This is a genomic window from Lentzea sp. CA-135723, from assembly GCF_050936595.1.
Classification (GTDB): domain Bacteria; phylum Actinomycetota; class Actinomycetes; order Mycobacteriales; family Pseudonocardiaceae; genus Lentzea.
This window is the reverse complement of sequence record NZ_JBNJMK010000001.1, coordinates 2,967,274-3,022,030: the sequence shown is the minus strand read 5'-3', so window position 1 is coordinate 3,022,030 and position 54,757 is coordinate 2,967,274. Positions and strand designations below refer to the sequence as shown.

The window sequence follows — 54,757 nt, the reverse complement described above, 5'->3', positions numbered from 1 at the left end:
GGAGGCCGGGATCTCCAAGGGGACCCTGACCGGCGTCGCCAAGACGTTGCAGTCGCGCGGGCTGCTGGAACGTCTCGGGCACCCGACCGACGGGCGGCTGGCCGTTCTGCGGCTCACCCCCGAGGGTGAAGAACTGATGGCCGACCTCTTCCCCAAGTTCAACGAGGAAGAGGTGTTCGTCTCGGATCCGCTGGAGTCCTCCGAGGCTCAGTCGCTGGCGGAGATGTTGCGGCGGATGGTCACGCACCTCGAGGCCAACGGGGAGCAGCGGCGGCTGGACCTGCGCGGGGACACGCCGTTGCCGCCGCGGCGGTCCGGGCGGCGGGCCAAGCACGGCTAGAGGTTGTGCTGCTTGTGTGGGCGACTCACCGGGGGTGAGTCGCCCATTCGGCGTTGGGGCTGTGAGTTCGGGCGGGTTCCCGTCACGTCACCAGTGCGGTGGTCCGGTTGGGTGCAAAGACTTTGACGGGCGTGGTTGAGTCATCGCCGCTTCGCGTCGATAGAGATTGGGGCTTGACTTCGGGGCCCTTGCGAGGCGCTGGACGGACCGGAAAAGGCCGGGAAGAACGCCCGGCCGAGCCACAAGTGGTAGCACCTCGCACCCAAAGTCAAGCCCCAATCTCTTCGGGTGCGTGGCTGAGTTGGGTGGGCGCGTCACCACACCGGCTTGACGGCGGTGAGAGAGAAGGACGCCTCGCCTTCGGCATTGCGTTGGGTCTTGGCCGAGCTCGGCTACGCCATCGCGAAGCTTGCGCTCATACGAGCTCGCCTTCGGCTCGTCAGAGCAGGCTGAGCACACGTGCGTGGAGCGTGTCCAGGTAGTCCTCGGACTCCGGCTTCATCAGCACGCTCCGCAGCACCCGAGCCCCGTCCGCATCGGCGGTGATGCCGGGGTGCCGTGCCTCGAAGGCGGCCTTGGAGGCACGGGCCACGCTCAGGAAGATCGGGTCCTCCGGTGCGTTCATGCCCGTGTCCATGACCCGGTGCGAGGCGGCGTCGATGGCCGAGAGCGTGCGGGGGTCCGTGCGCGGGAAGTACGTCACGATGTCCAGTTCGGGCTCCTGGTAGAGCTCGAGCTCTTCGGACTCGCGGATCATCGACGCCCAGCGGACGGCTGCCCGGCGGCCGGCTGCCAGGACCTCGCCCAGTCCGTCACGTGTCAACGGGAGTAGACGAAGGGTTAGCCAGAGGCCGGCTGCGGCGGCGCCTGCTCGGGAGCATTCCAGGCTGATCTCGCCCAGGTGGAGCTCGTCCGAGGTGAAGTAGGTGTACGGGGAGTCGTGCAGGTAGAAGCGGCCCACCTCGGGGTCCTTGAAGAGGACCGCTCCGCAGCCGTACGGCTGCAGGCCGTGCTTGTGCGGGTCGACGACCACCGAGTCGCAGTCGGCGATCGCGTTCCAGGGTTCGGGGGCCAGGTCGGTGCCGGCGAGGAGGGTGAAGAAGCCTCCGTAGGCGCCGTCCACGTGGACCCTGGCGTCGTAGCGGCGGGTCAGTTCGCGAACCTCGTGGACCGGTTCGACGGCGCCCAGGGCGGTGGTGCCCGGGGTGACCACCACGGTGCCGACCTTGCCCGTTTTGAGCAGGGCTTCCAGGGCGTCGAGGTCCATGCGGCCCCTGGAGTCCGCGGGAACGGCGTGGCCCTCCATGTTGAGGACGCCGCACATCCTGGAGTGCGTGTAGTGGGCCTCTGAGGAGTAGGCGATGCCTTTCGAAGGGTGCAGGGAGCGGGCTACGAAGAGGGCCTCCAGGTTGGCGATGGTGCCGCTGGAGGTGAGGTGGCCCAGGTGCTGGGAGGTGTAGCCGAACATCCGCGCCAGGTCGGCGACGACCTCGCGTTCCATGGTGGCGGTGGCCGGGCCGCCGTCCAGGGCGTGGTTGTTCGGGTTGATCAGCATGGCGCTGAGGTAGCCGACCACCGCCGCCGGGTGCGGGGGCTTGAGCATCTGGCCCGCGTAGCGCGGGTGGAAGAACGGGTAGTTGTCGCGCAGGCGGTCCTGGAGTTCGGCCAGCGCCGAGCCGAAGAGGGTCGGGTCGACCTGCAGTGACGAGTGGGGCGTGAAGGTGCCGTAGTCGGCCGTCCACTTCTCGTGGTTGGCCAGGGCCTCGTTCAGCCAGTGTTGAAGGTCCACCGCACACCCCACTCGGTCACGAAATGTTCGAATTTGTACGTTACGGCAGACCCCAGCGGGAAGACGAGCCGTTCGCGTTCACATCACGGGCTGAGACGTCGGGGCGGGTGCCGCGGCGGCTCACCACCGCGGTCTGGCCCCGGCGGAGCGGAATCTCGATGGCGGAGCCGACCGGCTTGTACTCCAGACGGCGGCCCCAGGTGTCGCGGACGTCGACGTCGCCCTTGATGCCGTGGTCCAGGAGCAGCGGCGCGCCCGCCTCGGAGTGGATTTTGACCCAGTCTGTCCGGCCGGACGAGCGCGAAGCGTCCACAAGGAACGCTCCCTGCGTGCGCAACGACGAGATGGAGGCATCGGCCCAAGTGGACGACACCGACGGGAAGACGCGCACGGTGTCGTTGTGCGACTGGACCATCATCTCCAGCACGGCCTGGGCGGACATCAACGGCGACTCGATGGCCAGGTTGCCGCCCTCCCGGTAGAAGGTGTTCTCGGTCAGCACGGCGTTCGAGCCGACCTGCTTGCGGTCCAGGAAGTAGCGCAGGAACGAGAGCGCCTCCTCCGGGCGGTTCATCGCCGACGCCATCGCGGACGCCGCGCCGTAGCTGTAGCCGGCCCAGGCCTCGCGCCGGGAGACCCAGTGGTCGAACGTCCTGTCGATCAGCGCGCGGTGTTCGGGCATGTCGTAGGTGAGCTCGCGCAACGGGTAGAACCAGAGCATGTGCGAGAAGTGGCGGTGCGAGTCGTTGAGCGACACGTCCTTGCCGATCAGCGCGCCGTTCGGACCGGTGGCGTAGGGGACCAGACGGGTCGCGATGTCACGCCAGCGCGGGTTCTCCTCGATGGAGAGCAAGGTCTTCACGCCCCAGCGGATCAACGACAGGTCGTACGTGGTGTCCGTGGCGTTGGCGTATTCGGGCGAACGGGTCTCCGGCAGGTGCAGCTTGCCGTCGGTGCCTTCGACCAGGAAGCGGGCGTAGTAGTTGACGGCCTTGGTGAGGATGGGGAAGAGGACGTCCTTGAGGATCTTCCTGTCCATCGTGTGGCGGTAGCCCAGCCAGACGTTGTGGCAGGCCCACAGGAGGTTGCCGGTGTGGTCGTTGGGGGCGACGCCGGGGACGCCGCAGTAGCGCGGGCCGGAGCGCAACGTGCGGTCGCCGGGGTGGCAGATCGCGTAGGAGTTCCCGTCGCGGTACGACGGGTTCACGTTGAGCTCCAGGTTGTGCTCGAAGCGCTTCAGCGTCGTCGTGACGGCGTCGAGCTCGTGGTGGTTCGAGCCGTTGACCAGCGGGTAGGAGATCTGGACGTTGAGGTTCCACCAGACGGCCGTCCAGCTGTTGCCCTGTTCCGGGAACCACGGTCCCCACTCGGAGATCACCGGCGCGTCGGCACGGGTGGCGGCGGCCATCTTGTAGAGCTGGAGCCAGTAGAAGCGCTGCACGAGCTTGTCCGGCACGGAGATCAGCGACTTCGCGAAGTAGGCGTTCCACCAGCGGCGGTGCTGCAGCGCCAGCACCTCGAACGGGATCGCGAGCGCCTGGCGGACCTCGCGGATCGCGTCGGACGTGTGCGTGTTCGCCGGGTGGGTGTAGGCGACGTGTGCGGCGAACCGGGTGCCACGGGTCTGCCAGGCCGTCGTGTAGCCGCCACCCGCGTGCAGGGGCTGGGCTGCGTAGGAGACGCCGTTGGCGGTGCTCACCGTCGGCGCCGGGTTCGCCGTGTAGTCCGCCGGCCTGCGGATCTGCCGGGTCGTGGAGGACTCCAGCGGCTGGAAGTTCCACGTCGCGTCGCCGCGGACCGAGGCCAGGAACGTGCTGCGGGAGTTGTGGACGAGCATCGTGAACGTCGCCGCGCCCTGCGTGGTCGTGACCGAGCCGGTGAGCTCGGCGTTCCACAGGTCGAGGGTCCAGTCGACGGCGGTGATCGCGCCGGCGAACTTCAGCGTCAGGTAGCCGATCGGCAGGCGGGAGAGGCCGACCGCGGCCTCCCAGTGCTCGCGCTGGTCCTGCACCTCCGAGTGGCTGAGCATGAGCTTCAGCTCGTCCGGCGTGCGGCCCGCGTAGACCTGGACACCGAGGAAACCGTTGGCGAGAAAGGGACTATCGCCCCAATTCACCGGAAGCCGCCTCCATTCCACGCGAGCGTCCCGGACCACGTCCCGGTGCACGTTGTGACCCGATGTTTCGGGGGTTGACGGCGCTGCGACCGAGGTGCCCGCGCCCAGCGCGGAAGCCCCCACGGCCGCGCCTGTTCCGTACAAAAAGGTTCTACGCGACAGCTCTGTCACTGGTTGTCCCTCCGTGCCGGGGCGGCGGCGGAACGGATCTAACCGCAGAAGTCATCCGATGACTAGCGACGCTGTGACGATCACCGCCTTCTTGCCTGCAAATCGTTGTTGCACAGTCCTAGCCATAGCCGAGGTCGGGCAATTAGCGTCTCGGCACATGTCACCTGTTGCCATGCACATGAGCGACGGTCTCCTGAACGCGCCGGTCTCGGTCGTCTTCCTCGTCATCGCGGCGGTGGGCGTCGGGTTCGCGTTGGTCAAGGCCCGTGCGGACCTCGATGACCGCACGGCGCCGATGGCGGGCCTGGTGGCCACGTTCATCTTCGCCGTCCAGATGATCAACTTCCCGATCCTGCCCGGCGCCTCCGGGCACCTGCTGGGCGGTGCGCTCGCGGCGATCCTCGTCGGCCCGTACGTCGGCGCGCTGTGCGTGACGATCGTGCTTCTCGTGCAGGCGTTGCTGTTCGCGGACGGCGGCCTCACGGCGCTGGGCGCGAACGTCACGAACATGGCGCTGATCGGCACCGCGACCGGGTTCCTGGTCGCCGTCGCCCTGCGGAAGTTCGCCCGAAAGGGCAAGGGCGGGCTCGCGGCCGTCGCGTTCGTCTCCGCGTTCGTCAACACGGTGGTCGCCTCGACCGGCTTCGTCGTCGAGTACGCCATCGGCGGCGTCGGCGGGGTGGAGATCGGCAAGGTCGCGCTGCTGATGTGGGGGCTGCACGCGCTGATCGGCATCGGCGAGGGCCTCATCACCGCCGTCACCGTCACGTCGGTCGCGTCCATCCGGCCCGGCCTCGTCTACCTGCTGAAGGGCGGCGCCAAGCCGCTGGAGGTGCGGTCGTGAAGAAGTTCTTCATCGGGTTCGCGTTCGTGTCGCTGCTGATCGCCGGGGTGCTGTCGTACTTCGCGTCCGGCGACCCGGACGGCCTCGACAAGACCGTCGAGGACACCGGCATCGCCGAGCACGCGCAGGAGCACCCGTTCGCGGGCAGCACCTTCGCCGACTACGCGTTCGGCGGCGACGACAAGTTCACCGGGCTCGCCGGCGTGCTCGGGGTCGTGGTCGTTCTCGCGATCTCGTTCGGCCTGTTCTGGTTCCTGCGCAAGAAGACCGACGCTTAAGTGAGCGGCAGCCACGACGTCCTGCACCACGCCGGCGACTCGCCGGTGCACCGCCTCGCGCCCCACGTGAAGATCCTCGTGGCGTTCGCGGCGGTGCTGGGGGTCGTGGCCACGCCGCGCACGGCGTTCCCGCTGTTCGGGCTGTACCTGCTGCTGATCGTCGCGGTGTGGGCGGTCGCGCGGGTGCCCGTGCTGTGGTTCCTCAAGCGCGCGGTGATCGAGGCGCCGTTCGTGGTGCTCGCGTTCCTGCTGCCGATCTTCGGCACGGACCCGCGCACGGACTTCCTGGGCTTCTCGGTGTCCGTCGAAGGTTCGTTGGCGGGCTGGAACATCCTGGTCAAGGGCACGCTGGGCGTGCTGGTCAGCCTGACGCTCGCGGCGACGACCGCTCCCGGCGACCTGTTGCGCGGGTTGCAGACGTTGAGGGTGCCTGCGCCGCTGATCATGATCGCGACGCTGATGCTGCGCTACGGCGAAGTCGTGGTGGGCGAAGCGAAACGCATGCGGGTCGCGCGGATCTCCCGCGGCGACGACCCGCGGTTCCTCTGGCAGGCGGGGGCATTGGCCCGGTCGGTCGGCACGTTGTTCATCCGGTCCTACGAACGCGGAGAGAGGGTGCACCTCGCCATGGTGTCGCGCGGCTGGACCGGCAGGCCTTCCGGCACGATGACGATCGTGCCCGAGACGCCCGCCGCGCCCGCCCTGGAGGTCTCGAAGCTCGCCTTCGCCTACCCGGACGGGCACCAGGCGTTGTTCGGCGTGGACCTGCGGGTCGAGCGCGGCGAACGGGTCGCGGTGCTCGGCCCGAACGGCGCCGGCAAGACCACGTTCGCCTTGCACCTCAACGGAGTGCTGTCCGGCGGCTCGGGTTCGATCTCGGTCGCGGGCCTCGACGTCGACCGCAAGAACCTGCGCGAGATCCGCCGCCGGGTGGGCCTGGTCTTCCAGGACCCCGACGACCAGCTGTTCTGCCCGACCGTCGCCGAGGACGTGGCGTTCGGGCCGCGCAACTTCGGTCTGTCCGATGTGGACGAACGGGTCGCGAGGGCGTTGCGGTCGGTGGGCATGGAGTCGGTCGCGGACCGCTCGCCGCTGCACCTCTCCGGCGGCCAGCGGCGGCGCGTCGCGCTGGCGTCCGTGCTGGCCTGCTCGCCCGAGGTCCTGGTGCTCGACGAACCGTCCGCGAACCTCGAACCGGTGGCCCGCCGCGAGCTCGCCGAGCTGCTGCTCTCGTTGGCGCCCACCATGCTCATGGTCACGCACGACCTGCCGTTCGCGCTGCAGATCTGCCCGCGCAGCGTGCTGATCGACGACGGCGTGGTGGTCGCGGACGGCCCGACGCGCGAGATCCTCGCCGACGCCGAACTGCTGGCGCGGCACCGGCTCGAACTGCCCTACGGCTTCCGGCTCGACTGAAGCCCGGTCAGCACGATCTCCAGCAGCACGGCGGGGTTCGCGCCCTCGTGCGTGCTCTGGAGCATCCCCTTCATGAGCGCGACCAGGTCCTGGGTCGTGATGTCCGCGCGCACGGCGCCGGCGGCCTGGGCGCGTTCCAGCAGCCCGCCGAGCGTGGCGTGCAGGGAGTCGCGCAGTTCGGACGGCACCGCGATCGCGTCGGACATGTCGCGCTTGGCCGCCGCCTCGCCGGACATCTTCGTGAGGAACGCCGTGAGGTCGGCGCCGGGGTCGTCCGAGGGCGCGGCCGAGGTGATCATGGCCTGGACGCGGGACTCCGTGACGGCCTGGAACAGCGCCTGCTTCGTCGGGAAGTGCCGGTAGACGGTGCCGGGCCCGACGCCCGCCCGTGCGGCGATCTCGTCCAGCGGCACGTCGAAGCCCTGCTCCGCGAACAGCTCGCGGGCGGCGAGCAGCACCTTCTCGCGGTTGCGCGCGGCGTCGGCCCTCATCGTTGCCAACCGGGGCGTGCGTTCCGTATCGTCCTAAGCGGGGTCACCGTTCCGATTCTACCGAGGGGCCGATCATGACGCGCACACCAGCACAGATCGTCGAACACGTCCGCCGGCAGGTGGCGGGGGAGCAGTCGCACGGCTCGTTCGCCGACCTCTTCACCGAGGACGGCGTGATGGCGTACCGCTTCCCGGCGCCGTTCCAGGAGCCGGAGATCAAGGGGCGGGACGCGATCCGCGCCTACTTCGACCGGATGCGCGGCGCGCGGGTCCGGGAGAAGATCGAGATCCAGGAGGTCGAGGCGATCACCCGGCTCACCGACGACCCGGACGTCGTCGTCGCCGAGATCACGCATCGCGGCTGGTCCAAGGTGAAGCAGGACTACTACTCGTTCACCGCGGTCGCGATCATCCACTTGCGCGACGGCGAGATCGCCCGGTACGACGACTACATGAACCCGTTGCTACTGACCGAGCTTCTCGGCGTATGACGTTCGACCTGTCCGCCTGGTGCGCCGCCGAGCTGGGGAGCGGGCCGGTCGAGGTGTTCTGCGAACGCGTCTCGATCTCGTCGGTCTTCGGGGTGCGGCTCGCGGACGGGCGCTCGGCGTACGTGAAGGCCCGCGCGGACGACGGGCGGGCCGTCTCGTGCCTGGCCGCGCAGAAGTCGTTGGCGGAGCGGGGGTTTCCGTGCCCCCGCCCGCTGACCCCGGTCGTGTGGGCCGCCGGGCTCGCGGTGCACGCCGAGGAACCGTTGCCGGGCGGGGAAGTGCTGCCGGGCGACACCCCCGAGGTCGCCCAGCGGTACGCCGCCGTGTTCGCGCGGTCGATGGTGCTGCTGGCGGACGTCTCCGTGCCGCCGCCGGTGCCCGCGCCCCGCTGGGCCCGGTGGGACCACACCGGTCCGGGGCTGTGGCCCGCCATCGACTTCCTCGACGCGCGCGATCAGAGCGTCGTGCCCGCGTTCGTCGTGGAGGCTGGCACTCGGGTGCGCAAGCGGTTGCTGGCCACCGACCTGCCGTGCGTGCTCGGGCACGCCGACTTCGAGGCGCAGAACCTCCGCTGGCGCGCAGGCGAGGTGCTGGCCGTGCACGACTGGGACAGCCTGGCGTGGCAACCGGAGGCCGCCCTGGTGGGCGCGGCCGCCGGAGCGTTCGCCAACGTGCCGCCGCCGGGGTTGGTGCCGGTGGAGAGCTCGGCGGCGTTCATCGAGACGTACCAACGGGTGCGTGGGCGCGCGTTCTCCGTTGAGGAGATGGAGATCGCGTGGGCCGCGAGCATGTGGACCGCCGTGCACAACGCACGGTGGGAAGTGCTGCACGGCGATCCGACCCCGTCAGGTGACGCAGTCCGTGCGCAGGGCACTGAACGGCTGCGGCTCGCGAACGCCTAGAACCTGTTCGCGGAGTCGAGCGCCGCTCGGCGGCGTCGTTCGGCCAGCACGGCCGACAGGTACGGGTGCGGATCCGTGTAGACGCCCCGCGGCGAGCGGATCGCCGCGCCCACGTCCTCCGCCAGTTTGTTGCCCAGCGTCATGCGGGCCGCGTCGTTCAGGTCGCCGTAGCGGCTCAGGTACTGCCGCGCCGCCAGCACCAGCTCGTCCGGCAGCTGCGACAGGTCGAGGCCCGACGCCCACTCCGCGAGCTGCGGCGGCATGACGGCGAGCTCCACCTCCTGGCGCGGCGCGCGGGTGTAGATCACCAGGGTGCCCGCCAGGTAGTCGCCGACCCGCTTGCCCTGCGGCGAGAACAACGACACGAACAACGCCACCGTGCCCGCGAAGCCGAGCGCCCAGAAGTCCACGAAGAACCCGCCGAGCGCGCGCACCAGGGCGTGCCGGAAGCGGATCGAGCCGCCGTCGTCACGCACCACGCGCAGGCCCATCACGAGCTTGCCCACGGACCGGCCGCGCGACAGCGACTCCACGATCGTCGGGTAGCCGACCAGGACGAGCACCGCGAGCGTCAGCGACAGGGCCGTCTGCGCCGCGTCGTCGATGCCGACCGGCGCGATCAGCGCCACCACGACGAGCAGGCCGAACTGCAGGGCGACGTCGAACGCGAACGCGACCGCCCTGCTCGCGAGCTGTGCTACGCGAAGGTCAAGAACTACGGCTTCACCGGTTACCAGGTCCCCCACGCCGATAGTGTGACTCATCGTGGATCTGGACGTGTTCATCGAGCGCCACAGCGCGTCGTGGCAGCGGCTCGGCAAGCTGGCCCGCAGGCCCGGCAGGCTGACCGGCGCCGAGGCCGACGAGCTGATCGAGCTGTACCAGAAGGTGACGACGCACCTGTCGATCGTGCGCAGCCAGACCCCCGACCCGGCCACGGTCGAACGGCTGTCGACGCTCGTCGCGCAGGCCCGGTCGGCGCTGACGGGCACGCACACGCCGGCGTGGAAGGTGTTCACCCGCTTCTTCACGCACCGGTTCCCCGCCGCGATCTACCTCGGCTGGCGCTGGTGGGTGCCGGCGGGACTCGCGTTCTACCTGCTCACCGGCATCATCGCCGCGTGGATCGCGTCCAGCCCCGAGGTGCAGGCGTCCATCGCCGCGCCCGAGGAGCTGCGGGAGATGACCAGGGTCGGCGGCGGCTACGAGTCGTACTACTCCAGCGATCCCGCCGGGTCGTTCGCGGCGAAGGTGTGGACGAACAACGCCTGGGTCGCGGCCGCGTGCCTGCTGCTCGGCGTGCTGTTCGCGATCCCGCCGATCTACCTGCTCTTCAGCAACGCCGTGAACGTCGCCCTCGGCATCGGGCTGATGTTCGGCGCGGGCCGCGGTGAGCTGTTCCTCGGCCTGTTGGCACCGCACGGCCTGTTGGAGCTCACGGCCGTGTTCGTCGCGGCGGGCATCGGCATGCGGCTGGGCTGGCAGGTGATCGACCCGGGCAAACGCACCCGTGCCCAAGCGCTTGCCACCGAGGGGCGGTCGGTCGTCGCCGTCGCGCTCGGGCTGGTCGTGGTGCTGCTCGTGTCCGGTGTGATCGAGGGCTTCGTGACGCCGTCCGGGCTGCCGACGTGGGCGCGGGTGGGCATCGGCGTGGTGGCCGAGGTGCTGTTCCTGCTGTACGTGTTCGTGATCGGGCGCCGGGCCGCACGGGAGGGCGAGACCGGCGACGTCGACGCGAGCGAACGCGAGGACGTCGCCCCGGTCTCCATCTAGAGCTTGCCCGCTGCCTTCAACGACAGGTAGCGGTCCGCGAGCGTCCGTGGCAGGTCGTCGGGCAGTGCGTCCACGACGTCGACACCGTGCCGTGCGAGCAACGCGGTGAGACGGCGGCGTTCGGCCAATGTGCGTTCCGCAGCAGCGGCCGAGTACACGGCCTCCAGGTCGCCACGGCCCGAGGCCATCGCGTGCACGGCCGGGTCGGCCACCGACGCGATCAGCAGGTGGTGCCGGGACGCCAGGGTCGGCAGCAACGGCAGCAGGCCGTGCTCGATCGACGGGTCGAGCGTCGTCAGCAGCACCACGAGCGACCGGCGGCCGGCCCGCCGCAGCACCTCGGCGACGGCCGCGCGGGAGTCGAACTCGACCAGTTCGGCCTCCAACGGCGCCATCGCCTGCACCAGGGTCGGCACGGTCGCGCGCGGCACCGAGGCGCGCACCTTGTGGCTGAACGCCAGGAAGTCGACCTGGTCCCTGGCCTGCGCGGCCAGGGCGGACAACAGCAGCGCGGCGTCCATCGACGTGTCCAGCCTCGGCAGGCCGCCGAGCGCGCCCTCCACCCGGCCCGCCGACGTGCGGGCGGTGTCGAGCACGATCGTCACCTGACGGTCGCGTTCCGGCCGCCACGTGCGCACGACGACGTCCGACGACCGGGCCGACGCACGCCAGTCGATCGACCGCACGTCGTCGCCGATCACGTACGCGCGCAACGAGTCGAACTCCGTGCCCGCGCCACGGATCAACGACGCCCGACGGCCGTCGAGCTCACGCAAGCGTTCCAGCAACGGCGGCAGGTGTCGTCGGCTGTGGAACGGCGGCAGCGCGCGCACCGTCCACGGAACCTCGTGCGAACCCTGCCGTGCCGCGATGCCCAACGGCCCGACGGAACGCACGGTCACACGGTCGGCCACGCGATCGCCGCGACGCACGGGCCGTAGCTCGAACGACGCCGTGCGAGACCCACGAGCGGGCACGTCCACGTCGACGCGGTCCTCCACCACACCGGCGGAAGGCGCCCAGGCGTCCCGGAGAACGCCCCGCAACCGCCGGCCGGGGTTGTGCACGGTCAACTGCACCGTGCACAGCTCACCCGTGCGCACCGAAGCCGATCCGGCGCGCGAGAACGTCAACGCACGCACGCTCGCCGCCAACAACAAGTCGACGGCCACACACACGACCAACAACGCGAGCACGGCGAGAATCCCTTGCCACGACGGCAAGAGAAGTCCGACGACGAGTACCCCGACGAGCGCGAGCAGGCCCGCGCGGCCCGTGAGCGCCACGTCAGCGCGGCACCTGAACGGCGCCGAGCACGCCGTCCAGCACGCCGTCCGCCGTCACGCCCTCCAGCTCGGCCTCCGGCCGCAGCTCCAGCCGGTGCCGCAACGCGGGCCGTGCCAACGACTTCACGTCATCCGGCGTCACGTAGTCACGGCCCGAAAGCCATGCCCACGCCCGTGCGGCGGCCAGCAGAGCCGTTGCGCCACGCGGAGAAACGCCCAGACGCACCGCCGGGTGCTGACGGGTCGCACGGCACACGTCGACGACGTACGCGATCACCTCAGGAGCGACGGTCAACGCGCGCACGGCCGCCGACCCCGCCTCCAGGTGCGCCGCACTCGCGACCGGCTGCAACGCCGACAGGTCGCGCGGGTCGAACCCGGACGCGTGCCGCGTCAGCACGTCGATCTCGTGCTCCCGCGCGGGCACCGGCATGGTGACCTTGAGCAGGAACCGGTCGAGCTGCGCCTCGGGCAACGGGTAGGTGCCCTCGTACTCGACGGGGTTCTGCGTCGCCACGACGATGAACGGCACCGGCAGCGGCCGCGTCGTGCCGTCGGCGGACACCTGCCGTTCCTCCATCGCCTCCAGCAGCGCCGCCTGCGTCTTCGGCGGCGTCCGGTTGATCTCGTCCGCCAGCAGCAGGTTCGTGAACACCGGGCCCTCGCGGAACGAGAACGCGGCGTTGTGCGAGTCGTAGACCAACGAGCCCGTCAGGTCGCCGGGCATCAAGTCCGGCGTGAACTGCACACGCGTCGTAGAGAGGTCCAACGCGCGCGCGAGTGCACGCACCAGCAGCGTCTTCGCGACGCCCGGAACGCCCTCCAGCAGCACGTGTCCCTTGCACAGCAAAGCGAGGATCAACGACGTCACTGCGGCGTCGTTGCCCACCACGGCCTTGCCGATCTCCGCGCGCAACGCCACGAGCGCCGCGCGCGCCTCCTCGGTGGTGACCGTCATCCCTTGCGCACCTCGTTCTCCAGAGCGTCCAGATCAGCGGCCAGCGCGACCAGCCCCCGGTCGTCCACCGGCCCGTCGTCGTACAGCAGCGCCCGCACCGAGGTGACGGGACGCGAGGTCCTGCGGGCGATCTCCTCGACGGGGTCGTCGCCCACCGCCACGCCCAGCACCGGTGCCAGCCGGTCGCGCGTGGCCTGCCGCAGCACCCGTGCCGCGTGCTCGGCGGCGTGCGCCCGGCGGTACAGCCTGGCCCTGCCCTCCACGGTCTCGGCGGCGCGCACCACGACCGGCAGCCGTTCCGGCACCACGCGACCGAGCCTGCGGGCCCGCCACAGCGCGAGCACCACCGCGGCGATCCCGAGCTGCAGGGCGGCGAACTTCCAGCCGTCCGGCACCAGGTCGGACACCGGCTTCTGCTGGGTGACGTCGGCCTGCGCCGGCACGTACCAGACCAGCCGTTCGTGCTGGCCCAGCAACGACAACGCGAGTGCCGCGTTGCCCTCCTCGTCGAGGTCGCGGTTCGTGAAGATGCCGCCGTAGCCGATCACCGTCACCGTGCCGAACCGCACCAGCGTCGAGTCGTAGCAGCTCTGCTCGCCCTTGTAGGTGAGCCCGCCCATGGTCGCCGGGCCCGCCTTGGCCGCGAACGGGCAGCCCGGCTGCCGCGTCTCGACCTCCAGCCGCTCGGCGCCACCGGCGGGTGCGAGCACCACGGCCGCGGCCGCCGTGCGTTGCAGCTCGGCGAGGCGTGCGGGGTCGATCAGGTTCGGCTGCGGCACGAACAGTGTCGCGTCGCCCAGCGAGGACACGTCGTCGGTCAGCTCGACCCGCACGCCGTTCTGCTCCAGCAGCTGGGCCAGCGCGCGGCTGCCCTCCGGCCGGTACGACCGGGGGTCGAGCGCGCCGCCGGGACCGCTGCCGCGCAGCAGCGTGATCACGATGGCGGCGAACAGGATGATGACGCCGATCAGCAGCGGGCCGCGCGCGGCCGTCCAGATCCGCCCGGCGCCGGGGGACACCGACGTCATCCGCGCACCTTGCCGTCCACGGTCACGAGCTGCCGGTACCCCTCCGCCGTCGCGGGCCTGCCGCCGTACCAGACGTCGTCGAACTGGACGGCGGCCCCGCGCAGGTCGGGAGCGAGCCCCGGGATCGCCTGGCCCGCCTCGTACGCCACCTCGTCCACCGTGCGTCCGGCCCGTGCGTCGAGCACGCCGCGTTGCTCCAACTCCCGCACCACGGCACGGAAACGTTCGCGCACTGCCTCGGCGAAGTCACCGGCCGCCGCGGCCTTCTCCGCCGCGGCACGGTGTTCCGCCGCACTCAGAATGGTGCTGCCGAACACGTCACCGCTCTTGCGCAGCGCACGGCCCGTGCGTCCGGTGCGGAGCCTGATGATGATGACGATCAGCACCACCACGGCCACGATGATCGTGATCGCGGTGATGCCGCTCATGCCGCCCGCCCCGGCGAACAACGCGCCGAGGCGTTCGAGGATCCAGTCGAGCGCGCGCTGCAACGGGTTCGGGTCACCGGAGATGTACGCCGGATCGCTGAGCTCCCGTACCGCCGCTTCCCTGGCTTCGTCGCGACCGAGATCTACCGGTACGTCAGATACCGCCATGTCCCGCGGCCCGCTGGAGTTCGATGTCCATGCCCTCGGAGCGCATCCGGCGGTCGACGTAGAGCAGCACGGTCACCGCGGAGCTGAACGGCAGCGTGATCGTCGACGAGATGATGGCGCCGATGGTCACGAAGACCAGGTAGCCCGCGTTCAGCACGGCCGTCGGGTCGTTGCTGAAACCACCGGAGACCGCGAGGCCGATCGCCTCGAACGGCAGGCTGACGATCCAGCCGATCACCGCGCCGATGATGACGGTGAGCAGCAGGATGCCGAACGTGCGCCACCAGGCGCCCTCGACCAGCTTGCGCGAGCGGCCGAACGCGGTGCCCACGCCGCAGCGCTCCAGCACCAGCGCGGGCGTGACCAGCGCGAACATCACCCAGAGCCACACGCCGGGGATGATGCAGAGGACCAGGCCGATGGTGATGACGAGACCGGAGAGCAGCGTCGCGCCGAGCAGCGGCAGCAGACGCGGCTTGAACTCCTCCCACGCCTGCGCGAACGTCACCGGCTTGCCCAGCACGGCGTGGCCCACGACGACGGTGATGAAGCCCGACAGGAAGACCGTGCCGAACAGCAGCAGCACGACGGTGATCAGGGAGCCGGACAGGAACCCGACGAGGGCGCCGGTGGCCTGGTCCACCGCCTCCTGCTGCGTCGTCGTGTTCGGGTCGAGCGTCACGACCGCGGTGAGGTCGTCGAGGAACGGCAGCTGCACCAGCAGGCCGAGGATCTGGGTGACCGCGGCGACCACGGCGGCGGCACCGATGATCAGCTTCGGGTGGCTGCGCATGGTCTTGATGGCGCCGTCGATGATCTCGCCGACGGCCAGCGGGCGCAGCGGGATCACACCGGGCTGGATGGACGGCCCGGTCGGAGGCTGCTGGTTGTAGCCGTACTGCGGCGGCTGCTGCCCGTACTGGGGCGGCTGGTTCTGCGGCGGCTGGTTCTGGGGCTGGTCGGGTGAGGACCAGCCGGGCGTTTCGGACATCTCGGCTACCCCCGGATCTAGTGTGAGCGGCATCCTGCCAGATCAGCCCTACCGGCACCGGTCAACCTGATCACGAAACGAGCTCGGTCCTCGCCCTGGCCGGTGTCGTGCGTCGCATGCCCGCGCTGACGCACCTGCGGACGACCTGGGGCTGCTCGCGCATCAGCCTCAGCCCGCGCCTGACCAGCGTCGGCACGGGCTTGCGCGCCTCGGCCACGTCCCTGGCGAACCTGCGCACGAACGTGACGGGCGGACTCGGCGCGAGCACGATCGCGTCCCTGAGCACCCCGGCGTCTCGCGCGCCCTGGACCAGCAGGTCCGCGAACAGGCCCTCCGCGATGAACGCGGGCGCGTCGCCGAGCTCGATCGTCTGCGTGCCGACCGCGCGGTCCTCGCTGATCGAGTAGACGGGCGCCTCGACCCGCCCGGTCTCGGAGAGCTCGACCACGGCCTGGAGCGCCTTGTCGGCGTTCCACGACCTGACGTCGTCCCAGTCGGCCCTGCCGTGCTCGTCGCGGGGGAGCAGCGGGTCGTCGCCGTCGCGGTAGAAGTCGTCCAGGCGCAGCACCGGCCAGCCGAGGTGGGCGGCGAGTGTCGACTTGCCTGAGCCGGAGGGTCCGGCGAGCAGCACGGCGCGGGGGATGGGCACGGAACGCGATCCTCGCACATGACCTAGGCTCGAACGCATGAGCGAAGGTCTGTTCGACGAGGGCCTCTTCGGCGCGACCGACGAGGAGAAGGCCGAGCGCATCGCGGCCAACGCCCCGCTGGCCGTGCGGATGCGTCCGGCCACGCTGGACGAGGTCGTCGGTCAGGGCCACCTGCTCGGGCCGGGCGCCCCGCTGCGCCGCCTGGTCGAGGGCGCCACCCCGGCGTCGGTGATGCTCTACGGTCCTCCCGGCACCGGCAAGACGACCTTGGCGACGCTCGTGTCCCGCGCCACCGGGCGTCGTTTCGTGGCGCTGTCGGCTTTGTCCGCGGGTGTGAAGGAGGTGCGGGCGGTCATCGACGAGGCCCGGCGCCGCCTGGTCCGCTCCGGCGAGTCCACCGTGCTGTTCATCGACGAGGTCCACCGCTTCTCCAAGACCCAGCAGGACGCGCTGCTGGGCGCGGTCGAGGACCGGATCGTGCTGCTCGTCGCGGCCACTACGGAGAACCCGTTCTTCTCGGTCGTCTCGCCGTTGCTGTCACGCTCTCTCGTGCTGCAGCTCAAGTCGCTGACCGACGACGGCGTGCGCGCCGTGATCCAGCGGGCCGTCGCGGACGACCGCGGCCTGGGCGGCACCGTCGTGCTCGAACCCGACGCCGAGGACCACCTGATCCGCCTGGCGGGCGGCGACGCGCGCCGGTCGCTCACCGCCCTGGAGGCCGCCGCCGACTCCGCGCTGGCGTCCAACGACGGCGTGATCACGCTGGCGCTGCTGGAGTCCACGGTGGACAAGGCGGCCGTGCGCTACGACCGCGACGGCGACCAGCACTACGACGTGACGTCGGCGTTCATCAAGTCCATCCGCGGCTCGGACGTCGACGCGGCCCTGCACTACCTCGCGCGCATGATCGAGGCGGGCGAGGACCCGCGCTTCATCGCGCGCCGCCTGGTGATCCACGCCAGCGAGGACGTCGGCATGGCCGACCCCACCGCCCTGCAGACCTGCGTGGCCGCGGCCCAGGCCGTGCAGCTCATCGGCCTGCCCGAATGCGCGCTGAACCTGGCCCAGGCCACCATCCACCTGGCCACCGCGCCGAAGTCGAACGCCGTCACCACCGCGATCTACGCGGCCATCGAGGACGTCCGCAAGGGCGCCATCGGCTCCGTGCCGGCACACCTGCGCGACGGCCACTACGCGGGCGCCGCGAAGCTCGGCAACGCCCAGGGCTACCGCTACCCGCACGACGTGCCAGAGGGCGTGCTCACGCAGCAGTACGCCCCGGACGACCTGGTGGGCCGCGACTACTACGCGCCGACGGGCCGCGGCGCCGAACGCGCCGTCGCCGAGCGCCTGCCGAAGCTGCGCCGCGTGATCAGGGGCGAGTGAGCGACCGCCACACGACGCCGTCCTCGACCCGGCGCACCTCGAACCCCTCCCGCTCGTAGAACGCGCCCGCCCGTTCGTTGGCGGCGAAGTGCTCGACGTAGAACTCGGCCGCCCCGACGTGCGCCACGAGCGCGCCGATCAGCCGCGGCCCGATCCCGCCGCCGCGCAGGGCGGGGTCGACGTAGAGCTTGTAGATGACGTGGTCCTCACCCCGGCGCCCGCGCTGCCCGACGCCGACGATCCGTTCGCCCACCACCGCGACCACCACCAGCCCTCCGCTGACGGCCGCGGCGATCTGCTCCTCGTTCCACCACCGCGTGACCTGCGCCGCGGCCGCCTCCGCGCCGATCAGCGGGGCGTAGTGCGGCTCGACGTGCGCCTCACCGAACCGGCAGATCCCCACGACGTCCTCGGGCCGTGCGTCCCGCACGACCGGATTTTCAGTTGCGGCCATCACTCATGATCGGCCCATGGAACTCGTGCCGCACAACCCTGCCGACGGCGTCTACGCGACCGGCGGTGACTGGGTGCACGCGATGGAAGTCCGCGACCCAGCACGCCTTCTCTTCGTCTCCGGCACCATGGGCCTCGACCCGGCGGGCAACCCCGGCGCCGACCTCGCCGAGCAGCTCGACCTGATCTGGGCCAACCTCCGCAGGATCCTCGCCTCGGCGGACATGACCGTGGACAACATCGTCCGGCTCACCAGCTACCTGCGCGACGCGTCGTACGCGGAGGCCAACGCGGCCGCGCGGGTGGCGGCGCTCGGAGGCCGCGCGGTGCCCACGACGGCGATCGTCGCGACGACGCTGGTCAGCGACTGGCTGGTGGAGATCGAGGTGATCGCGGCCGGGTAGCGCTGATCCGTTCGGAGCAGGGTCCGGTCGCGTCAGGTGCTCAAGCGAGCACCGGGGCGACGTCGACCGATCCTGATCACGTCCTCGCGAACTACGAGGGGACGCTGGCGCAGGCGCGGCGGCGCGATCCGCGAGACTCTGGCGACGCTGCAGGTCACCGAGCGCAGCGCGGACGGCCAGATCTCCGTGACGGTCGACGACGCGGGCAACCTGGTCGACCTCCGGCTCGGCAACGCCCTGCAGCGCAGGGACGGCGACGAGGTCGGCCGCGAGGTGCTGCGGGTCGTGCGGACGGCGCAGGGGCGGGTCGCGTCTCGGCCGGATCGAGGACGATCACCCACCGGCCCCGAGCCCGCCGCGCGCACCCCGGCCGGCCCGCGACGACGACGAGGATTTCGGCGACAACGGGTACCTGCGATGACTCACGCCAGCGGCGAGGCGGAGATGAAGGCGCACCTCGGCAAGCTCGACGACATCGGCGCCCGCATCAACACCGCGGTCACCTCCGCGAACGCCACCATGGACGCGACGGCGTTCGGCCTGCTGGGCATGCCGCTCGCGGGCATCTGCGCGGGCGCGTCCGCGTTGGCGGCCAACGTCATCGCGAAGGCCTCGGACTCGGCGGTCGAGCACTACCGCGAGTTCGCCGACATGGCGTTGCACATCAGGTCGAACGAAGAGGCCCAGGCCACGAACCTCGACGGGATGCACCGCCGATGACGAACCCGTTGAAGGTCGAAGGCGAGGCCACCAAGCGGAAGGTCTCATGAACGCCGCCGGTGGCGCGATGGGCGTCGCCGGCTTCCTCGCGGACCCTCTCGCCGGTCTGATCGGCGCGGGCTTCGGCTGGCTGATCGAGCACGTCCCGTTCCTGCGCGAGCCGCTCGACTGGCTCACCGGCGACCAGCAGCAGCTCGACTCGATGTCCAAGACGTGGGGCAACGTCGCGAACCACCTGGACCAGGTCTCCACCGACCTCGAGCAGTGGGTGAAGACCGACGCGGGCCGGTGGTCGGGCCAGGAGTTCCGCGCCTATGAGACGTTCGGCGTCGACAAGGCGGACACGTACGCCTCGGGCGCGCAGGGCATCTCCGTGCTCGTCAACGTCTGCAAGACGATCCTCAACGTGGTGCGCGGCATCGTCCGGGACCTGATCTCCGAGGCCGTCGGCAAGCTGATCAGCATCTGCGTCCGCTGGGCGCCGGCGATGGCGGCGTTCGGAGCGGGCGTCGCGGGTGTCATCGCCGAGTGCACGGCGACGGCGGTCAAGTACGCGAACAAGTCCCTGGGCTGGTGCAAGAAGCTGTCCAAGGCGTTCAGCAACGCCACCGGCCTGTTCGGCAAGCTGGAGAACGTCTTCCAGGGCGCGGTCAGCACCACGCACAACGGCCGGAAGCTGGTGTCGAACCAGGACACCGAGCGCTATCCGGCCCTCGCGTCGTTCGCGTTGATCGGGACGATCATCGGCTGGGTCCTGCTGATGGGCTTCATGCTGTGGTTGTTGAGCCGCAAGCACATGCCGAAGCTCTCCTCCTCGCCGGAGGAGATCGTCGAGCGCATGCGTCAGCGGGACGACATCAGGCGCGAGTAGGTTCGGCGAGGTGACGATCAGAGACGACTTCCTGGCCAGCGCCCGCATCGCACTGGACCTGTTGCGCCACGAGCAGGTCGCGAAGCACTGGGACGAGCCGAGCGCGTTGCCGGAGTTCGGGGTCAGCGGACTCGCCGGACATCTGGCGTACCAGGCGTTGCCGCTGCCCGGCATGATCGAGGCACCTCAAGGCGACGAGCCGGTCGTGACGCTGATGGAGCACTACGCGCGCGCCAAGTGGACCGACCTCGACGTCGACTCCGAGTTCCACACGCGGATCCGCGCGGGCGGCGAGAAGCTCGCCGCCGAGGGGCAGGCCGACCTGTGCGCGCGGTTCGAGGCGGCGCTCGACACCCTCCAGGAACTGTTGCCGGGCAAGGAGAACCGCGGCGTCCGGATGCCGCACTGGGGTCCGTGGGCGGTGCCGCTGGACGAGTACCTCGTGAGCCGCCTGATGGAGTTCGTCGTGCACAGCGACGACCTCGCGGTGAGCGTCGGCATCGACACACCCGAGTTCCCCCGCGGTGTCAACGAGACCGTCATCGACCTGCTGACCCGCATGGCGCTCAACAAGCACAGCGCGATCGACGTGGTGCGCGCGCTCAGCCGCAAGGAACGCGCACCGCGGGACATCACCGCTTTCTAGCGTTTGCACACCATCAGCAGTGCGACCTTGCCGGGCAGCATGATCTCGTCCAGCGCCGTGAAGCCGCCCGCTTCGAACGACCTGATGGCGCGCGTGTTCGTCACGTCCGGCTCCAGCACGACGCGCGTGCAGTGCGGATCGGCCTCGAACACCGCGTCGGTGAGGCGGGGGAGCAGCGCGCGCACCAGGCCCTGGTCGGTCATCGCGAGGTCGCCGACCGCGATGGTCAGGCCGATGTCGTGGGGCCGCGCGGAGTAGCCGGAGGCGACGGCGTGCCGGGCCGCGCGGTACACCTCGGCGAAGATGACCGGCCTGCCGTGCCAGCTGATCAGCAACGGCCGCACGTCGTCGCCCGCCAGCTGTGCCCGCAACGCCTCCTCCCACCGCGCCAGGGAGAACGCCTGCCGCCGGAACGCCGCCACGTGCGGGGCCGAGTTCCAGCGGTGGACGAGGTGCAGGTCGTAGCCGTCCGGCCGGGCCAGGCGGGCGCCCCAGGGCAGGCCCAGCGCGGGCACCGGGGGAGGGCCGGCGGTCACCTGCGGCCGATAGGAGTCCAGGTGCGTCACCGGGTTCACTTGGCCTCCTGCACGGTCGAACTTAGGGTTGCCTAACTCCACGCGGTGCAGGGCCGGGTGTCAAGCCCTGTGTGACGGGTATTTCACAGGCTGTGACAACCACGCGTCAATGAGCTGTCCCGTACGTTCTCGTGAATGCAAGAGACCCAGCGCGAACCCGTGCCCCGCGTCGCCCGGCGGCGCGCGCCCCGGCGTTCCGAAGGCTCTGTGTGATCAAGAAGGCGAAGCGCCTTGCCGACGAGTGGCCGCGGGCAGGTGGTGATCCGCGGCGGCGCGTCGATCCCGGGCCGGCACCTGCCCGGGCTGAGCGCTCCGGAATGTCAGACCCGCTTGAGATGATTGGGATGGGGGGCGGATCCCCCCAGGGGGCCTGCCAGTCCGTATCGATCCCGAAGTGCCTGACGTCCTCGATGTGATCGACGGCGATCCAGGGTGGCGGTAGCGCGATCAACGCGGCTGCGGGCTCCCCGGAGGCGTTGATGGCGATCCCGGTCGACGGCACCCGCAAGTCGCTGCGCCGGCTCCTCGCGCACATGACCACCGAGACCGCCCGGCACGCCGGTCACGCCGACATCGTCAGGGAGCGGATCGACGGCGCCACAGGTCGTTGAAGATCAACGAATGATGCCGCTCATGTGGGTGTCGGACCCACCCGGTAATCTCATTCGCAACCAAGCCCGCACGCCTGTTCACCAGGAGGATCTGTGTCGCCAGGGTGGCTCGCCGCCGGTGCCGTCGTTCTGCTCGCGCTCGTGGTGCTGTTCGTCGGGATCAAGGCGGCCCGGTTCTTCGACGAGGCGACCAAAGCGATGCAGAAGGCCCAGCAGAACACGGACCCGTTGTTCGTCGAGGCCAACACGACGCTGACGCACGTGAACACGCAGCTCGAACGCGTCGACGGCATCACGGCCAACGCGCGCGCCGTCACGGGCAACGTCTCCGCGCTCACCAGCCTCTTCACCGCCACGCTCGGCGGTCCGCTGGTCAAGGCGGCCGCCCTGTCCTACGGCGTGAGCAAGGCCGTCAAGGCGCGCCGCAAGGCCGCCGAGCAGCCCAACAAGCACACCAAGCGCCGTCCGAGGCGGGGTGCGAGGTGAGCCGCCTCTTCTGGTTCGGGCTGGGTGCCGCGGCAGGCCTCTTCGTCGCGAAGAAGGCCGCCGAGGTGACAAAGCAGGCGACCCCTGCCGGTATCGGCGCTAACGTGGGTGAAGGCCTTCGTGAGCTCGCCGGCGCCCTCGGTTCCTTCGGGGCCGAGGTGCGCGCGGGAATGGCCGAACGGGAACAGGAGTTGCAGGACACCGTGGAACGTCAGACGGGATTCACGCCGGGGCGCCGAGCGCCCAGGGCGAACGGAAAGCACTAAGACCGTTCGCCCCTCAGTCGTGCCCTGACCTTCCCAGCAACGAGCAAGGAACTTCCCGTGCAGACCCACGAGATCATCAAGCGCTTCCGCGAGCACTTCGAGAACGCCGGCCACAAGTACATCCCCAGCGCCTCGCTCCTGCTCGACGACCCCAACCTGCTGTTCGTCAACGCCGGCATGGTGCCGTTCAAGCCGTACTTCCTCGGCGAGGCCCCGCCGCCCGCCCCGCGGATGACGAGCATCCAGAAGTGCGTGCGCACCCCCGACATCGACGAGGTCGGCAAGACCACGCGCCACCTCACGTTCTTCCAGATGGCCGGCAACTTCTCGCTCGGCGACTACTTCAAGGAAGACGCCATCCGGCTGGCCTGGGAGCTGATCACCAAGTCCCAGGACGAGGGCGGCTACGGCTTCGACCCCGAGCGCATCTGGGTCACCGTCTACGAGACCGACGACGAGGCCATCGAGCTCTGGCAGAAGGTCGCCGGCATGCCGCTGGAGCGCATCCAGCGCCGCGGCGTCGAGGACAACTTCTGGTCGATGGGCGTCCCCGGCCCGTGCGGCCCGTGCTCGGAGATCTACTACGACCGCGGCCCCGAGTACGGCAAGGAGGGCGGCCCGGTCGTCGACGAGGACAGGTACCTGGAGATCTGGAACCTCGTCTTCATGCAGAACATCCGCGGCGAGGGTGGTGCCAAGAAGGACTACCCGGTCATCGGTGAGCTGCCGTCGAAGAACATCGACACCGGCATGGGCGTCGAGCGCGTCGCCTACCTGCTGCAGGGCGTCGACAACGTCTACGAGACCGACCTGGTCCGCGCCGTCATCAGCAAGGCCGAGGAGCTCTCCGGCCGCAAGTACGGCGCCGACGAGACCGACGACGTCCGCTTCCGCGTCATCGCCGACCACGCCCGCAGCGGTGTGCTGCTGGTCGGCGACGGCGTCACGCCCGGCAACGAGGCCCGCGGCTACGTGCTGCGCCGCCTGCTGCGCCGCATCATCCGCAGCAGCCGCCTGCTCGGCGTGACCGAGCCGGTGCTGCAGACGTTCGCCGAGGTCGTCCGCGACTCGATGGGCGAGGCCTACCCCGAGCTGGTCACCGGGTTCGCCCGGATCCAGCAGGTGCTCAAGGCCGAGGAGGACACGTTCCTGCGCACGCTCGACGCCGGTTCGCGGATCTTCGAGGGAGCCGCCGCCGAGGTGAAGGCCGACGGCCGCGCCACGCTGCCCGGTGACAAGGCCTTCCAGCTGCACGACACGTACGGCTTCCCGATCGACCTCACGCTGGAGATGGCCTCCGAGGCCGGCCTGTCCGTGGACGAGGACGGGTTCCGCAAGCTGATGGCCGAGCAGCGCGCCCGCGCCAAGGCCGACGCCGCCGGCAAGAAGACCGGCCACGGCGACCAGACGGTCTACCGCGAGCTGCTGGAGCAGGGCCCGACCGAGTTCACCGGCTACACCGAGCTGAGCTCCGAGGCCACGCTGCGCGGCATCGTGCTGAACGGCGCCCGCGTGAAGTCGGCCAAGGAGGGCGACATCGTCGAGGTCGTCCTCGACCGCACGCCGCTCTACGCCGAGTCCGGTGGCCAGGAGTCCGACGCCGGCACCATCGTCACGGCCAACGCCGAGCTGGAAGTGCTCGACGTGCAGAAGGTCGCCCGCAAGCTGTGGGTGCACCAGGTCCGCGTCACGTCCGGCGAGGTCAGCGAGGGCGAGCACGTCGAGGCCCGCGTCGACCAGGAGTGGCGCACCGGCGCCCGCCAGGGCCACTCGGGCACGCACGTCGTGCACGCCGCCCTGCGCCACGTGCTCGGCCCGTCGGCCCTGCAGAGCGGTTCGTACAACAAGCCCGGCTACCTGCGGCTCGACTTCGCCTGGACCGGTGGCCTGTCCGCCGAGGCCAAGAGCGAGATCGAGGAGGTCTCGAACCTCGCCGTGCGCCGCGACCTGCCGGTCAGCATCGTCTACACCGACATGGCCGGCGCCCAGGAGATGGGTGCCGTCGCCCTGTTCGGCGAGACCTACGACGAGACCGTCCGCGTCATCGAGATCGGTGGCGAGTGGTCCCGTGAGCTCTGCGGTGGCACGCACGTCGAGCACTCGTCCCAGATCGGCGCCATCACGCTGCTCGGCGAGTCGTCCGTCGGTTCCGGCGTGCGCCGCCTGGAGGCCTACGTCGGCATCGAGGCCATGCGGTTCCTCGCCAAGGAACGCGCTATCGTGCAGAACCTCTCCGACATGCTCAAGGTCGGCTCCGAAGGCCTGCCCGAGCGGATCGAGTCGCTGGTCGAGCGCCTGAAGGCCGCCGAGAAGGAGCTGGAGAAGGTCCGCGCCGCCGAGCTGCTCGGCAACGCCGGCGCCCTCGCCGACAAGGCCCTGGACATCCGCGGCCTGTCGCTCGTGGCCCTCGGCCTCGAAGGCGTGTCGGGCAACGACCTGCGCACCCTCGGCGGCGAGGTCCGCAACCGCCTCGGCAGCAAGCCCGGTGTGGTGGCCCTGTTCTCGGTCGACGGCGACAAGGTCAGCTTCGTGGTGGCCACCACGGCCGCCGCCCGCGACCTGGGCCTTGCCGCCGGCAAGCTGGTCCCGGTGTTCGGCCCGGCCATCGCCGCCCGCGGTGGCGGCAAGCCGGACCTGGCCCAGGGCGGCGGCACCAACCCGTCCGGTGTCACGGAGGCCGTCACGGCCCTCACCAACGAACTGGACAAGGTGCTTGAACAGCGCTGATGTTCCCGGTGTCGACGATCCGGGCCTCGGCAGGAGGCTCGGCGTCGACGTCGGATCGGTTCGCGTGGGGGTTTCCCTGAGCGATCCGAGTCCGTTCCTGGCCACTCCGCTCGTCACCCTGAAGCGCGACGAGAAGGGCGGCTCGGACCTCACGGAACTCGTACGTCTCATCGCCGACCATGACGTCGTCGAGGTCGTGGTCGGCCTGCCGAAGACGCTGGCAGGAAGGCACGGCCCCGCAGCCGAGGCGGCGACGGCGTACGCTGCCGCCTTGGCCGGACGCATCGCCCCGGTGCCGGTGCGGCTCAGCGACGAACGCCTGACGACGGTCGTGGTGAGCCGGGTGCTGGCGCAGCGTGGTGTGAAGGGCAAGAAACAGCGAGCCGTGGTCGACCAGGCCGCTGCTGTCGAGATCCTGCAATCTTGGCTGGACGCACGGGCACGTTCGGTGTCCGCCCGAAAGGACGAGGCGTGAGCGGCGACGATCTCGGGTTGTTCACCGACCCCGACGTGGACGAGCGCAGGCCGGTCAGGAAGCGCGACCGCGAGCGCGACAACGCCAGGGCCAAGGCGAAGAAGCGCAAGAAGACGGTCCTGTGGCTGGTCGTCGCGTTAGTGCTCGCCGTCGGCATGGGCGGCGCCTACTACGGCTACCGCGAACTGCGCGGCATCGGGTCGTTCGACGACTTCTCGGGCAGCGGCGAGGCCGACGCCATCGTCGAGGTCCAGGACGGCGACGTGGTCAGCCAGATCGCGTCCACCCTCTACGAGAACGGCGTCGTCGCCTCCGCGCGCGCGTTCACCGAGGCCAGCAAGACCGACGCCCGCGTGACGTCGATCCAACCCGGCTTCTACCTGATGAAGACGAAGATGTCCGGCCAGACCGCGGTGGCCAAGATGATCGACCCGAAGACGCGCGTCCCCGCCGTGCAGATCGTCGGCGGCATCAAGCTCACCGACATCCAGGCCAACGGCAAGACCGTCGCGGGCATCTACTCCCAGCTCGCCGCCGCGAGCTGCACCGAGAAGGACGGCCAGAAGGTCTGCCTGACCGGCGACGAGATCAAGGCCGCCGCCGAGCAGACGGACCCGGTCGCCCTCGGCGTGCCGGACTGGGCGCTCGCCGACGTGAAGGCCGCCGAGCCGCAGTTCCGCCTCGAGGGCCTGATCATGCGCGGCGTGTACCAGGTCAAGCCGGGCGTGAGCGCGGTCGAGCTGCTCCGCAGCGTCATCGTCGCCTCCGCCCAGAAGCTGCAGGGCGCGGGCATCCCCGGCGGCACGCTGAACACCGGCTTCCGCCCGTACGAGGTCCTCGTGATCGCGTCGCTGATCGAGAAGGAAGCGATCGAGAAGGACTTCGGCAAGGTCTCGCAGGTCATCTACAACCGGATGGCCGAGCCGATGGAGCTGCAGTTCGACTCGACCATCAACTACCGCAACAACCAGCCGCACATCCGCACGTCCGACGCGGACCGCGGCGCGAACCAGCCGTACAACACGTACAACCGGAAGGGCCTGACGCCGACCCCCATCGGCTCGCCCTCCCAGCAGGCCGTGGCGGCCGCGATCAAGCCGGACGGCGGCGACGCGGGCAACAAGATCATGTACTTCGTGAAGTGCCAGAAGGACGGCACTTCGTGCTTCTCGAACACGTACCCGGAACACCAGGCCAAGGACCAGAAGGCACAGCAGGAGGGCGTCTACTAGTGGTGCTGCGGAAGGCGGCGGTGATCGGGTCGCCGATCGAGCACTCGCTCTCACCCGTCCTGCACAACGCCGCGTACGCCGCACTGGGCCTCGACTGGGAGTACACCCGCCTTTCGTGCTCCGAGGAAGGCGTGCCCGGCCTGGTGTCGTCGCTCGGCCCCGAGTGGGTCGGCCTGTCCTGCACGATGCCCACGAAACGGGCGGCGCTGGCGTTCGCGTCCGTCGTGACCCCGCGCGCCTCGGCCGTGGGCGCGGCGAACACCCTGGTGCGCAACGGTTCCGAGTGGCACGCCGACTGCACCGACGTCGACGGCGTCGTGGGAGCGTTGCGGGAGACGGGTTTCTCCGGCGGCACCCACGGCGTGGTGCTCGGCGCGGGCGGCACCGCGACGGCCGCACTGGCCGGGTTCGCCGAACTGGGCGTGACCTCGGTTTCGTTGGTGGTGCGGGATCCCGCGCGCGCGGGGGAGGCCGTGGAGACCGCGTCACGGGTCGGCGTCTCCGTCGAGGTCCTCGACCTGTCCTCTGTGGACCTCGCCGTCCTGTGTGGCGCGTCGGACGTCGTGGTGTCCACGGTGCCCGCCGAGGCCACCGCATCCCTGGCGTCCGCACTGGCCCGCGCACCGTACGTGCTGGACGTGATCTACCACCCGTGGCCGACCCCGGTCGCCGCGGCCGTGCAGGAGTCGGGCGCACGGCTCGCGACGGGCCTGGACATGTTGCTGCACCAGGCTTTCGGTCAGGTGGAGCAGTTCACCGGCAAGCCGGCGCCGCAGGACGTGATGCGCCGCGCGCTGGACGCCGCTCTGGCCGCCCGCGCGTAACTTTCGGCCTGATCCCGCCTTGTTCGATATCCGCCCGCGCCCGTCGTGTGATTGTCTGCGCACGACTCGTTTGACTGCGGACGATGTGCCACTCGCCCGCGGTCATCGCATGCCGGTGTTCTGCGGGAGAACCGGCAGGTGGGGCGCACGGGTGTGCCGGCCGGGGGCTCCGCTTGGGCGCGTGGGCCTACCGGCTTCGGCACCACGGCCGCCGGTGCGCCCCTCCACTTCCTAGGATGTCCCGGTGGAGATCCCCGGGCTCGGCACGCTCACCGCAAGCGACTACGACGGTCTGCTCAGCGCGCCCGTCGAGGTGCCGGTGCTGGGCGGTGCGTACCGCTTCCACGTCGAGGGCTACGAGGACGACCCGGCGCCGCACGAGTTCCACGCCGCCATCGAGGCGTTCCTCGCCCTCGACGGCAGGGCTCTCGCAGCGGCGGCAGCGGCGGTCTTCGACTACTACCGGCACATGGGTGAGATCTTCGGCGACGAGCTGGACGACTTCCCGCGCATCGCCGGACCGGGAGAAGTCTGGGACCACGTCACGTTCGCGAGCCGCGAGGTGACGGTCTGCCGCGGCTACGAGGGCGATCCGGTGTTCGTGTCGGTCGAGGCCGAGTGCGAGTGGGAGGTCGAGCACGGCCTGCAGGTGGTGTTCCGCGAAGGCGCCAGGATCACCAAGGTCGGCCCGTACGACGGCCACCTCAAGAACGACGAAGACGTGCTGTACGAACGCTTCTAGGACCTCACCCGGCATGCGGGACGGGCCTAGGGGCAGACCTCGACCGGGATCTTGGCCTCGGGGGCGATCTCCACGCCGTTCGCCTGGGCCGTGCAGTGGATCTGGATGAAGCCCCACTTGGACGCCAGCGGGTTGACGTCGTCGGGCAGGACGACGTAGTTGCGTGCCGCGACCGCCCGCGACCGGGTCTCCGGCAGGTCGGTCGTGAGGCCCTGCTTGCGCTCGTCGTCGGTGGGACCGGCCAGCAGCAGGTTGATGGCGGTCGTGATGTCGACGCCGCCGGTGTAGGCGCGGTTGCGGCGCGTCAGGCCGTTCCCGTCCGGCCGCACGAAGTAGACGGTCAGCGTGCGCGACGAGACCGTCGGGCCCTCGCCGCCGGTCAGCACCGGAGTCGGGCGGATGCCGCACGACGCCAGCGTCACGAGGGCAAGCGCAACGTGAAGACCGCACCGCCGGAGGGGGCGTTGGCCGCCTCGATCGTGCCGCCGTGCAGGCGTGCGTTCTCCCATGCGATCGCCAATCCCAGTCCGCTGCCCTCGGAACGGGAGCGGGCCGTGTCTGCCTTGTAGAAGCGGTCGAAGATGTGGGGGAGTGCGTCGGCGGGGATGCCGGGCCCGTTGTCCGCCACCTGGACGATGCCCGGCCGCACGGTCACCCGCACCGGGACGCCGCCGTGCTTCAGGGCGTTGCCGACGAGGTTCGCCACGATGACGTCGAGCCGGCGGCGGTCCACCCGCGCCACCACGCCCTCCACCAGCGACGCCTGCACCGAGCCGGTCCAGCCGCGCGCGGCCAGGGTGTCGCGGACGGCGGTGCCGAGGTCCCAGTCGTCCAGTTCCAGGACGTTGCGGCCCTCGTCGAAGCGCGAGATCTCCATCAGGTCGTTGACGAGACGGGTGAGCTTGCGGGTCTCGGTCGAGACCAGCCTGGCCGCCACGGCGGTGTCCGGCGGCAGCGTGCCCGCGTCCTCGTCCAGCACGGCGGTGACGGCGTTCATGGCCGTCAACGGGGTGCGCAGCTCGTGCGACACGTCCGCCACGAACCGTCTGGAGGCCGCCTGCGAGGCCTCCAGCTGCTCGGCGGCGCGGTTGAACGTGCGGGCGAGGTCCGCGAGCTCGTCGGAGCCCCGTTCGTCCACACGGGTGTCCAGGCGGCCGGAACCGAGTGCGCGGGCGGCAGCGCCGAGTCTGCGCACGGGACGCAGCACACCCCGTGCGGTGAACAACGCCAGACCCAGCGCCAACGGCACCACGAGGCTCACGCCCACCCACGCGGCGGTCGAGAAGCTGTCGATGGCGGTCTGCGTGGCGCCCAGCTCCGTGACCGCCCACACCTCCACGCCCGTCGGGGTGCCGTCGCCGCGCAGCAACGGGATGCCGACCACGACGTACGGGACGATCTGGTCGGTGCGCCGCTGCCACAGGATGGTGCTGCTGTTCTTGAGCATGGCGCGCATCTCGGCGGGGACGAACGACGGGTCCGGCCCGCCGCTCGACCGCATCCCCTCGTACAGCACGACCGACGAGCCGCGCAGGAACGACGCGAAGTCGTCCAGGTCCTGCTGGGCCGGCGGCACGACGACCCGCTGCGCGTACTCGCGGACGTTCTGCACGAGCGGGTTCATGAAGCTGTCCTGGGCGTTCTCCAGCAGCAACGTGCGGGCCGTCGCGTAGGAGGCGCCCGCCGCGCCGACCGCGCCCAGCACCGTCAGCAGCAGGAACGCCGCCATCAGCCGCGGGCGCAGGCCGCGCAGCAGCGACCTCATCGCGGGCCGAAGCGGTACCCGAAGCCGCGCACGGTGTGCACGTAGCCGGGTTCGCCGGGCACGTCCTCGATCTTCGCGCGCAACCGCTGCACGCACGCGTCGACCAGCCGCGAGTCACCGAGGTAGTCGTGCTCCCACACGGCTTCCAGGATCTGCTGGCGGGTCAGCACTCGCCCAGGCGTGCGGGACAGTTCGAGCAGCAGCTTCAGCTCGGTCGGGGTCAGCGCGACCTTCACGTCGTTCTTGAGCACCTGCAGTCCTGCCCGATCGATCACCAGCGACCCGTGCCGTTCGACCGACGACGGCTCGGAGACCGTCCGCCGCAGCACCGCCCGGATGCGGGCCTCCAGCACGCGCGGCTCGACGGGCTTGACCACGTAGTCGTCCGCGCCCGCCTCCAGACCCGCCACCACGTCGAAGTCGTCGCCGCGGGCGGTCAGCATGATGATCGGCACCTCGGCGTGCGACCGCATCCGGCGGCACGTCTCGAAGCCGTCGATCCCGGGCAGCATGATGTCGAGGACCACGATGTCGGGGCGGGAGTCGCGCAGTTGCTCGACGCCTTCCTCGCCTGTCGGAGCCGCGCGGACCTCGTGCCCCTGACGGCGCAGCGCCAGCCCGAGTCCTTCACGCACCGAGGGGTCGTCCTCCACCAGCAAGACCATCGCCACGAGATCCATTATCGGCGGGCGGCGACGGGGACGCCCGTTCTGTAGCGGAACCATGACATGGCGTGGACGTTCTCATAGAGCGGCGCGCGGAATCTCGAACCCATGGCCGGAAGCTTGCTGGGATTCCTCTTCACGTACTTCGCGCTGGTGTGGACGTCTTTCGGACAACGCGCCGAGAACGCCGCGCTGCCCGAGTTGTCGTTGCAACGGTCGTGGGCGTCCAACGTGGACATGGCGATCATCGTCGCCGCGGTGCTCGTGATCGTGTTCGCGCGCAAGAAGTCCCTCGCGCCGTTGCTGCTGCTCGGCGGTTCGGTGCTGGGCGCCCAGGTGCTGAAGCTCTACGTGCTGGTGCGGCCGCCGCTGGACGACGACGCGGTGCTGGTGCACAACAGCTTCCCGAGCGGGCACACGACGGCCGCGGTGGCGTCGGTGATCGCGGTGACGATGGCCGTGCCACGCCGGTTCGCGCTGGTCGTGGCGGTGCCGGGGGCGCTGGGGGCGGGGGCGGTCGCGGCGGAGACGGTGTCGCTCGGCTGGCACCGGTTCAGCGACACGCTCGGCGCGGCGCTGCTGGTCTCGACGCTCGCGTTCCTGCTGTTGCGCAGGTGGACCGCGGGGCTCGTGGTACCGCCGGCGCTGGCCGTCGGCGGGGTGTGGCTGATGGTGAGCTACCCGCAGGCCACGCCGTCGACTCTCGCCGGCGTCGTGACCGCGGGGGTGGTGCTGCACTTCGGGTGGACCGCGAGCGGTCCCGGTCTTCGGGGCGACCAGGACCGCTCACGGCAGGGATCACCCGTCGTGGTCGGTGGCGATCAGTTCGGCGATGGCGTCCAGAGCAGCGTCCGCTCCGTCCCCCTCGGCGCTGAGCACCACCTCGTCACCGTGCATCGCGCCCAGGGTCATGAGTCCCAGGACACTCGCCGCTTCGACGGCTTCGCCGTCGTTCTTGCGGATGGTGACCGTCACCGGCTGGTCGGCGGCGGCCTTCGCCAGCAATGCGGCAGGCCGGGCGTGCAGTCCGACCTTGCTGGCCACGGTGACCCGTCGCTCGGCCATGATGGTTCCTCCCGGTAGAGCTGGTTGTGACTACTGCTTGTCGTGCCTGGCGGGCTTCTCGGTGACGGCCGTGTCGGCCGAACCCGAGGCACCCACGACGCTCTCGTCCGCCTCCGGCGACTCGTCGTCCTCGCGGCCCGGCGTCTTCAGGTTCCACTTGGTGATGACCCAGCGGAACACGAAGTAGTAGATCGCCGCGTAGACGAGGCCGATCGGGATGATCAGCAACGGCCTGGTCGCGATGTTGAAGTTGAGCAGGTAGTCGATCACACCCGCGGAGAAGCCGAAACCGTCGTGCACGCCGAGCGCGTTGGTGATCGCGAGCGACGTACCCGTCAGGATGGCGTGGATGACGTAGAGCGGCCACGCGACGAACATGAACGCGAACTCGAGCGGCTCCGTGACACCCGTGATGAACGAGGTGAGGGCCGCGGAGCCCATGATGCCGGCGATGATCTTCTTCTGCGACGGCTTGGCGGTGTGGATGATCGCCAGGGCGGCCGCGGGGAGCGCGAACATGAAGATCGGGAAGAAGCCGGACATGAACGTGCCCGCGGTCGGGTCACCCGCGAAGAAGCGCGGGATGTCACCGGTCTTGGTGGCGCCGTCGACCTGGTACTCGCCGAAGACCTGCCACATGAACGTGTTCGGGATGTGGTGCAGACCCAGCGGGATCAGGAGGCGGTTGATCACGCCGTAGATGCCCGCACCGATGATCGAGCTGCCCGAGACGGCCTCGCCGACGGCGGTCAGACCCTTGTCGAACCACGGGTAGATGAGACCCATCACGACGCCGACGGGGATCATGACGCCCGCGACGATGATCGGCACGAAGCGGCGGCCACCGAAGAACGCGAGGTACGGGGGCAGCTTGATGCGGTGGTACTTCTGCCACAGCACGGCCGAGATCAGACCCACCACGATGCCGGTCAGCACCGAGTAGTTGATCTGCTCCTGCTTGGCGGGGTCCTCGGCGAGCGGCAGGACCATGGGCGACATGGCCTTGAAGACGGCCTGCGTCACCACGAAGCCGACGACGGCGGCGAGCGCGGTCGAGCCGTCACCGCGGCGCGCGAACCCGATCGCCACACCCACCGCGAACAGCAGCGGCAGGTTGCTGAACAGGGCGTCGCCCGCACCACCGATGACAGCGGCGACCTGGTTCCAGCCCAGACCGTCCTTGCCGAGCAGGTCGGGCTGGCCGAGACGCAGGAGAAGTGCGGCGGCGGGCAGCGAAGCGATCGGCAGCATGAGGCTGCGACCGAACCGCTGCAGACCGGCCAGGCCCTTGAACCCGCGACCGCCTGTCGCCTCTGGGGCGCTGGCGCTCATGTGGTACCTCCCTTGGCGGAGTGAGGAGCGGAACCCGGGACGGTCCGGTCCAGTTGCATGGTCACCTGGTAGAGATCGCCCCGGTACCAGGAAGTCACGTCTTCACAGGGCTGCCCGTTCGAGCTGGCGACCCTCCTGAACACGAGGAGCGGGCTGCCCTTGCGGACGTCGAGCGCCTTCGCGGTCTCCGCGTCGGCGGTCTCGGCCCACACGGTCTGCCGCGCGTGGTCCAGCTGGATTCCGTACCGGGTCGCGATGATCTCGTAGAGCGATCCGGTCAGGTCGCAGCGGTCGAGCTCGGGAAGCATGTGCGGGCTGTACCAGCCGGACTCGAGGGCCAGCGGTGCCCCGTCGGCCTTGCGCAACCGCACGACGCGGTACGCGTACTCGTCCGGCTCCAGCCCCAGCGACGCCTTGGAACCCGGCGCCGCCTGGCCGCAGCTGATCACCTCGGTGCTGGGTTCGACCCCGCGCGCCTTCATGTCCGAGGTGAACGACGCCAGGAAGAGCTGCAGGTCGTAGCGCCGCTTGGCGGTGAACGTCCCACGGCCCTTGGCCCGCGTGAGCAGGCCGTCGGCGACCAGTTGGCCGACTGCGGCCCGCACGGTGATGCGAGAGACTCCGTACCGCTCGGCCAGGTCGCGCTCCGACGGAATCGGTGAGCCGGGAGCGAGCTCCTGTTCGGCCAGCCGCCGCAGGATCTCGCGCAGCTGCGCGTGCTTGGGCTTGGGCCCCTCCACGATCTCGTTCACTCGCTCACCTCCTCGCTAGTGGTACTTTCCGGTCTAGACCAGTTGGTGCGGGAGAATGCTCCGCGCACCGAGCGGGTGTCAACCGCTGTTACGGGAACGAGAGGTACGAACGTGGCTGACGAGAAGGCGCAGAAGATCCTCGCCGCGCTGGGCGGGCGCGACAACGTCATCGAGATCGAGCCCTGCATCACCCGGCTGCGGTGCGAGCTCGAGGACGGTTCGGTCGTCGACGAGAAGGCGCTGAAGGCGTTGGGAGCACACGGGGTCATGCGCTCCGGCAACGTCGTCCAGGTCGTCGTCGGCCCCGAGGCGGACACCATCGCGTCGGACATCGAGGACCTGCTGTGAGCGTCCGCGTGGGCAGCCCGGTGGCAGGCCGCGTGGTCGCGCTCTCCGAGGTTCCGGACCAGGTCTTCGCCGAGGCGATGGTCGGCCCCGGCGTCGCCGTCGAGCCGGTCCGCGCGAAGGCCGACGTCGTGTCGCCGCTCGACGGCACCGTCGTCACGCTGCACCCGCACGCGTTCGTCGTGGCCGGCGCGGACGGTGCGGCCGTCCTGGTCCACCTCGGCATCGACACCGTGAAGCGCAAGGGCGAGGGCTTCGAGGTGCACGTCGTCAAGGGCGAGCAGGTCCAGGCCGGCCAGAAGATCGTGACGTGGGACCCGGCCGAGGTCGAGGCGGCCGGGTACGCGCCGATCTGCCCGGTCATCGCGCTGGACGCGTCCGCGGAGGCGCTCGGCGACCTCGCGGTGGGCGTGGACGTGACGGCGAACGACGCGCTGTTCGACTGGTCTCGCTGAGCTGAGCCCGTTCTGGTTCGTCGTCGCCGGCTCCCGGTCGGCGACGACGAACTGAATCGAAGCGCTTTCACCCGGATGGACCTAGAGGAATGTCGCGGTGCCCCGACATGATTTGGCGGTCTGGGGAGGCGTTGAACACTGGGTGGGAATCAACATCGGCGGTGCCGGGCAGTTCCTGGGGGAACTTTCCTGGTGACGCCGTCCTAGACCGTTCTTCGGTCATTCGCAGTCCCGCAGGGGGCGGGTTCGCGCAGCACGGGTGAGTTCGGACGGTGGTCCGCGGCTCTGCCGGCATGCGCGTTTCATTACTCGTGGGGCCTTTCCGTTCGCTGAATCATGTCTATGACACGCGATTAGTGGAGGAACCAACGGTGAATTCGCAACGGCTTGCGTTCTTGGACGACCTCGAAGCCGAGTTGTCCGCTCCGGGCGCCGGCGGGCAGGCTGCCGGGTCCGGCACGGGCGTGACGGGTCGCAAGATCCGTCACCTCGCCGCGACGCTGCTGGCGAGCGCGTCCTTCTTCACGGTCTCGGCCGGGGTGGCGAGCGCCGGTACCGGGTCGGACGTCGTCGCGAGCGACTGCATGAGGCCCGACTACGTCAACTACACCCACACCAAGAAGTGCGGTGCGCTGGACATCCAGAAGTTCGAGTACCGCTACTCCTACTCGCCGAACCAGGTCCTGTGGTGCCACGTCTTCTGGCACTACTCGTTCACCTGCAACACCTGGTACTACATCGGCGTCAAAGAAGCCTGCTGACCGGTGACGAGGACGCGGGTGCCGGCGCGCATGCGGCACCCGCGTTTCGCCGCTGACCGGAAGCGAGGCGAGATGCGCGAGAAGACCGAGGCGCCGGCCCCCGACCCGTGGATCCGGCGCGTGCTGCCCCCGCTCGCCGGCCTGAGGTTCACCGGGCAGGCGACGAGTGCCAGGGCAAGTGTCGTGGTGCTGGCCAGGGATGAGGAGAGGTGCATCGCTCGCTGCCTCGACAGCGTCGTGAGCAGCGGGTTCGACGACGTCCTGGTGGTGGACACCGGGTCGGTGGACGGGACGCCCGGGATCGTCGCGACCTACGCGGACCGGGGTGTGCGGCTGCTGCACGTGCCGTGGAGCGACTCGTTCGCCGAGGCGCGGAACGCGGCGATCGACGCCGTGGGGGACGGGTGGGTCGTCTTCCTCGACGCCGACGAGTGGGTGGAGTCGGGCGAAGAGCTCAGAACCTGCCTGGACTCGCTGACCGGGGCCGAGGGACTGCGGCGGCTGGTGTTCGCGCCCAGGATCTTCGACGTGGACCGGGAGGCGTACGACGACTCCATCCCGCGCATCTTCCTCGCGGACGGCGGCGTCCGGTTCAAGGGGGAGATCCACGAGTACCCGGTGGTGGCGGGGGAGGTCGACGAGCCGGTCGGGCTGGTCGAGCTCGACGTCGTCCTCCGGCACGACGGCTACCGCCCCGACGTGGTGCACGCCAAGGGGAAGCGGCAGCGCAACCTGGAGTTGCTGCGAGCCGCGCTGAAGAACGATCCCGCCAACCCGCGGTGGTTCTACTTCATGATCAGGGACGCGCTGCCGGTGCTCGGCGGCGACCAGATCGTCGGTCTGTGCGACGCGTTGCGGGATCTCGTGGGGCGTGACACCGGGTCCGGAGACCTGCTGGGCGCCGCCGAGTACTGGAAGCTCGCGCTCGCCTTTTCGTGTCAGGGTCTGGTCGCGCTGGGGGACTGGGATTCGGTTCACCGGTTCTGCCGTGATCTGGACCAGGCCGACGCGCATTACTTCAGCACGATGGCCGAGCTCGTCGGCGGCGTGGTGACCAAGAAAGACCTCCTGCGCGCGGTGGAAATCAGGAAGAACGACGATCTGGTGGCGCGCAGTGCCATCGATCCGTCCGGTCGTCATGTGGATGCGCTCATTTGCGCGTTGCTGGGGCGCTTGCGGGGAGAGGACGAAGCGGACCGTTATCGAGAGCTTTGCGATCCCTGGGACGACGTGTTCTTCGAGAAATCGATGCCGCGGGGCGCTGCCGGGATTTCGCCGGCCTGATCCGGGACGTGCGTGAACGGACCGTTCACGACAGGGCGGAACTTGGCGGAAGTCGTGCCGGGCAGGACTGTGGTGTCATGACCACGGTCCTGCCCGCGTTCCCGCCGGGCGCGCTCCTCGGAGGCGCGCTCGTGGCCTCGTTGTGGACGGTCGCCTCCGTCCTCGACGCACCGCCCGAGTCGTACGTGCTGGCCTGGTTCGGCGTCGTGCTCGCGATGATCGACCTGCGGCACCACCGGTTGCCGGACGCCCTCACCCTCCCGCTGGCCGCCGCCCTGCTGCTCCCGCAGTCCCACCGCCTGGGAGAAGCGCTGCTGACGGCGGCGGTTTTCGGTGGCGCGCATCTCGCCGTCCGGCGCCTGAAGCCTGCCCTCATGGGCGGCGGCGACGTGAAGCTGACCTTCGGCCTCGGCGCGGTGCTCTCGTTGAACCAGCTCTTACCTGCGGCGATCCTGTCCAGCGCGGTCACCCTCGCCATCGCCGCGCTCAGACGTGCCCGCGCCGTGCCCCACGGGCCGGGGTTGCTGGCCGCCACCTGGGCATTGACGACGTTGTGAAAGGATTGTGAACGTGCTGCGCTGGATCACCGCTGGAGAGTCACACGGCCCCGCCCTCGTCGCCGTCCTGGAGGGCATGCCCGCCGGGGTGGAGGTGACCACCGAGGACCTCGTCGCCCAGCTCGGGCGCCGCAGGCTCGGGTTCGGCCGCTCGCCCCGCATGGGCTTCGAGCAGGACGAGGTCGAGATCCTCGGCGGCGTCCGCCACGGCAGGACGCAGGGCGGTCCGGTCGCGGTGACGATCGGCAACTCCGAGTGGCCCAAGTGGCAGACGGTCATGTCGCCGGACCCGGTCGACCCGAGCCTGCTCAAGCCGACCGGTCGCAACGAGGCCCTCACGCGCCCGCGGCCCGGCCACGCCGACCTGCCGGGCATGCAGAAGTTCGGCTTCGACGAGGCCCGCCCGGTGCTGGAGCGGGCGAGCGCGCGGGAGACCGCCGCCCGCACCGCGCTCGGCACGGTCGCACGCCAGTTCCTGCAGCAGTTGCTCGGCGTCCAGGTCCTCAGCCACGTCGTGTCGATCGGCAAGGCCGAGACGCCGCAGGACGCCGCCCTGCCCACGCCGGACGACCTGGCCGCCATCGACGAGTCGCCGGTGCGCTGCTTCGACCAGCGCGGCACGGACGCGATGGTCGCCGAGGTCGAGGCCGTCAAGGAGGCCGGTGACACGGTCGGCGGCGTCATCGAGGTGCTCGTCTACGGGCTGCCGCCGGGCCTCGGCTCGCACGTGCACTGGGACCGCCGCCTCGACGCCCGCCTCGCCGCCGCGCTGATGGGCGTGCAGGCGATGAAGGGCGTGGAGATCGGCGACGGCTTCACCTCGGCCAAGCGCTGGGGCAGCCAGGCCCACGACGAGATCGACCGCGGCAGCGGCCCGGTCGGCGTCACGCGCCGCTCCAACCGCGCCGGTGGCCTCGAAGGCGGCATCACCAACGGTGAGATCCTCCGTGCGCGCGTGGCCATGAAGCCCATCTCGACCGTCCCGCGTGCACTGTCCACTGTGGACGTCCGCACGGGCGAGCCCGCCGTCGCGATCCACCAGCGCTCGGACGTCTGCGCCGTGCCGCGCGCCGGTGTCGTGCTGGAGTCCGTGGTGGCACTGGTGATCGCCGAGGCCGCGCTGGAGAAGTTCGGCGGCGACTCGCTCGACGAGACGCGCCGCAACGCCCACGCGTACCTCAAGGCCCTGGAAGCCCGCTGGGAGGGCATGTGAGCCCGCGCTTCGTCGTGGTCGGCCCGCCCGGCGCGGGCAAGACCACGGTCAGCGAGCTGCTCGCGGCACGCCTCGGTGTTCCGTTCCGCGACGTCGACGCCGACATCGTCGCGCTGGCCGGCAAGCCGATCTCCGACATCTTCCTCGACGACGGCGAGCCCGCTTTCCGCGCCCTGGAAGAGGAAGCCGTCGCCAAGGCACTGGTCGAGCACGAGGGCGTGCTGGCGCTCGGCGGGGGAGCGGTGCTGTCCGCGACGACCCGCGAACGCCTGCGCGAGCACACCGTGGTGTTCCTGAACGTGGGCATGGCCGAGGGCGTGCGCCGCACCGGGCTCGCGTCCAACCGCCCGCTGCTGACCGGCGTGAACCCGCGCGCCACGTTCAAGGCGCTGCTCGACGGGCGCCTGCCGCTGTACCGCGAGGTCGCGACGATCGAGGTGCTGACCGACGCCCTCGACCCCGGCCAGGTGACCGACGCGGTGATCAAGGGAGCTGAAGCATGACCGAGCCCGTGCGCATCCGGGTCGCCGCGGAGAAGCCCTACGACGTGGTGATCGGCCGCGGCCTGCTCGGCGACATCGTCGAGTTCCTCGGCGGCTCCGCCAAGATCGCGATCATCCACCAGCCCACGCTCGCGGAGACGGCGAAGGTCCTGGTCGACGAGCTGAAGGCGGTGGGAGCCGACGCGCACCGCGTCGAGGTCCCCGACGCCGAGGACGGCAAGGACCTCGCGGTGGCGGGCTTCTGCTGGGACGTCCTGGGCAAGATCGGCCTCGCCCGCACCGACGTCGTCGTCGGCCTCGGCGGTGGCGCGGTCACCGACCTCGCGGGCTTCGTCGCGTCCACGTGGATGCGCGGCGTGCGGCTGGTCAACATCCCGACGACGCTGCTCGGCATGGTCGACGCGGCCGTCGGCGGCAAGACCGGCATCAACACCGACGCGGGCAAGAACCTCGTCGGCACGTTCTACGAGCCGGACGCCATCTTCGTCGACCTCGCCACGCTGGAGACGTTGCCCCGCAACGAGCTCGTCGCCGGCATGGCCGAGATCGTCAAGGGCGGCTTCATCGCCGACCCGGTCATCCTCGACCTGATCGAGGCCGACCCGGCCAAGGCCCTCGACCCGACCGGTGACGTGCTCGCCGACCTGGTCCGCCGCAAGATCCAGATCAAGGCCGACGTCGTCACGAACGACCTGCGCGAGTCGTCCCTGCGCGAGATCCTGAACTACGGCCACACCCTCGGCCACGCCATCGAACGCCGTGAGCGCTACCGCTGGCGGCACGGCGCCGCCATCAGCGTGGGCCTGGTCTTCGCGGCCGAGCTCGCCCGCCTCGCCGGCCGCCTGGACGACGAGACGGCCGACCGCCACAAGCGCGTCTTGGAGCTCCTCGGCCTGCCGACGACCTACGACCCGGACGCCCTCCCGCAACTCATGGAGGGCATGAAGGTCGACAAGAAGAACAAGGCGGGCGTCCTGCGGTTCGTCGTCCTCGACGGCCTGGCCAAGCCCGGCCGCCTGGAAGGCCCCGACCCGTCGCTGATCGCCGCCGCGTACGGCGCGGTCGCCGCCGAGCCCAAGGCCGCGGGCGGGACGGTGCTGCTGTGAACGTCCTCGTCCTCAACGGTCCCAACCTGAACCGCCTGGGCACCCGCGAGCCGCTCATCTACGGCAGCACCACCCACGCCGACCTGGCCGAGATGTGCGTCGCGGAGGGCAAGGCCCTCGGCTTCGCCGTCGAGGTCCGCCAGACCAACCACGAGGGCGAGATGGTCGGCTGGCTGCACGAGGCAGCCGACGCGGGCACCCCGGTGATCCTCAACGGCGCGGCCTGGACGCACTACTCGATCGCCCTGCGCGACGCGTGCTCCCAGCTCACCGCACCCCTGGTCGAGGTGCACATCTCGAACATCCACCAGCGCGAGGAGTTCCGGCACCACAGCGTGATCTCGGCGGTCGCGACCGGCGTGATCGCGGGCCTGGGCGTCGAGGGCTACCTCCTCGCCCTGCGCTGGCTGGCGCTCAGGCAGAAGTAGCCGGGTGGCGCATCCAGAGGTTCGTCTCCTCGTAGACGCCCTGGTCGCGCTCCCGGTCGATCCACAGCAGGTCCAGCCCACCGTCGACGACGTACCGCCCACTGCGCGGGAACGCAGTCCCGGTCCACCGCTCCCACTCGGCGACGGCCCCGGTCACCACCATCGACCGGGGCGCGGGCCCGAGGATCGTGGCCCCGAGCCGCTGGTGGGTGCGGATCCACGGGTCGAGGTGCAGCCCGTCCTCCCGCTGCCACCCTTGGAAGTCCTCCATGGACGTCAGGGGGTAGGTCGCCTTCAGGGTCGGCCGCACCGGCACGATCACGCGCGAGAGCCCGTCCTCCGCCGCCCGCTCGCGCAACCCGGTCAGCACCCGCCCGGCCAGCCCGCCGCCGGTCCGGTCGGTCCGCACGGTCGCCGCCACCACGCACAACGTGTCCGGCGCGACGCCGCTCTCGTGCTCCCGGACCGCCGCGGCCAGCGCCCCGTCGTACCCGCCGCCGGGCAGCCCCGGCACCGAACCGTCCCAGCGCAACGCCACGGCCGTGGCCCGCGCCAGCACGGCGTCGTCCTCCACCAGCAGCACGTCGTAGCGCGGGAAGTACTCGGCCACGGCGGCGCGGCACCGCCGGGGCACCTCGCCGCGCAGCACGAACGGCGGCCAGCCGTCCCGCAACGCGGCCTGCGCGGCCCCCTGCAGATCAGGCCGCGCGCCGTTCGAGACGATCTCCACGACCCCGAATCCTATGGAGGGCCCGGAATGCTGCACCACGTCGAACTCTGGGTCCCGGACCTGGCCCGCGCCGAAGCCACCTTCGGGTGGGTCCTCACCGAGCTCGGCTGGACCGAGCACCAGCGCTGGCCGGCGGGCGTCAGCTGGAAGCACCGGGACACCTACGTCGTGGTCGAGCAGTCCCCGGCCATGACCGGTCCGCACGACCGCATGAAGGCGGGCCTCAACCACCTCGCCCTGCACGCGGGCAGCAAGGCGGACGTCGACCGCCTCGTCGCGAAATCCGAGGCCAACGGCTGGAAGCTCATGTTCGCGGACAGGCATCCTCACGCGGGAGGACCAGACCACTACGCGGCGTTCATGGAGAACGCGGACGGGTTCGAAATCGAGCTCGTGGGCGTCTGAACGTGTAAAGATTCGAAACGTGCCGAGACTGCTGATCGCCGCGTTCGCCCTGCTCCTGGCCGGGTGCGCGACCGCGCCGACGCCCACGCCGGTCAGCAGCGAGGCGACGGCGAAGGTGACGGAGCAGCTGTCGGACGAGGCGCTCCAGTCGCGGTGGTGGACGTGGGCCGCGTCGAGCACGGAGAAGCGCAACCCGGTCGTCGACGACACCGGCCAGTGGTGCGCCGAGAACCAGCCGAAGGACGTGTGGTTCTTCGCGGGCACGTTCGGCGGCGCAGTCAACCGCCGCTGCCAGGTACCGGCGGGCAGGCCGCTCGCCGGCCCGGCGGTCAACACCTACACGAACTGCGACACGTTCCTGACCAGCGGCAAGGGTTCGGTGACGCTCGACGGCCAGCTGGTCGAGCTGCGCCGGATCGACCCGGCCACGATCACCTTCCAGTCGGTCGAGGACAACGCGATGGGCGCCCCGACCGGCAGGGTCGAGGCCAGGGCGTGCGGGTTGTGGGCGTGGATCCCGCCGCTCAGCCCCGGCGAGCACGAGCTGCGCGTGCAGGGCGAGTTCGGCACGTTCAGGACGTCCGCGCGCTACGTCCTCACCGTCGGCGCGGCAGACTAGCCCGCCGCGAGACGCCAGTGGCGCGTCGCGGCACCACGAAGCACCCGTCTGACCACGCCTTCCCCGGCAACGTCACTAGCCGCGCGCTGATTCCTTCCGCGCCAGGAACCCGCCCAGCAGCATCCCGAGGCCGGCGGGCGCGAGCACGAGCAGCGCCGTGAACGCCGCCCCGCCCGTCAGCGCCACCCACAGCGCCTCCTGCCCGGTCTGGTCGACCAGCAACGCCGACCCGATCACGCCCAGCGCCCCCGCGAACGGGCCGGCGACCAGCGCCGCGACGAACCACTGCAGGCCGCGGTCGTCGAGGTCGCGCAGCGCGTCGACCGCGCCCCACAGCACGGCCGCGACGATGAGCAGACCGAGTGCGATCGGCCGGACCGAGGAGGCCTCCGGGCTGCGCACGCCCACGGCCGCGACGCCGGTCTGCACGGCCCCGTGCAGGAGCCCCATCCACAACGCACGGACGAACCAAGGACGCATGCGGACAGCTTAGGACTGGCCGTACGCTGCGAGACATGTCGTCGTACGCCGCGCGCCGAACCGCCCTGCGCCAGGAGCTCCAGGCCACGAACCTGGACGCGTTGCTCGTCACGAACCTCCTGAACGTCCGGTACCTCACGGGGTTCACCGGATCGAACGCCGCCGTGCTGATCGGCGCGGACGGCGACGACGTGTTCTGCACCGACGGCCGCTACCTCACCCAGTCGGCGAAGCAGGTGCCGGACCTGGAACGCCTGATCGACCGCCCGTGCGACACCACGCTCGCCGCCCGTGCGAAGGGCAGGCTCGGGTTCGAGAGCCACCACGTCACCGTCGACGGCTTGGACGAGCTCCAAGCCGCAGCGGCCAAGGCAGAGCTGCACAAGGCGGGCGGCCTGGTCGAGAAGCTGCGGCTGGTCAAGGACGAGGTCGAGATCGAGGCGCTGCGGATGGCGTGCGCGGCGGCGGACCGCGCGCTCGCGGCGTTGATCGGGCACGGCGGCCTGCGCGCGGGCCGCACCGAACGCGAGGTCGCGCGCGAGCTGGAGAGCCGCATGCTCGACCACGGCGCGGAGGGCCCGTCGTTCTCCTCGATCGTGGCGTTCGGCGTGAACTCGGCCGTGCCGCACCACTCGCCGACGGACGCGACGCTGCACGCGGGCGACTTCATCAAGCTCGACTTCGGCGCGCTGGTCGACGGCTACCACTCCGACATGACCCGCACGCTGGTTCTCGGCAAGCCCGCGGACTGGCAGCGCGACCTGTACGACCTGGTCGCGCGCTCGCAGGCGGCCGGCCGCGCCGCCCTGGCGCCGGGCACGCGGGTGAGCGACGTCGACCACGCCTCCCGCGAGGTGATCGAGAAGGCCGGGCACGGCGACGAGTTCCTGCACGGCCTCGGCCACGGGGTCGGCCTGGAGATCCACGAGGCACCGGCGTTGTCGAAGGTGGGTGCCGGTACACTTTCGGCCGGTATGGCGGTCACCGTCGAGCCCGGCGTCTACTTGTCGGGGCGGGGCGGGGTCCGCATCGAGGACACCCTCGTGGTCCGCGAAAGCGGTCCGGAGCTCCTCACCCTGACCACGAAAGAACTCGTGGTCGTCTGACACCCCCGCCCTACACAGGAGAAATCCCACCGTGGCCACCACGAACGACCTGAAGAACGGCCTGGTGCTGAACCTCGACGGCCAGCTCTGGACCGTCACCGCGTTCCAGCACGTCAAGCCCGGCAAGGGTGGCGCCTTCGTGCGCACGACCCTCAAGCACGTGCTGACCGGGAAGGTCGTCGACAAGACCTTCAACGCGGGCACCAAGGTCGAGACCGCCACCGTGGACAAGCGCGGCATGACCTACCTGTACAAGGAAGGCACCGACTTCATCTTCATGGACGGTGACACCTACGACCAGATCCCGGTTCCGTCCGAGACCGTCGGTGACGCCGCCAACTACATGCTGGAGAACCAGGAAGCGATGGTCGCCACGCACGAGGGCGTCCCGCTGTTCGTCGAGCTCCCGACCTCGGTCGAGCTCGTCATCCAGCACACCGACCCGGGCCTGCAGGGCGACCGCTCCACCGGCGGCACCAAGCCCGCGACGCTCGAGACCGGCGCCGAGATCCAGGTCCCGCTGTTCGTCACGACCGGCGAGAAGATCAAGGTCGACACCCGCGACGGCCGCTACCTCGGCCGCATCAGCGACAAGTCCTGATGGGTGCTCGGAGCAAGGCCCGCAAGCGCGCGGTCGACTTCCTCTACGAAGCCGACCTGCTGGGCACCGACCCGGTGACGCTGCTGGCCGAACGAGTCGGGTCCCCGGACGTGCCGCCGGTGAACGACTACACCGTGTCGCTGGTCGAGGGCGTCACGGCGCACCGGTCGCGCATCGACGACCTGATCTCGGAACACGCCGAGGGCTGGACGTTGCAGCGCATGCCTGCGGTCGACCGCGCGGTCCTGCGCATCGGCCTGTACGAGCTGCTGTGGGCGGCCGACGTGCCGGACGCCGTGGCGATCGACGAGGCCGTCGAGCTCGCGAAGGGCCTGTCCACGGACGACTCGCCGCGGTTCGTCAACGGTGTGCTCGGCCGGATCGCGGTCATCGCGGACCAGCTGCGCGCCGTCCTGTAGTTCTGCGAGAACCGCGGGCGTCCCATCGACGAGGTTGATGGGACGCCCGCGGTTTTGGCATTGGACGTCATGTGAGCGGGACGCCACGCTGAGCTGCATGAACCTGCAGACGTTCCTCGACGGAGTGGCCTCGACGGTCGCCGCGCACGACGACGAGCACGTGATCACGAAGCACGTGGCGGCCCACCTCGAAGCCCTGCTCGGCAGCGGCTACCGCCTTCCGTCCGAGCTCACCCGCCCGGACCCGGACCACCACGTCAACTACCCGTTGCACCGCACCGAGACCTGGTGTGTAGCGGTGGTCGTGTGGGCCCCAGGACAACGCACGCCCGTGCACGGCCATGAGACGTGGGGCGTCGTGGGCATCTACTCAGGCGCGGAACGCGAAATCCGCTACGCCAAGCCCACCACCACCGGACCGCTCACGGCGTTGGGCGAAGAGACCTTCGGCACGGGCAGTGTCACCGTGTGCTGCACGACCGACGACGACGTCCACGCCGTCGAGGCCGCGTCCGACGACCCGACGATCGGCATCCACGTCTACGGCGCCGACATCGGCACGATCGAACGCCGCCGCTACGACCAGGAGACCGGCGAGGTCACCTGGTTCACGGGTGGCTGGCACGAGCCCAGCCCCGCCGCTCACCCTCGTCGATGAGCTGCGACGCCGCCTCCCACAGCTTCGCCGACCCGTCCCCGATCACGGCCTTGCGCGCCCGCACGTCGTCCGCCGTCACACCGGGCGTCCGCCACGTCCCGCCGCGCGCCATCCAGTTGAGCAGCAACGGTTGCAGCCGGTCCATGGCCTTCGCGAACCGCGCCTCCGGCGTCTCCCTCGCCTCGAACTCGTCCCACAACGCCCGCATCGCGGCCCCCGCGTCGCCGGGCAGGATCCCGAACAACCGGTCCGCCGCGGCCTCCTCGCGTTCCTGCTGGCTCTCCGCGAGCGCGGTGTCGTAGATCGGCGTGTCCCCGGCGTAGATCTCGATCAGGTCGTGCACGACGACGAGCTTGATCGTGTGGCCGACGTCGATCGGTTCGTCGGCGTACTCGGCGAGCGTCATCACCATCAGCGCGAGGTGCCACGAGTGCTCGGCGTCGTTCTCGCGCCGGTCAGCGGCCGCGAGAGGAGAAGCGCGCAACACGGTCTTGAGCCGGTCCACCTCGATCAGGAACGTGAGGTGCTCACGCAGCCGTGCGTCCACAACGGACGGCAACGGATTTTGATCGCTGAGAAGTCCTGCGTCGGGAGTGGTCACCCGGAAAGGATGCCAAAGCTGACAGGATGCCGATGTGTTCACCGCGCAGTTCGAACAGGAGCGGCCGCGTCTGCGGGCCATCGCCCACCGCATGCTGGGTTCGTTCGCCGAGGCCGACGACGCCGTGCAGGACGCCTGGCTGCGCGTCGACCGGGCCGACACCAGCGGCGTCGACAACCCGGCCGCGTGGCTCACCACCGTGGTCAGCCGCGTCTGCCTGAACATGCTGCGCGACCGCAGGGAACACGCGCACGAGATGCCGGACCCGGTGATCGAGAAGAGCGAGGAGCCCGAGCAGCGGGCCGTCACCAGCGACCAGGTCGGCTTGGCGATGCTGATCGTGCTCGACTCGCTCAAACCGGACGAACGGCTGTCGTTCGTGCTGCACGACATGTTCGCCGTGCCGTTCGACGACATCGCGCCGTTGATCGAGAAGACCCCGGCCACCGCGCGGCAGCTGGCCAGCAGGGCACGAAAGCGTGTCCAGGACCGCCCTGCGCCCGATGCCGATCTGGCCACGCAACGCGAGGTCGTTCAGGCATTCCTCAACGCGGCACGGGAGGGCGACCTGGAGGGCCTGGTCGCCGTGCTGCACCCGGACGCCCTGTTGCGCGCCGGCGCCCTGGAAGTGGTCGGCGGGAGGGACGTCGCGGGTCGTGCCAGCCTGTTCCGGCAGTACGCGACACGTGCGGAGATCGAGTTCGCGGTCATCGGTGGCGAGATCGGCTTCATCACGCGGGTGGGCGGCAGGCCGTTCTCGGTCATGGCGTTCACGGTGCGCGACGGCCGGATCGCCGCGATCCACGTGATCCAGGACCAACGGCAGCTGGCGTCGATTATTCCGTGAGCAATACCACTGCTGTCGCTGGTCACGTCGAACGCCCCTGAGGTGTCTATTTGTCCTGGGCGCTCGATTGAAGGGGACCAACGTGATCGGGGAGTTGGACCAGGAGAACAAGCTCGCCTACCGCATGCTCGGCCGGTTCGCGGAGGCGGCCGACGCGGTGGAAGAGGCGCGGCGCAAGATCGAGAAGACCGGCGAGCCGGGGTGGCTCAGCACCGTCGTCGCGCGGGTGAGCCTCACGATGCTGCGCGTGCGGGCCAAGAACGGCTTCGAGATGCCGGACCCGGTGGTGAGCAGGGGGCCGAACCACGAACCGGGCCTCGGCGTGCTGACCGCGCTCGACGCGCTGACCCCCGACGAACGCGTCGCCTACGTGCTGCACGACATGTTCGAGGAGCCGTTCGAGCAGGTGGCGCCGCTGATCGGCCGCACGCCGCTCGGCGCGTTGCAGGTCGAGGCGCGTGCCCGCAAGCGGGTGGAGGACAGACCCGTGTCCGACGTGGGCCTGCTCGGCCAGCGCGAGGTCGTCGACGCGTTCATGGCGGGCGAGGACGTGCTGGACCCGGACGTGACGCTGCGTTCGGAGGAGCTCTGGCTGCGCGGCGCGGGCATGGTCGGCCCCAAGGCCGCGGTGCTGCAGAACGCGCCGTGCGTGGAACCCGCGGTGGTCGGCGGCGAGGCGGGACTCGTGTCCACCGTGGAGGGGCAGCCGGTCGCGCTGGTGTCGTTCACGGTGCGCGAGCGCCGGATCGCGGCGATCCACGCCATCACGGACCGGGCGCACGTCCGCCGACTGTTCTCGCCCGAATGACCCCGTGAACGCACGAGGCTCCCACGAACGTCCTCAGGGCGACTGGCAGGACGTCGGGGGAGCCTCGCGACGGGAGAACGAGGAAGCTCAGTCTTCCTTCGCGGGACGCGCCTCGGGAGGAAGCACACCCCAGTCGATGAGCTGCTCGGTGAGCTCGCCCGGCGTCATGTCGTAGATGATCGCGAGCGAACGCAGGTCCTCGGTGCGGATGGAGAGGACCTTGCCGTTGTAGTCGCCGCGCTGCGACTGGATGGTCGCGGCGTAGCGGGCCAGCGGGCCGACCTTCTCGACCGGCAGCTGCTGGAGCCGTTCGAGGTTGATCACGATCTTGGTGGCCGGCTCGGCGCCCGACGGCACGCGGCCCTCCGGCAGCAGCTCGGCGACGGGAACCCCGTAGAAGTCGGCCAGCTCGGCCAGCTTCTGCACGGTCACCGCGCGGTCACCGCGCTCGTAGGAGCCGACGACCACGGCCTTCCAGCGACCGCCGGACTTCTGCTCGACGCCGTGCAGGGACAGACCCTGCTGCTGGCGGATAGCGCGGAGCTTGGCCCCCAGCGCCTTGGCGTAGTCGCCCATGTGGCGGTTCTCCGTTCATTCGCCCCGTCAGCAGTACACGCGTGCTGCGGGGAGGCTTAGATCGATACGCAGAGTAATGATTACTCGCCGTGGTCGGCAGGTCAAGCTGATCTCAAGGAGAGACGCGCGCCACGCCTGGCCTACCACTCGGATGGTTGACCGTCCGTAGGTGATACGGTGCAGGTCAGCCTGGTTGTAACCAGGTGTCCGACGTCCTTTAAGGACCCGTCCAGTGAGGCGGGGAAGGAGGTCCAGCCGTGGCGTCACGTCAACGTGGCGCGACGGATCCGGCCGGGGATCGCGAGATTCTCTCGGCCGGTGACGTCGCGCGCACTGTCGCCCGAATGGCCCATCAGATCATCGAGAAGACCGCTCTCGATGCACCCAGCGCACCCGACGTCGTCTTGATGGGTATTCCCAGCCGGGGAGCCCCCCTCGCACGGCGCCTTGCCGCTAAGATCGCCGAATTTTCCGGCCGCACGGTGCACGAGGGCACGCTCGACATCACCCTCTACCGGGACGACCTGCGCCGAGGCCCCACCAGGCCGCTGGAGGCGACGAAGCTGCCAGAGGGCGGCATCGACGACAAGCTGGTCGTGCTCGTGGACGACGTGCTGTTCTCCGGACGCACGATCCGCGCCGCCCTCGACGCCCTGCGCGACCACGGCCGGCCCCGCGCCGTCCAGCTGGCCGTGCTCGTCGACCGCGGCCACCGGGAGCTGCCGATCCGCGCGGACTACGTCGGCAAGAACCTGCCGACGTCGAAGACCGAGGACGTCGTCGTGAACCTCGAGGAGTTCGACGGCCGCGACGGAGTGGTGCTGAAGTGAAGCACCTGCTCTCCACCGACGGCCTCGGCCGCGACCAGGCGGTCGCGATCCTCGACACCGCGGACCGGCTGAAGCAGGCGCTGCTCGGCCGCGAGGTCCGCAAGCTGCCGACGCTGCGCGGCCGCACGGTGATCACGATGTTCTACGAGAACAGCACCCGCACCCGCGTCAGCTTCGAGATCGCCGGCAAGTGGATGTCCGCCGACGTGATCAACGTCAGCAGCTCCGGTTCCAGCGTCAGCAAGGGCGAGTCGCTGCGCGACACCGCCCTGACGTTGCAGGCGGCGGGCGCGGACTGCGTGATCGTGCGCCACCCGGCGTCCGGTGCCGCGCACCGGCTCGCGGGCTGGCTCAAGCACACCAGCACGTCCGTGGTGAACGCGGGCGACGGAATGCACGAGCACCCCACCCAGGCGTTGCTCGACGCCGCCACGCTGCGCGACCGGCTCGGCAGCCTCGACGGCCGCCGCGTCGCGATCGTCGGTGACGTCCTGCACAGCCGGGTCGCCCGGTCGAACGTGCACCTGCTGACCACGCTCGGTGCCGAGGTCACGCTCGTCGCCCCGCCGACGCTGCTGCCGACGGGCGTGGAGAACTGGCCGGTCGCGGTCTCGCACGAGATCGACTCCGAGCTCGCCTCGCAGGACGCGGTGATGTTGCTGCGCGTGCAGGCCGAGCGGATGACCGGCGGGTTCTTCCCGAGCTCGCGCGAGTACTCGATCGCGTACGGCCTCAACGAGCGGCGGCTGAAGCTGCTGCCCGAGCACGCCGTCGTGCTGCACCCCGGCCCGATGCTGCGCGGCATGGAGATCGCCTCCGTCGTCGCCGACAGCCCGCAGGCCGCCATCACCGAGCAGGTCCGCAACGGTGTCCACGTGCGCATGGCCGTGCTGTACCACTTGCTCGCCCATGAGGAGGAAAACGCGTGAAACCCTTGTTGCTCAAGGGAGTACGTCCCTACGGCGAGGGGGAACCGATCGACCTGCTGATCCGCGACGGCGTGATCGCGGAAGGTTCGGACGAGAACGCCGAGATCATCGAAGGCAACGGCGCGGTGCTCCTGCCGGGGTTCGTGGACCTGCACACCCACCTGCGTGAGCCGGGCCGCGAGGACACCGAGACCATCGAGACGGGGTCGCGCGCGGCCGCTCTCGGCGGCTACACGGCGGTCTTCGCGATGGCCAACACCGACCCGGTCGCCGACAACGCCGTCATCGTCGAGCACGTGGCCCGCCGCGGCCAGGAGGTCGGCCTGGTCGACGTCCACCCGGTCGGCGCCGTCACGGTCGGCCTCAAGGGCGAGAAGCTCGCCGAGCTCGGCACGATGGCCAAGTCCAAGGCGAACGTCCGGGTGTTCTCCGACGACGGCCACTGCGTGCACGACCCGTTGATCATGCGCAGGGCGCTGGAGTACTCCAAGTCCCTGGGCGCCGTCATCGCGCAGCACGCCGAGGAGCCGAGGCTCACGGTCGGCGCGCAGGCGCACGAGGGCGAGAACGCCTCGCGGCTCGGCCTGCAGGGCTGGCCCGCCGCCGCCGAGGAGTCGATCGTCGCCCGCGACTGCATCCTCGCGAAGCAGGTCGACGCGAAGCTGCACGTCTGCCACGTCAGCACCACCGGCACGGCGGACGTCCTCAAGTGGGCCAAGGCCCGCGGCACCAAGGTGAGCGCCGAGGTCACCCCGCACCACCTGATCCTGACCGACGACCGGCTCGCCACCTACGACCCGGTGAACAAGGTCAACCCGCCGCTGCGCACGCAGGCGGACGTGGACGCGCTGCGCCAGGCGCTGGCCGACGGCACGATCGACTGCGTCGCGACCGACCACGCCCCGCACGCCGTGCAGGACAAGGACTGCGAGTGGTCGGCGGCCCGTCCGGGCATGCTCGGCCTGCAGACCGCGCTGGGCGTCGTCGTCGAGACCATGGTCAAGACGGGGCTGCTCGACTGGCGCGGCGTCGCGAGGGTCATGAGCGAGAAGCCCGCCGAGATCGCCGGGCTGACCGACCAGGGCCGTCCGATCGAGGTCGGCGAGCCCGCGAACCTCGTGCTGGTCGACCCGGACGCGTCGTGGACGGTGAACGGCGCGGAGCTCGCGAGCATCGCGGGCAACACCCCGTTCGAGGGGATGGAACTGCCCGCGGCGGTGACGGCCACCATCTTGCGTGGCCGCGTGACCGCCCTGGCGGGAAGGATTGCGCCATGACCCGGATCCTCCTGTCCCTGGCGGTCTTCGTCTTCTTCGCGCTGTGCGTCTACGGCATGTGGCACGGCTGGAAGCGCCGCCAGCGCGAGCAGGCCGGCCTGCCCGCGTTCCCCTCGACGCCCAGCACCCTCGGTGCCGCGAAGCTCGCGACGACGGGCGTCTACATCGGCACGACGAACGCCGGCAACTGGCAGGACCGCATCCAGGTCGGCGACATCGGCCACCGCGCCGAGGCCACGCTGAGCCTGGTGCCGGAAGGCATCGCGATCGAACGGACCGGCGCCTCGCCGCTGTTCATCCCCGCCGAGTCCATCCGGGACGCCAGGACGGACCGGGGCCTCGCGGGCAAGGTCATGTTCAGCGAAGAGGGCTTGTTGGTCGTGCAGTGGGAAAACGATGGCCACCTCTTCGACACTGGTTTCCGCGGTGACGACAAAGACGTGTACGACGAATGGGTCAAAGCTCTCAGCCAGAACCCGATGAACACCGGAGGCAAGGCGTGACGAACGCGGCATTGGTGCTGGAAGACGGGCGTGTCTTCCGCGGTGAGGCGTACGGAGCGACCGGCGTCTCGCTCGGCGAGGTCGTGTTCTCCACGGCCATGACCGGGTACCAGGAAACCCTGACCGACCCCTCCTACCACCGCCAGATCGTGGTGCAGACCGCGCCGCAGATCGGCAACACGGGCTGGAACGACGAGGACGACGAGTCGTCGAAGATCTGGGTGGCGGGCTACGTCGTCCGCGACCCCGCGCGCACGCCGTCGAACTGGCGCTCCAGGCGGGGCCTCGACGAGGAGCTCGCGAACCAGGGCGTCGTCGGCATCGCGGGCCTCGACACCCGCACGCTGACCCGCCACATCCGCGAGCAGGGCGCGATGCGCGCCGGCGTGTTCTCCGGCTCCGAGCTCACCGACGCCGCGTCGATGGTCGAGCAGGTCAAGGCGTCGGCGCAGATGGTCGGCGCGAACCTCGCGGTCGACGTCACCACGTCGAAGCCGTACGTGGTCGAGGCCGTCGGCGAGAAGAAGTTCACCGTCGCGGCGCTGGACCTGGGCATCAAGTCCAACACCCCGCGGATGATGGCGGCGCGCGGCATCGAGGTGCACGTCCTGCCGTTGACCAGCACGTTCGAGGACATCCTCAAGGTCAGCCCCGACGGTCTGTTCCTGTCGAACGGTCCCGGTGACCCGGCGACGCAGGACCACGCCATCGAGCTGACGCGCGAGGCGCTCGGTCGCAAGCTGCCGCTGTTCGGCATCTGCTTCGGCAACCAGATCCTGGGCCGCGCGGTCGGCCGCGGGACGTACAAGATGCGCTACGGCCACCGCGGCATCAACATCCCGGTCATCGACGTGACCACCGGCAAGGTCGCCATCACCTCGCAGAACCACGGGTTCGCGCTGGAAGGGACGCCGGGGGAGGAGTTCTCCTCGGAGTTCGGCCGCGCCGTGCTGTCGCACTACTGCCCCAACGACGGCACCGTCGAGGGCGTCCGGCTGCTCGACGCGCCCGCGTTCTCCGTGCAGTACCACCCCGAGGCCGCGGCCGGTCCGCACGACGCCGCGCCCCTGTTCGACGACTTCGTGACCATGATGAATGAGGCCCGCTGATGCCGAAGAGGACTGATCTCAAGCACATCCTGGTCATCGGCTCCGGCCCGATCGTCATCGGTCAGGCCTGCGAGTTCGACTACTCGGGTACCCAGGCGTGCCGGGTGCTGCGCGAGGAGGGCATCAGGGTCAGCCTGGTGAACTCCAACCCGGCGACGATCATGACCGACCCGGAGTTCGCCGACGCCACCTACATCGAGCCGATCACGGCCGAGTTCGTGGAGAAGGTCATCGCGCAGGAACGCCCGGACGCGATCCTCGCGACGCTGGGCGGCCAGACGGCGCTCAACACCGCCATCGCGCTGCACGAGCGCGGGGTGCTGGAGAAGTACGACGTCGAGCTGATCGGCGCGAACATCGACGCCATCCAGCGCGGCGAGGACCGGCAGATCTTCAAGGACCTGGTCCGCCGCATCGGCTCGGACGTCCCGCGCTCGGCCGTCTGCAAGACGATGGACGAGGTCCGCGCGACCGTCGCCGACCTCGGCCTGCCGGTCGTCATCCGGCCGTCGTTCACCATGGGCGGCCTGGGTTCCGGCATGGCGTACACGCCGGAGGAGCTCGAACGCCTCGCCGCGATCGGCCTGGAGGAGTCCCCGGTCACCGAGGTGCTCATCGAGGAGAGCGTGCTCGGGTGGAAGGAGTACGAGCTCGAGCTGATGCGCGACCGCAACGACAACGTGGTCGTGATCTGCTCGATCGAGAACATCGACCCGATGGGCGTGCACACCGGTGACTCGGTGACGGTGGCGCCGGCGATGACGCTGACCGACCGCGAGTACCAGCACATGCGCGACGTCGGCATCCAGGTCATCCGCGAGGTCGGCGTCGACACCGGTGGCTGCAACATCCAGTTCGCGATCCACCCCGACAACGGCCGCATGGTCGTCATCGAGATGAATCCGCGGGTGTCGCGTTCGTCGGCTCTCGCCTCCAAGGCGACGGGCTTCCCGATCGCCAAGATCGCCGCCAAGCTCGCCATCGGCTACACGCTGGACGAGATCACCAACGACATCACGGGGGAGACTCCGGCGTCGTTCGAGCCCACCCTCGACTACGTCGTCGTGAAGGCGCCGCGGTTCGCGTTCGAGAAGTTCCCCGGTGCGGACCCGACGCTGACCACGACCATGAAGTCGGTCGGCGAGGCCATGTCCATCGGCCGCAACTTCGTCGAGGCGCTCGGCAAGGCACTGCGTTCGCTGGAAACGAAATCGGTCGGCTTCTGGACTCAGCCCGACCCGGAGGGCACTACTCTGGAGTCCGTCCTGGCCCAGCTGGAACGGGGTCACGACGGCAGGCTGTACACGGTCGAGCGCGCTCTTCGGCTCGGAGCGTCCATTGAGGACGTCTACAACGCGTCGAAGATCGACCCGTGGTTCATCGAGCAGATCGCGTGGCTCGGCACGTTGCGCACGGAGCTGCTGGACGCCCCCGTGCTGGACGAACCGTTGCTGCGCAAGGCGAAGCGCGCCGGTCTGTCCGACCGGCAG

The 54,757-nt window shown here is 70.2% G+C and carries 65 protein-coding genes and 2 pseudogenes (2 of these 67 running past the window's edge); 45 read left to right on the top strand and 22 right to left on the bottom strand.

Translation table 11 applies throughout. The features are described from left to right. Positions 1–340: the 3' portion of a MarR family winged helix-turn-helix transcriptional regulator gene (locus ACQEU1_RS12900; RefSeq protein ID WP_030474059.1), read on the top strand. The gene continues 236 nt to the left of window position 1, outside the view; the window shows 340 of its 576 coding nt (coding positions 237–576); its start codon lies off the left edge, out of view; it ends in the stop codon at positions 338–340. A 439-nt stretch (positions 341–779) separates the two neighbouring features. Here the strand turns inward: ACQEU1_RS12900 and ACQEU1_RS12895 are convergent, their stop codons facing one another. Together ACQEU1_RS12895 and ACQEU1_RS12890 are read right to left on the bottom strand one after the other, a co-directional pair. Beyond that, a complete protein-coding gene (locus ACQEU1_RS12895; RefSeq protein ID WP_433199875.1) occupies positions 780–2,129 on the bottom strand; it encodes a pyridoxal phosphate-dependent decarboxylase family protein in 1,350 nt (449 codons plus the stop codon). 40 nt (positions 2,130–2,169) lie between these two features. Beyond that, on the bottom strand, positions 2,170–4,245 hold the full coding sequence (locus ACQEU1_RS12890; protein ID WP_433199872.1) for a glycosyl hydrolase family 95 catalytic domain-containing protein: 2,076 nt from the start codon (positions 4,243–4,245) through the stop codon (positions 2,170–2,172). Positions 4,246–4,573: 328 nt separating this feature from the next. Between ACQEU1_RS12890 and ACQEU1_RS12885 the strand changes: the two genes are divergently transcribed. The 4 genes and pseudogenes from ACQEU1_RS12885 to ACQEU1_RS12870 all read left to right on the top strand — a co-directional run bounded on the left by ACQEU1_RS12885 (position 4,574) and on the right by ACQEU1_RS12870 (position 6,954). Further along, the gene (locus ACQEU1_RS12885) at positions 4,574–5,260 is read left to right on the top strand and encodes an energy-coupling factor ABC transporter permease (protein WP_433199869.1); all 687 of its coding nucleotides are present in this window, start codon (positions 4,574–4,576) and stop codon (positions 5,258–5,260) included. After that, a complete protein-coding gene (locus ACQEU1_RS12880) occupies positions 5,257–5,538 on the top strand; it encodes a PDGLE domain-containing protein (protein ID WP_433199866.1) in 282 nt (93 codons plus the stop codon). Before ACQEU1_RS12885 ends, ACQEU1_RS12880 begins: the two co-directional genes overlap by 4 nt. Then, a pseudogene (locus tag ACQEU1_RS12875) lies at positions 5,539–6,132 on the top strand (energy-coupling factor transporter transmembrane component T family protein); the annotation flags it as partial. A gap of 72 nt (positions 6,133–6,204) precedes the next feature. After that, positions 6,205–6,954, top strand: a complete 750-nt coding sequence (locus ACQEU1_RS12870) for an energy-coupling factor ABC transporter ATP-binding protein (RefSeq protein ID WP_433211464.1) — start codon at positions 6,205–6,207, stop codon at positions 6,952–6,954. Here ACQEU1_RS12870 and ACQEU1_RS12865 read toward each other — a convergent pair. Continuing rightward, positions 6,933–7,445: a TetR/AcrR family transcriptional regulator gene (locus ACQEU1_RS12865; protein WP_433199863.1), complete on the bottom strand. Its 513-nt coding sequence runs from the start codon at positions 7,443–7,445 to the stop codon at positions 6,933–6,935. The genes ACQEU1_RS12870 and ACQEU1_RS12865 overlap by 22 nt on opposite strands. A 74-nt stretch (positions 7,446–7,519) precedes the next feature. Between ACQEU1_RS12865 and ACQEU1_RS12860 the strand changes: the two genes are divergently transcribed. Both ACQEU1_RS12860 and ACQEU1_RS12855 read left to right on the top strand, forming a co-directional pair. Then, complete coding sequence (locus tag ACQEU1_RS12860) at positions 7,520–7,936, top strand: nuclear transport factor 2 family protein (protein WP_433199860.1); 417 nt, start codon at positions 7,520–7,522, stop codon at positions 7,934–7,936. Next, positions 7,933–8,838, top strand: a complete 906-nt coding sequence (locus ACQEU1_RS12855; RefSeq protein ID WP_433199858.1) for a hypothetical protein — start codon at positions 7,933–7,935, stop codon at positions 8,836–8,838. Before ACQEU1_RS12860 ends, ACQEU1_RS12855 begins: the two co-directional genes overlap by 4 nt. Here the strand turns inward: ACQEU1_RS12855 and ACQEU1_RS12850 are convergent. Next, the gene (locus ACQEU1_RS12850; RefSeq protein WP_433199855.1) at positions 8,835–9,584 is read right to left on the bottom strand and encodes an RDD family protein; all 750 of its coding nucleotides are present in this window, start codon (positions 9,582–9,584) and stop codon (positions 8,835–8,837) included. The genes ACQEU1_RS12855 and ACQEU1_RS12850 overlap by 4 nt on opposite strands. A gap of 19 nt (positions 9,585–9,603) precedes the next feature. Here ACQEU1_RS12850 and ACQEU1_RS12845 point away from each other — a divergent pair, with 19 nt between their 5' ends. Beyond that, positions 9,604–10,611, top strand: coding sequence for a stage II sporulation protein M (locus ACQEU1_RS12845; RefSeq protein ID WP_433199852.1), 1,008 nt, complete (start codon positions 9,604–9,606; stop codon positions 10,609–10,611). Here ACQEU1_RS12845 and ACQEU1_RS12840 read toward each other — a convergent pair. The 6 genes from ACQEU1_RS12840 to ACQEU1_RS12815 form a co-directional block, all read right to left on the bottom strand. Beyond that, a complete protein-coding gene (locus ACQEU1_RS12840) occupies positions 10,608–11,897 on the bottom strand; it encodes a DUF58 domain-containing protein (protein ID WP_433199849.1) in 1,290 nt (429 codons plus the stop codon). The genes ACQEU1_RS12845 and ACQEU1_RS12840 overlap by 4 nt on opposite strands. Before the next feature lies 1 nt (position 11,898). Next, positions 11,899–12,855, bottom strand: coding sequence for an AAA family ATPase (locus tag ACQEU1_RS12835; protein ID WP_433199846.1), 957 nt, complete (start codon positions 12,853–12,855; stop codon positions 11,899–11,901). Next, entirely contained in the window at positions 12,852–13,883 is a 1,032-nt protein-coding gene (locus ACQEU1_RS12830; protein ID WP_433199843.1) for a DUF4350 domain-containing protein, read from the bottom strand. The genes ACQEU1_RS12835 and ACQEU1_RS12830 overlap by 4 nt, the downstream gene beginning before the upstream one ends. Further along, entirely contained in the window at positions 13,880–14,479 is a 600-nt protein-coding gene (locus ACQEU1_RS12825) for a DUF4129 domain-containing protein (protein WP_433199840.1), read from the bottom strand. Before ACQEU1_RS12825 ends, ACQEU1_RS12830 begins: the two co-directional genes overlap by 4 nt. Next, positions 14,466–15,470: a hypothetical protein gene (locus ACQEU1_RS12820; RefSeq protein WP_433199837.1), complete on the bottom strand. Its 1,005-nt coding sequence runs from the start codon at positions 15,468–15,470 to the stop codon at positions 14,466–14,468. The genes ACQEU1_RS12825 and ACQEU1_RS12820 overlap by 14 nt, the downstream gene beginning before the upstream one ends. A 70-nt stretch (positions 15,471–15,540) precedes the next feature. Next, on the bottom strand, positions 15,541–16,119 hold the full coding sequence (locus ACQEU1_RS12815; protein ID WP_433199834.1) for a uridine kinase family protein: 579 nt from the start codon (positions 16,117–16,119) through the stop codon (positions 15,541–15,543). A 37-nt stretch (positions 16,120–16,156) separates the two neighbouring features. Between ACQEU1_RS12815 and ACQEU1_RS12810 the strand changes: the two genes are divergently transcribed. Continuing rightward, positions 16,157–17,506: a replication-associated recombination protein A gene (locus tag ACQEU1_RS12810; RefSeq protein ID WP_433199831.1), complete on the top strand. Its 1,350-nt coding sequence runs from the start codon at positions 16,157–16,159 to the stop codon at positions 17,504–17,506. On the opposite strand, the gene ACQEU1_RS12805 is transcribed toward ACQEU1_RS12810, so the two are convergent. After that, positions 17,493–17,960, bottom strand: coding sequence for a GNAT family N-acetyltransferase (locus ACQEU1_RS12805; RefSeq protein WP_433199828.1), 468 nt, complete (start codon positions 17,958–17,960; stop codon positions 17,493–17,495). The two genes, ACQEU1_RS12810 and ACQEU1_RS12805, sit on opposite strands and share 14 nt — an antisense overlap. 16 nt (positions 17,961–17,976) lie before the next feature. Between ACQEU1_RS12805 and ACQEU1_RS12800 the strand changes: the two genes are divergently transcribed. Genes ACQEU1_RS12800 through ACQEU1_RS12785 form a run of 4 tightly spaced genes read left to right on the top strand, consistent with a single transcriptional unit; the run spans position 17,977 to position 20,600 of the window. Next, entirely contained in the window at positions 17,977–18,363 is a 387-nt protein-coding gene (locus tag ACQEU1_RS12800; protein ID WP_433199825.1) for a RidA family protein, read from the top strand. Positions 18,364–18,399: 36 nt separating this feature from the next. Next, positions 18,400–19,083 (top strand): hypothetical protein, encoded by a 684-nt coding sequence (locus tag ACQEU1_RS12795; protein WP_433199822.1) that lies wholly within the window; start codon positions 18,400–18,402, stop codon positions 19,081–19,083. 46 nt (positions 19,084–19,129) lie between these two features. Beyond that, positions 19,130–19,954, top strand: coding sequence for a hypothetical protein (locus tag ACQEU1_RS12790; protein WP_433199819.1), 825 nt, complete (start codon positions 19,130–19,132; stop codon positions 19,952–19,954). Positions 19,955–19,964: 10 nt separating this feature from the next. After that, on the top strand, positions 19,965–20,600 hold the full coding sequence (locus tag ACQEU1_RS12785; protein ID WP_433199816.1) for a maleylpyruvate isomerase N-terminal domain-containing protein: 636 nt from the start codon (positions 19,965–19,967) through the stop codon (positions 20,598–20,600). Here the strand turns inward: ACQEU1_RS12785 and ACQEU1_RS12780 are convergent. Then, positions 20,597–21,175, bottom strand: coding sequence for a GNAT family N-acetyltransferase (locus ACQEU1_RS12780; RefSeq protein WP_433199813.1), 579 nt, complete (start codon positions 21,173–21,175; stop codon positions 20,597–20,599). The genes ACQEU1_RS12785 and ACQEU1_RS12780 overlap by 4 nt on opposite strands. Before the next feature lie 479 nt (positions 21,176–21,654). On the opposite strand from ACQEU1_RS12780, the gene ACQEU1_RS12775 reads away from it, so the two are divergent. The 8 genes from ACQEU1_RS12775 to ACQEU1_RS12740 all read left to right on the top strand — a co-directional run bounded on the left by ACQEU1_RS12775 (position 21,655) and on the right by ACQEU1_RS12740 (position 28,538). After that, positions 21,655–21,786: a DUF664 domain-containing protein gene (locus tag ACQEU1_RS12775; protein WP_433199810.1), complete on the top strand. Its 132-nt coding sequence runs from the start codon at positions 21,655–21,657 to the stop codon at positions 21,784–21,786. 93 nt (positions 21,787–21,879) lie between these two features. After that, complete coding sequence (locus ACQEU1_RS12770; RefSeq protein ID WP_433199807.1) at positions 21,880–22,272, top strand: DUF948 domain-containing protein; 393 nt, start codon at positions 21,880–21,882, stop codon at positions 22,270–22,272. Beyond that, the gene (locus ACQEU1_RS12765) at positions 22,269–22,538 is read left to right on the top strand and encodes a hypothetical protein (protein WP_285642355.1); all 270 of its coding nucleotides are present in this window, start codon (positions 22,269–22,271) and stop codon (positions 22,536–22,538) included. Before ACQEU1_RS12770 ends, ACQEU1_RS12765 begins: the two co-directional genes overlap by 4 nt. A 57-nt stretch (positions 22,539–22,595) precedes the next feature. Continuing rightward, entirely contained in the window at positions 22,596–25,265 is a 2,670-nt protein-coding gene (gene alaS / locus ACQEU1_RS12760; RefSeq protein WP_433199804.1) for an alanine--tRNA ligase, read from the top strand. After that, positions 25,252–25,740 carry a Holliday junction resolvase RuvX gene (gene ruvX, locus ACQEU1_RS12755; protein ID WP_433199801.1) on the top strand — a complete coding sequence of 163 codons (489 nt, stop codon included), beginning with the start codon at positions 25,252–25,254 and terminating at the stop codon, positions 25,738–25,740. Before alaS ends, ruvX begins: the two co-directional genes overlap by 14 nt. Then, positions 25,737–26,972 carry an endolytic transglycosylase MltG gene (gene mltG / locus ACQEU1_RS12750; protein ID WP_433199798.1) on the top strand — a complete coding sequence of 412 codons (1,236 nt, stop codon included), beginning with the start codon at positions 25,737–25,739 and terminating at the stop codon, positions 26,970–26,972. Before ruvX ends, mltG begins: the two co-directional genes overlap by 4 nt. Then, on the top strand, positions 26,972–27,796 hold the full coding sequence (locus ACQEU1_RS12745) for a shikimate dehydrogenase (protein WP_433199795.1): 825 nt from the start codon (positions 26,972–26,974) through the stop codon (positions 27,794–27,796). Before mltG ends, ACQEU1_RS12745 begins: the two co-directional genes overlap by 1 nt. A 244-nt stretch (positions 27,797–28,040) precedes the next feature. Beyond that, entirely contained in the window at positions 28,041–28,538 is a 498-nt protein-coding gene (locus tag ACQEU1_RS12740; protein ID WP_433199792.1) for a DUF6985 domain-containing protein, read from the top strand. Between the two features lie 26 nt (positions 28,539–28,564). Here ACQEU1_RS12740 and ACQEU1_RS12735 read toward each other — a convergent pair whose 3' ends face one another. The 3 genes from ACQEU1_RS12735 to ACQEU1_RS12725 are packed head-to-tail and all read right to left on the bottom strand — an operon-like array spanning position 28,565 to position 30,974. Next, positions 28,565–28,960 carry a hypothetical protein gene (locus ACQEU1_RS12735; protein ID WP_433199789.1) on the bottom strand — a complete coding sequence of 132 codons (396 nt, stop codon included), beginning with the start codon at positions 28,958–28,960 and terminating at the stop codon, positions 28,565–28,567. Next, complete coding sequence (locus ACQEU1_RS12730; RefSeq protein WP_433199786.1) at positions 28,957–30,303, bottom strand: sensor histidine kinase; 1,347 nt, start codon at positions 30,301–30,303, stop codon at positions 28,957–28,959. Before ACQEU1_RS12730 ends, ACQEU1_RS12735 begins: the two co-directional genes overlap by 4 nt. Continuing rightward, the gene (locus tag ACQEU1_RS12725) at positions 30,300–30,974 is read right to left on the bottom strand and encodes a response regulator (RefSeq protein ID WP_433199783.1); all 675 of its coding nucleotides are present in this window, start codon (positions 30,972–30,974) and stop codon (positions 30,300–30,302) included. Before ACQEU1_RS12725 ends, ACQEU1_RS12730 begins: the two co-directional genes overlap by 4 nt. Positions 30,975–31,076: 102 nt before the next feature. On the opposite strand from ACQEU1_RS12725, the pseudogene ACQEU1_RS12720 reads away from it, so the two are divergent. Next, a pseudogene (locus ACQEU1_RS12720) lies at positions 31,077–31,565 on the top strand (phosphatase PAP2 family protein); the annotation flags it as partial. A 201-nt stretch (positions 31,566–31,766) separates the two neighbouring features. On the opposite strand, the gene ACQEU1_RS12715 reads toward ACQEU1_RS12720, so the two are convergent. The 3 genes from ACQEU1_RS12715 to ACQEU1_RS12705 are packed head-to-tail and all read right to left on the bottom strand — an operon-like array spanning position 31,767 to position 34,117. Then, positions 31,767–32,033 carry an HPr family phosphocarrier protein gene (locus tag ACQEU1_RS12715; protein ID WP_433211461.1) on the bottom strand — a complete coding sequence of 89 codons (267 nt, stop codon included), beginning with the start codon at positions 32,031–32,033 and terminating at the stop codon, positions 31,767–31,769. A 30-nt stretch (positions 32,034–32,063) separates the two neighbouring features. Further along, entirely contained in the window at positions 32,064–33,365 is a 1,302-nt protein-coding gene (locus ACQEU1_RS12710) for a PTS transporter subunit EIIC (protein ID WP_433199780.1), read from the bottom strand. After that, positions 33,362–34,117, bottom strand: coding sequence for a GntR family transcriptional regulator (locus ACQEU1_RS12705; protein WP_433199777.1), 756 nt, complete (start codon positions 34,115–34,117; stop codon positions 33,362–33,364). The genes ACQEU1_RS12710 and ACQEU1_RS12705 overlap by 4 nt, the downstream gene beginning before the upstream one ends. Before the next feature lie 111 nt (positions 34,118–34,228). Here ACQEU1_RS12705 and ACQEU1_RS12700 point away from each other — a divergent pair, with 111 nt between their 5' ends. The 9 genes from ACQEU1_RS12700 to aroQ all read left to right on the top strand — a co-directional run bounded on the left by ACQEU1_RS12700 (position 34,229) and on the right by aroQ (position 40,769). Then, entirely contained in the window at positions 34,229–34,465 is a 237-nt protein-coding gene (locus tag ACQEU1_RS12700) for a glucose PTS transporter subunit EIIB (RefSeq protein ID WP_382442159.1), read from the top strand. Beyond that, positions 34,462–34,917 (top strand): PTS sugar transporter subunit IIA, encoded by a 456-nt coding sequence (locus tag ACQEU1_RS12695; protein ID WP_394620924.1) that lies wholly within the window; start codon positions 34,462–34,464, stop codon positions 34,915–34,917. The genes ACQEU1_RS12700 and ACQEU1_RS12695 overlap by 4 nt, the downstream gene beginning before the upstream one ends. A 371-nt stretch (positions 34,918–35,288) precedes the next feature. After that, positions 35,289–35,678: a hypothetical protein gene (locus ACQEU1_RS12690; protein WP_433199773.1), complete on the top strand. Its 390-nt coding sequence runs from the start codon at positions 35,289–35,291 to the stop codon at positions 35,676–35,678. 3 nt (positions 35,679–35,681) lie between these two features. Then, positions 35,682–36,962, top strand: a complete 1,281-nt coding sequence (locus ACQEU1_RS12685) for a glycosyltransferase family 2 protein (RefSeq protein WP_433199770.1) — start codon at positions 35,682–35,684, stop codon at positions 36,960–36,962. Positions 36,963–37,039: 77 nt separating this feature from the next. Beyond that, positions 37,040–37,519, top strand: a complete 480-nt coding sequence (locus ACQEU1_RS12680; protein WP_433199767.1) for a prepilin peptidase — start codon at positions 37,040–37,042, stop codon at positions 37,517–37,519. Positions 37,520–37,532: 13 nt separating this feature from the next. After that, on the top strand, positions 37,533–38,732 hold the full coding sequence (gene aroC, locus ACQEU1_RS12675; RefSeq protein ID WP_433199764.1) for a chorismate synthase: 1,200 nt from the start codon (positions 37,533–37,535) through the stop codon (positions 38,730–38,732). Continuing rightward, on the top strand, positions 38,729–39,235 hold the full coding sequence (locus tag ACQEU1_RS12670) for a shikimate kinase (RefSeq protein ID WP_433199761.1): 507 nt from the start codon (positions 38,729–38,731) through the stop codon (positions 39,233–39,235). Before aroC ends, ACQEU1_RS12670 begins: the two co-directional genes overlap by 4 nt. Beyond that, positions 39,232–40,341 (top strand): 3-dehydroquinate synthase, encoded by a 1,110-nt coding sequence (aroB, locus tag ACQEU1_RS12665; RefSeq protein ID WP_433199758.1) that lies wholly within the window; start codon positions 39,232–39,234, stop codon positions 40,339–40,341. The genes ACQEU1_RS12670 and aroB overlap by 4 nt, the downstream gene beginning before the upstream one ends. Further along, positions 40,338–40,769, top strand: coding sequence for a type II 3-dehydroquinate dehydratase (gene aroQ / locus ACQEU1_RS12660; RefSeq protein WP_433199755.1), 432 nt, complete (start codon positions 40,338–40,340; stop codon positions 40,767–40,769). Before aroB ends, aroQ begins: the two co-directional genes overlap by 4 nt. Here aroQ and ACQEU1_RS12655 read toward each other — a convergent pair. After that, positions 40,756–41,499, bottom strand: coding sequence for a Long-chain-fatty-acid--CoA ligase (locus ACQEU1_RS12655; RefSeq protein ID WP_433199752.1), 744 nt, complete (start codon positions 41,497–41,499; stop codon positions 40,756–40,758). The genes aroQ and ACQEU1_RS12655 overlap by 14 nt on opposite strands. Before the next feature lie 27 nt (positions 41,500–41,526). Between ACQEU1_RS12655 and ACQEU1_RS12650 the strand changes: the two genes are divergently transcribed. Together ACQEU1_RS12650 and ACQEU1_RS12645 are read left to right on the top strand one after the other, a co-directional pair. Then, positions 41,527–41,904 carry a VOC family protein gene (locus tag ACQEU1_RS12650; RefSeq protein WP_433199749.1) on the top strand — a complete coding sequence of 126 codons (378 nt, stop codon included), beginning with the start codon at positions 41,527–41,529 and terminating at the stop codon, positions 41,902–41,904. Positions 41,905–41,923: 19 nt separating this feature from the next. Beyond that, positions 41,924–42,523 carry a hypothetical protein gene (locus tag ACQEU1_RS12645; protein WP_433199746.1) on the top strand — a complete coding sequence of 200 codons (600 nt, stop codon included), beginning with the start codon at positions 41,924–41,926 and terminating at the stop codon, positions 42,521–42,523. Between the two features lie 75 nt (positions 42,524–42,598). Here ACQEU1_RS12645 and ACQEU1_RS12640 read toward each other — a convergent pair whose 3' ends face one another. Further along, on the bottom strand, positions 42,599–43,003 hold the full coding sequence (locus ACQEU1_RS12640; protein ID WP_433199743.1) for a B-4DMT family transporter: 405 nt from the start codon (positions 43,001–43,003) through the stop codon (positions 42,599–42,601). Positions 43,004–43,038: 35 nt separating this feature from the next. Here ACQEU1_RS12640 and ACQEU1_RS12635 point away from each other — a divergent pair, with 35 nt between their 5' ends. The 4 genes from ACQEU1_RS12635 (at position 43,039) to ACQEU1_RS12620 (ending at position 45,787) form a co-directional block, all read left to right on the top strand. Beyond that, the gene (locus ACQEU1_RS12635) at positions 43,039–44,109 is read left to right on the top strand and encodes a M24 family metallopeptidase (protein ID WP_433199740.1); all 1,071 of its coding nucleotides are present in this window, start codon (positions 43,039–43,041) and stop codon (positions 44,107–44,109) included. Between the two features lie 31 nt (positions 44,110–44,140). Continuing rightward, a complete protein-coding gene (gene efp, locus ACQEU1_RS12630; RefSeq protein ID WP_382411880.1) occupies positions 44,141–44,710 on the top strand; it encodes an elongation factor P in 570 nt (189 codons plus the stop codon). Continuing rightward, positions 44,710–45,129: a transcription antitermination factor NusB gene (gene nusB, locus ACQEU1_RS12625; protein WP_330851642.1), complete on the top strand. Its 420-nt coding sequence runs from the start codon at positions 44,710–44,712 to the stop codon at positions 45,127–45,129. The genes efp and nusB overlap by 1 nt, the downstream gene beginning before the upstream one ends. A 97-nt stretch (positions 45,130–45,226) precedes the next feature. Then, positions 45,227–45,787 carry a hypothetical protein gene (locus ACQEU1_RS12620; protein WP_433199735.1) on the top strand — a complete coding sequence of 187 codons (561 nt, stop codon included), beginning with the start codon at positions 45,227–45,229 and terminating at the stop codon, positions 45,785–45,787. Here ACQEU1_RS12620 and ACQEU1_RS12615 read toward each other — a convergent pair. Further along, a complete protein-coding gene (locus ACQEU1_RS12615) occupies positions 45,738–46,388 on the bottom strand; it encodes an HD domain-containing protein (protein WP_433199732.1) in 651 nt (216 codons plus the stop codon). The two genes, ACQEU1_RS12620 and ACQEU1_RS12615, sit on opposite strands and share 50 nt — an antisense overlap. 34 nt (positions 46,389–46,422) lie before the next feature. Here ACQEU1_RS12615 and ACQEU1_RS12610 point away from each other — a divergent pair, with 34 nt between their 5' ends. After that, positions 46,423–47,235, top strand: coding sequence for a sigma-70 family RNA polymerase sigma factor (locus tag ACQEU1_RS12610; protein WP_433199729.1), 813 nt, complete (start codon positions 46,423–46,425; stop codon positions 47,233–47,235). An 82-nt stretch (positions 47,236–47,317) separates the two neighbouring features. Next, entirely contained in the window at positions 47,318–48,043 is a 726-nt protein-coding gene (locus tag ACQEU1_RS12605) for an RNA polymerase subunit sigma-70 (RefSeq protein ID WP_433199726.1), read from the top strand. An 87-nt stretch (positions 48,044–48,130) separates the two neighbouring features. On the opposite strand, the gene bldD is transcribed toward ACQEU1_RS12605, so the two are convergent. Then, positions 48,131–48,619, bottom strand: a complete 489-nt coding sequence (bldD, locus tag ACQEU1_RS12600) for a transcriptional regulator BldD (protein ID WP_030471611.1) — start codon at positions 48,617–48,619, stop codon at positions 48,131–48,133. Between the two features lie 257 nt (positions 48,620–48,876). Between bldD and pyrR the strand changes: the two genes are divergently transcribed. The 6 genes in view from pyrR to carB are tightly spaced (each overlapping or abutting the next) and all read left to right on the top strand, a layout consistent with a single transcriptional unit that may run on beyond the window. Beyond that, positions 48,877–49,449, top strand: a complete 573-nt coding sequence (gene pyrR, locus ACQEU1_RS12595; RefSeq protein ID WP_433199723.1) for a bifunctional pyr operon transcriptional regulator/uracil phosphoribosyltransferase PyrR — start codon at positions 48,877–48,879, stop codon at positions 49,447–49,449. Then, positions 49,446–50,378: an aspartate carbamoyltransferase catalytic subunit gene (locus tag ACQEU1_RS12590; RefSeq protein ID WP_433199720.1), complete on the top strand. Its 933-nt coding sequence runs from the start codon at positions 49,446–49,448 to the stop codon at positions 50,376–50,378. Before pyrR ends, ACQEU1_RS12590 begins: the two co-directional genes overlap by 4 nt. Next, positions 50,375–51,655, top strand: a complete 1,281-nt coding sequence (locus ACQEU1_RS12585) for a dihydroorotase (protein WP_433199717.1) — start codon at positions 50,375–50,377, stop codon at positions 51,653–51,655. Before ACQEU1_RS12590 ends, ACQEU1_RS12585 begins: the two co-directional genes overlap by 4 nt. Beyond that, positions 51,652–52,158: a transporter gene (locus ACQEU1_RS12580; RefSeq protein WP_433199714.1), complete on the top strand. Its 507-nt coding sequence runs from the start codon at positions 51,652–51,654 to the stop codon at positions 52,156–52,158. Before ACQEU1_RS12585 ends, ACQEU1_RS12580 begins: the two co-directional genes overlap by 4 nt. Continuing rightward, entirely contained in the window at positions 52,107–53,267 is a 1,161-nt protein-coding gene (carA, locus tag ACQEU1_RS12575; RefSeq protein ID WP_433199711.1) for a glutamine-hydrolyzing carbamoyl-phosphate synthase small subunit, read from the top strand. Before ACQEU1_RS12580 ends, carA begins: the two co-directional genes overlap by 52 nt. Then, positions 53,267–54,757, top strand: the beginning of a protein-coding gene (gene carB / locus ACQEU1_RS12570) for a carbamoyl-phosphate synthase large subunit (RefSeq protein ID WP_433199708.1). The gene runs 1,812 nt beyond the window's last position; only the first 1,491 of its 3,303 coding nucleotides appear in the window; the start codon lies at positions 53,267–53,269; its stop codon lies off the right edge, out of view. The genes carA and carB overlap by 1 nt, the downstream gene beginning before the upstream one ends.

Coding starts and splice junctions, on each gene's coding strand:
- ACQEU1_RS12775 (WP_433199810.1), top strand. CDS start 21,655: ATGGCGATCCCGGTCGACGGCACCCGCAAGTCGCTGCGCCGGCTCCTC.
- ACQEU1_RS12620 (WP_433199735.1), top strand. CDS start 45,227: ATGAACCTGCAGACGTTCCTCGACGGAGTGGCCTCGACGGTCGCCGCG.
- ACQEU1_RS12635 (WP_433199740.1), top strand. CDS start 43,039: ATGTCGTCGTACGCCGCGCGCCGAACCGCCCTGCGCCAGGAGCTCCAG.
- ACQEU1_RS12650 (WP_433199749.1), top strand. CDS start 41,527: ATGCTGCACCACGTCGAACTCTGGGTCCCGGACCTGGCCCGCGCCGAA.
- ACQEU1_RS12800 (WP_433199825.1), top strand. CDS start 17,977: ATGGAACTCGTGCCGCACAACCCTGCCGACGGCGTCTACGCGACCGGC.
- ACQEU1_RS12860 (WP_433199860.1), top strand. CDS start 7,520: ATGACGCGCACACCAGCACAGATCGTCGAACACGTCCGCCGGCAGGTG.
- carA (WP_433199711.1), top strand. CDS start 52,107: ATGGGTCAAAGCTCTCAGCCAGAACCCGATGAACACCGGAGGCAAGGC.
- ACQEU1_RS12715 (WP_433211461.1), bottom strand. CDS start 32,033: ATGGCCGAGCGACGGGTCACCGTGGCCAGCAAGGTCGGACTGCACGCC.
- ACQEU1_RS12730 (WP_433199786.1), bottom strand. CDS start 30,303: ATGAGGTCGCTGCTGCGCGGCCTGCGCCCGCGGCTGATGGCGGCGTTC.
- ACQEU1_RS12855 (WP_433199858.1), top strand. CDS start 7,933: ATGACGTTCGACCTGTCCGCCTGGTGCGCCGCCGAGCTGGGGAGCGGG.
- ACQEU1_RS12830 (WP_433199843.1), bottom strand. CDS start 13,883: ATGACGTCGGTGTCCCCCGGCGCCGGGCGGATCTGGACGGCCGCGCGC.
- ACQEU1_RS12640 (WP_433199743.1), bottom strand. CDS start 43,003: ATGCGTCCTTGGTTCGTCCGTGCGTTGTGGATGGGGCTCCTGCACGGG.
- ACQEU1_RS12865 (WP_433199863.1), bottom strand. CDS start 7,445: ATGAGGGCCGACGCCGCGCGCAACCGCGAGAAGGTGCTGCTCGCCGCC.
- ACQEU1_RS12870 (WP_433211464.1), top strand. CDS start 6,205: ATGACGATCGTGCCCGAGACGCCCGCCGCGCCCGCCCTGGAGGTCTCG.
- ACQEU1_RS12835 (WP_433199846.1), bottom strand. CDS start 12,855: ATGACGGTCACCACCGAGGAGGCGCGCGCGGCGCTCGTGGCGTTGCGC.
- ACQEU1_RS12885 (WP_433199869.1), top strand. CDS start 4,574: ATGTCACCTGTTGCCATGCACATGAGCGACGGTCTCCTGAACGCGCCG.
- ACQEU1_RS12805 (WP_433199828.1), bottom strand. CDS start 17,960: ATGGCCGCAACTGAAAATCCGGTCGTGCGGGACGCACGGCCCGAGGAC.
- bldD (WP_030471611.1), bottom strand. CDS start 48,619: ATGGGCGACTACGCCAAGGCGCTGGGGGCCAAGCTCCGCGCTATCCGC.
- aroB (WP_433199758.1), top strand. CDS start 39,232: ATGACCGAGCCCGTGCGCATCCGGGTCGCCGCGGAGAAGCCCTACGAC.
- ACQEU1_RS12810 (WP_433199831.1), top strand. CDS start 16,157: ATGAGCGAAGGTCTGTTCGACGAGGGCCTCTTCGGCGCGACCGACGAG.
- nusB (WP_330851642.1), top strand. CDS start 44,710: ATGGGTGCTCGGAGCAAGGCCCGCAAGCGCGCGGTCGACTTCCTCTAC.
- ACQEU1_RS12710 (WP_433199780.1), bottom strand. CDS start 33,365: ATGAGCGCCAGCGCCCCAGAGGCGACAGGCGGTCGCGGGTTCAAGGGC.
- ACQEU1_RS12580 (WP_433199714.1), top strand. CDS start 51,652: ATGACCCGGATCCTCCTGTCCCTGGCGGTCTTCGTCTTCTTCGCGCTG.
- ACQEU1_RS12825 (WP_433199840.1), bottom strand. CDS start 14,479: ATGGCGGTATCTGACGTACCGGTAGATCTCGGTCGCGACGAAGCCAGG.
- ACQEU1_RS12680 (WP_433199767.1), top strand. CDS start 37,040: ATGACCACGGTCCTGCCCGCGTTCCCGCCGGGCGCGCTCCTCGGAGGC.
- ACQEU1_RS12790 (WP_433199819.1), top strand. CDS start 19,130: ATGAACGCCGCCGGTGGCGCGATGGGCGTCGCCGGCTTCCTCGCGGAC.
- ACQEU1_RS12820 (WP_433199837.1), bottom strand. CDS start 15,470: ATGTCCGAAACGCCCGGCTGGTCCTCACCCGACCAGCCCCAGAACCAG.